This is a genomic window from Intrasporangium mesophilum, assembly GCF_054783095.1.
In genome coordinates, this window is the sequence record NZ_BAAGRF010000009.1 from 346,030 (window position 1) to 400,429 (window position 54,400).

The window sequence follows — 54,400 nt, forward strand, 5'->3', positions numbered from 1 at the left end:
GCCGACCGTCGGGCGCCCCATTCGGTCCAGCGAGCAGATCCGGAGCAGCCGTGAGCGTCGTCGTCCAGAAGTACGGCGGGTCGTCCGTGTCCGACGCAGAGGCGATCAAGCGTGTCGCCCGGCGCATCGTGGAGACGCACCGCGCCGGCAACTCGGTGTGCGTCGTCGTCTCGGCGATGGGCGACACGACGGACGAGCTGCTCGACCTCGCAGAGCAGGTCGCTGCGAACCCGCCCGCCAGGGAGCTCGACATGCTGCTGACCTCGGGCGAGCGCATCTCGATGGCGCTCGTGGCGATGGCCATCGCCCAGCTCGGTGCCGAGGCGCGGTCGTTCACCGGCAGCCAGGCGGGCGTCATCACCGACGATGCGCACGGCGCGGCACGCATCATCGACGTGACCCCCGGACGCATCCAGAGCGCGCTGGACGCGGGCCACATCGCGATCGTGGCCGGGTTCCAGGGCGTCAGCCAGACCACCAAGGACATCACGACGCTGGGCCGAGGCGGCTCCGACACGACCGCCGTGGCGCTCGCCGCGGCTCTCAAGGCCGATGTGTGTGAGATCTACACCGACGTCGACGGCGTCTTCACCGCCGACCCGCGCGTCCTGCCCAGCGCCCGCAAGCTCGACGTGCTGTCGATGGAGGAGATGCTCGACCTGGCGGCCAACGGGTCGAAGATCCTGCACCTGCGCTGCGTCGAGTACGCCCGCCGCTACGGCATACCGATCCACGTGCGTTCGTCGTGGTCGCAGCGGCCCGGCACCTGGGTCAAGGACAACCCCTACGAAGGAGAAGGCGCTGTGGAAGCACCGATCATCGCCGGCATCGCCCACGACCGCAGCGAGGCCAAGATCACCATCGTCGGTGTGCCCGACCGGGTCGGCGTCGCCGCGAAGATCTTCGGCGCCATCGCCGAGGCAGGCATCAACATCGACATGATCGTGCAGAACGTGTCGGCCGCGGAGACCGCGAAGACCGACATCTCGTTCACCCTGCCGCAGGAGGACGGCGCTCGCGGCATCCAGGTGCTGCAGTCGATCAAGCACGACGTCGACTACGAGGACCTGCGGCTCGACGACAAGATCGGCAAGATCGCGCTGGTCGGGGCGGGCATGAAGAGCCACCCGGGCGTCTCGGCGAAGTTCTTCGGCGCCCTGGCCGAGGCAGGCATCAACATCGAGATGATCTCGACCTCCGAGATCCGCGTCTCGGCGGTCACTCGTGCGGACATGCTCGACGAGGCGGTCCGTGCCGTGCACACGGCGTTCGGCCTCGACTCGGCCGACGAGGCCATCGTCTACGGCGGCACCGGCCGCTGAGCCCGCGCGGTCGATGTATTGCCGCGCGACCTAGGACGCGGCGGTACATCGACCGGAGCTGGAGCGACGTCGAGACACAGGTTCTCTTCATCTGTGCGTGGGTATGGTCGAAGTAAGGCCAGTTCCTCGGGGGGAAAGGCAAGACAGTTCTGTGACCCCTTACGTATCGCATCTGCAGGACGACGGTTCGGTGTTTCCGCCGGTTACTCCCGACCCGCCCCTGCCTCCCGGTCAGCAGGAGATCGAGGTCCCCGAGATCGTCCCGGTCTCGACGCCCGACGGTCCGGACACCACGAAGAGTCGGCGAGGGGACGAACCCACCGGGTGACACCGCCCCGGGTCTGAGGTATGCCGGTTCGAGGTATCCCGGTCGAGGTATGCGCTCGCGCTGTCGACCGACCTTCAACCTCGACCCGATTACCTCGAGCCGGGTATGGCTGTGGGTGTGAGACTTCGGCGTAGCGCCATCGATGGGCCCGGCATACGGCGCATCGGGCGGGGCAAGGGCTTCGGCTATGTCGACGCCGCCGGGAGCCCGGTGGACGACGAGACGCGAGAGCGCGCAACCGCACTCGTGATCCCACCGGCCTGGCGCGACGTGTGGATCTGCCCGTTCCCGAACGGGCACATCCAGGCCGTCGGCACCGACGACGCGGGTCGGCGGCAGTACCTCTACCACGAGGGATGGCACGAGGCTCGCGGCCGCGAGAAGCACGACCGGGTGCTCGCACTGGCGAAGCGCCTGCCGGCCATGCGGATCCAGATCGCGTCCGACCTGCGCGCGAGCGGGCTCAGCCGGCGCCGGGTCACTGCGGCCGGCCTTCGGATGCTCGATGCCGGCCTGTTCCGGACGGGCGGAGACGAGTACGAGGCCGAGCACGGCTCCCACGGTGTCGCGACGTTGCTGAGGGACCACGTCACCGTCAGGGGCGACGAGGTGACGTTCGAGTTCCCAGCCAAGTCCGGGCAGCTGCGTGAAGCCGTCATGGCGGATCCCCTTCTCGCACGGGTTGCCTTGTCCCTCAAGCGAAGCCAGCACCCGGGTGACCGGCTGCTCGCGTTCCGTGACGGCCGTCGCGAGTGGCGGGAGCTGCACTCGAGCGATCTGAACCTGGCGTTCAAGGAGATCGTCGGTGAGGAGTTCACCGTCAAGGACCTGCGCACGTGGGCTGCCACCGTCACGGCCGCGGTCGCCCTCGCGCAGGCCGGCCCTGCGGACACCGAGGCCGAACAGAAGCGGGTCGAGAAGGCGGCGATGACCGTCGTGGCCGAGCATCTCGGCAACACACCCGCCGTCGTGCGGCGTTCCTACGTCGACCCGCGCGTGCTCGACGAGTATGCCGTGGGGCGGACGGTCGCGCGCGGCCTGGCCCGCCTCAGTGCCGCGGACCGTCGACGCCTCGCGCAGAGCGACCTCGTGCAGGTGCGGGACCGGGACGCGCTCGAGCGCTCGGTCGTCCGGTTGCTCAGCGACCCCCGCACCTAGCCCCGCGCCTCCTGGCCCGCCGGTCGATGTATTCGCGCGTCGTATCTGGCGCGCACATACATCGAACGCGCACCTGCATCGCGCCGGGTCAGGACTCGCCTACTCGGCGACGGTCCCCTGCGGCTCGGGGACCGGCTGGTCCTGGCCCTGTTCGAGATCCTCAGCGCGCGTCTGCGGCATGAAGAGCCCGGCCGCGAGTCCGAGCAGCGCGGCGAGGACGGTCGCGAGGAACACCGCTGAAGAGGCATCGCGAATCGCGGTCGGTGTCCCGGTGCCGCCGCTCGAGGCGATGATGCTGTTGGCGACCGCGCCGAAGATCGCGACGCCGACCGCGCTGCCGACCGAGCGCATGAACATGTTCGACCCGGTGACGACGCCGCGCTCGCTCCACGGCACCGAGGCCTGCGCGGCGATCAGCGTCGGGGTTGCGACCAGGCCGAGCCCGAGGCCGACGACGAAGCACGAGAGGGCTGCCGACCAGACGTTCGGCCTGGCCGAGGTGATCCAGAGAGCCGCGGCGCCGGCGCTGGCCAGGGTCAGGCCGATCAGCGCGGTCGGCCTGAAACCGATGCGCAGGTAGAGGCGACCCGACTGTGACGCCGAGATCGGCCACCCGATCGTCAGGGCAGCGACGGCGAGCCCGGCCACGAGCGGAGTCGCGCCGGTGGTGCCCTCGAGGAAGGTCGGCACATAGGAGGTCAGGCCCACCAGGACCGCCCCGACGCCGACCGAGATGAACAGGGTGGTCACGATGAGCCGCCGGGAGAAGATGTCGAGCGGCAGCACCGGCTCGGCCGCACGCCGCTCGATGGCGACGAAGGCCACGAGCAGGAGCGCGCCGACGGCGAACGCCGCGATGCTCTGCCACGACATCCACGCCCAGGCCTGCCCGCCTTCGAGGACGGCGAGGATCAGCAGGCTGAGCGAGATCGTCAGCGCAGCGGCGCCGGCATAGTCGATCTGGTGATCTCGGCGCTCGACGGACTCGTGGTAGCCGCGCCACAGCATCCACGCTGCCAGCAGGCACAGGGGGATGTTGACGAAGAAGATCCAGCGCCACGAGGCGAACTGGGAGAAGACGCCACCGAGAGTCGGGCCGACCACGGACGAGACCGCCCACACGCTGGCGATGTAGCCCTGCGCCTTGGCCCGCTCGGCGACCGTGTAGATGTCTCCGGCGATGGTGATCGTCACCGGCAGGACGGCTCCGGCGCCGATGCCCTGGACCGCGCGCATGGCGATGAGCGACGGCATGTCCCACGCCAGGCCGCACATGACGGACCCGACCAGGAACAGCCCGATGCCGAACAGGATGACCGGTTTGCGACCGAGCGTGTCGGCCAGCTTCGCGTAGACCGGGACCGACACGGCCTGGGCGAGCAGGTACACCGAGAAGAGCCAAGGGAACTGCGTGAGGCCACCGAGCTCGGCGACGATCGTCGGGACTGCGGTGGCCAGGATGGTCGCGTCGAGCGCGATGAGCGCTGTCGACAGCATGAGGGCGATGAGGATGGGTCCGCGCTCGGAGCGGAACCCGACTGTTGTCGAGGTGGACACGGTCCTCCCGAGGTCAGGTATGTGTGCGTCAGGTGTGAGATGTGCGGGTTGGTCCGGCGGCGCTCATGGGTGAAAGCCCGATGTTCGCCAGATTCATTCCCGCCCATCCCACCTTTCGGGCGCTCGTGGCGAGACACTGGTGACTCGGGCCACGCCCGGATGGGTACGTCGCCCGTGCGTCCCCTTTCGTGCCACGCGGGTTCGCCGCGGCACCCCACGGACGGACGTATGCCGTCAGGCTCGCCGGCACCACCCGGCCTGACGGCATACGTCCACGGGGCGCGAACGGTTACGGAAGGAGCCCATGTGGTGCGCACGCTGGGGGTCGAGGAGGAGATGCTCCTCGTCGACGTGCGGAACGGCCGCCCGCGCTCGGTATCGGGCCAGACGCTGATCCGGGCCGCCCATCAGCCTCCTGAGGTCGCCGGGGTCGGCGTGCACGGGGCCGTCGAGGGGGAGTTCCAGCAGCAGCAGATCGAGACGCACACCGCGCCCGCGGCCGACCTGGGCACCTTGCGCGATGAGATCCGGCGCTGGCGGCGCGAGGCCGTCGACGCGGCTCGGGGGACCGGTTCGAGTGTTGCCGCACTGGGGACCTCGCCCCTGCCGGTCAACCCGATCCCCGCGAAGTCGCCCCGCTACGCCTGGATGGAGGACCGCTACCAGCTCACGGCGCGTGAGCACCTCACCTGCGGTTGCCACGTCCACGTGTCCGTCGAGAGCGACGAGGAGGGGGTGGGGGTGCTCGACCGGATCCGCGTGTGGCTCCCGACTCTCCTTGCTATCAGTGCGAACTCGCCGTTCTGGAACGGCAAGGACTCCGGCTTCGCCAGCTACCGCTCCCAGGCCCTGGCCCGCTGGCCCTCGTGGGGCCCGACCGACCTTTTCGAGTCGGCGGCGGCCTACCACCGTCGCGTCCGCGATCTCGTCCTGACCTCGGTGGTCCTCGACGAGGGGATGATCTACTTCGACGCGCGGCTCGCTGTGCACTACCCGACGGTCGAGATCCGCACGGCCGACGTGTGCTTCACCATGGACGAGGCGCTCGTCGTCGCGGCGATCTGCCGCGGGCTCGTGGAGACGGCCGCCGCGGACTGGGCGCGCGGCCTGCAGGCGCCGCCCGTGCCGACCCAGCTCATCCGGATGGCGAGCTGGCAGGCAGGGCGGGATGGTCTGAGCGGCAACCTGATCGACTGGCGCAGCGGGCTGCCCCGGCCGTGCTGGTCCGTGGTGGCCCAGCTGCTCGACTACATCGGCCCGTGCCTGGAGGCATCCGGTGACCTGGCTGAGGTCGAGGCCGGGTTCGCGCGCCTTCGCGAGGACGGCAACGGCGCGATCCGGCAGCGGGCGATGCTCGACCGTACGGGCCAGCTCATCGACGTGGTGGCCGAGGCGGTCCGCGCGACCTCCGGCCACCTCACCGACTAGGGTTCGACCTCGATCAGCCCGCGCGCTCCACGCTCGGCGTCGACCATGACGTGCGAGACGAACGGGTACGTCCCCGCCGCCGGGATCGACAGCTCGACGAAGCCCCCCTGTGCCGGCGCGAGGTCGAGCGCCTGGGAGCCTCCGGTCGACGTCCCTGGCAGGTCGAGCGGGCCACGGCCGTCGCGCAGCAGGTACGTGCCCTCCTTATAGACCGTGTCGAACTGGGCCCCGACCACATGGAATGCCGTGCTCCTGTTCGGGCCCGCGTCGAGCACCCAGACCCGGATCCGCTCGCCGGGCTTGGCGGTCAGCGACCGCGCCGCGTACTGAGCGGCATACCCATTGAACACCACGGCGTCCGGCCGTTCGGCCATGACCTTGGCGGGGTCCACGGGTGCACCCTGGCCGGCGCCGAGGTACACCTCGGACTGCACGAGCAGGTAGCTGTGTGAGACCGGCGCGAGGCCGTCCGGCTCGATGACGACTGCGCCCGCCATTCCCGCCGCGATGTGCGCCGACATCGGCATCGTCGAGCAGTGGTACATCCAGATCCCGGCCCGCCGTGCGGTGAAGCGGTAGACGAGCGAGCCGCCCGGCGGCACCGTACGCATGACGTCGGCCGGGTTGTTCTCTCCTGCATGGAAGTCGATCGAGTGGCCCATCGACCCGTGGTTGACGAGCGTCACCTCGAACGTGTCACCCACCCGGCCATGCAACGTCGGACCGGGGGACTTCCCGTTGTAGGTCCATCGCTGCTGCATCACCCCGGGAGCCACCTCCACGGTGACCTCATCGACCGTGAGCGTGACCCGGTGCACGCGCTCGCCGGTCAGCGGCGCGAGGACGGGGTCGTATGCCGTGAAGCCGGGTCCCGGCCGCTTCGTGAGGTCGATCCTGGGGCTGGATCCCGTCTGGCCGGGGCCCGGGGCCGCCGTCGTGGGGCCGGAGCCATCCGGCATCGGCATGCCGTGCGACTGTCCGTTGGTGCCGGCCTCGTGGCTGCCGATCGCCTTGATGGACAAGGTCATTCCCATCTGACGATGCCCGACGATCGAGCACCAGGCGTCGACGTTGCGGCCGATGACGCCGGCGTCGATCGTGGCGCGCTGGCCGTCGCCGAGGCGGCCGCTCGACTGGCCGGTGTCGAGGACGAGGTCGTGGACGTTCGTCGGGTCTGCGTTGACGACGTCGATCAGGAGGCGGTTGCCGAGGGGCACCGAGATCGAGGACGGGCTGAAGTGCATGTCCATCGCGGTGACGGTGACGCGGGTCGTCTCACCTGTCGGCGTGACTCCCGCGGCAGTCGCACCGCTGCCCGTCGCGCCCACGCCGGAGAGCCCGGCCGCAGCGGGGTCGAGCCCGACGCCGAGGGCGGCCCCCAGAGCGACCACGGCGATGCCCGCGACGAGCTGCGACCGGGCGAAGGGTCGCTGGGTCAGTGGTGCGATGACGGGGACCCGTCCCTTGGCAGGTGGGGTGGTCGGGCCCGCAGAGGTCCCCGTTGCGGAGCTGACGGTGCGCGACGGCATACCCGTTGGCGCATCGTCACCCGCACCTGCCTGCGACTCGGCGAGTGTGCGCCTGGCCGTGATGCCAGCGCGAATTCCCTTGAACATCAAGGGGATGTAACTCGCGAGCGCTCCGAGCACGAGCATCGAGACGACGACGCGCACGAGGCTCGGCACGGGCAGCAGGCACACGGCCAGGCCGAGGTTGGCCACGACAACCCGGACGGTGCCTGCCGTCTCGAGTGGTGCCATGGAGGCCCGGAGCACGGAGGGCCCGCCACCGAGCACGACCGGGATGAGGTGAGTCAGCGAGCCGAGGAGCACCTGCAGCGCGAAGCCGACGACGAAGATCGAGGTCAGCGTGCCGTAGTGCTCCGCGAGGTCGTGCCAGGCGCCGCCGGTCACCGCGAGCCGCGCCACCACGACTCCGAGCACGACCAGGCCGATGGCCAGCCAGACCATCCCGGAGCCTGCTGACAACGTGGGAAAGGTCGTGGGAGTCCGGCGCCGCGCCGCGACCAACACGCCTCGGACCGTGAGGCCGACGGCGACGAGGTAGGCCGCGACGCCCGCGACAGTGAGCCACGGGAGGTCGGCCAGGGGGCCTGCGACGACGAGCGCCAATCCCGCGCCGACGATCGGCAGCGCCCGTCGCGAGTCCTGCTCTGCACCGTCGGCCATGCGGGTCCTCAGCATGGTCGGCCAGAGCGTCACGAACGTGCCGAGGATGCTGAGGCCGACCCAGCCGAGGAGATTCGTCATCGTGTGGGCGACGAGGAGCCGGCCGTGCCAGGTGTCGGCCTGTCCCCGGGCCAGGAGGACGCCGAGGAGCGCGCCGACGGGCAGGCAGGACGCCGCGAGGATGTAGTAACGAACCGTGATGCGGAAGCGGCCGGGCAGGGCCTTGCGCAGCCTGACGACGAGCATGCACGCGTGCCAGACCACCGCGGTCGAGACCAGCGTGGCGCCGACGACAGTGACCGGCCAGAGCGCGGTCGGCACGCCGACGAGCACGAGGGTCGTTCCGGCTGCGAGCAGGCTGAGCCGGTAGGTCTGGCGGCGGCGTGACTCCAGGTCCGGGCGGCTGCGCAGCAGCGCATCGGTGAAATGGACACTCCACACCATGATCGAGTGCGTCACCGCGCCGAGCACGACGAGATGGACCATGAGCCATCGGGAGTCGTCGACGAAGGGGTGGACGAGCGCGACGAGAACGGCCAGGCCGAGCCAGATCACGACCGGCCGGTCGCGCATGAACCAGGAACCGCGAGTAGTGCTCATGCCGTGCGTCCGACGGCTCAGATGTGGCGCTTCGGAATATTCACGGAATCGACTGTAGATATTTCTGGGCCGCTTGGCCAATCCGCTTTCCGAGCGTGCTGCGCCCGCCACTGTCGAGTGGCCCCGTCGTCACCCGCCTTCGTGCTAGGAGTGTGCGCGCCACCGTCGAGTGGCCCCGTCGTCACCCGCCTTCGTGCTAGGAGTGGAGTTCCTGGGACGAGTGTGACGACGAGGCCACTCGACGGCTTGTGGCGCCTCGGGTGGTGCAGCCCCGCTTCGTCCGCGGCTTCGTCCGCCTGCTTCGTCCGCCGGGCCTAGGCGGGCCGGTCGGCCTCCGGCTCCGCGGTGGGTGTCAGGTGCAACAGGCAGGCGCCGGGCTCGGCGAAGGCCTGGAGCGACACGTCGCGTGGCGCATGCTTGGCCTCGAGCACCCCCTCGACGATGCCGCGGTGGACCTGGCAGACGACCTCCGGGCGCTGCCTGGCCACCTCGAGGATGGGGCAGCGTCGAAGGCGGACTCGCACCGAAGGTGTCTGGGCCGAGACGTCGGGGTCGAACCCGAGGTCGCCGAGCAGCCGGACCACGGTGTCGTCGGCGGGCTCGTGGGCGCCGGCGTCTGCGTCGGCGAGGCTGTGGCCCCAGCGGCGGCCGAGCGTGATCATGTCGGCCCGGACGTCACCGCCATGCTCGGCGACGTGGTCGGCAAGGACCCGGGCCAGGGTGACGTACTCGGCTGCTGCCGGCGAGCGGCGCGGGCTCGGGGTGTAGCCCCACCCGGGGCGGCCCCGCCCACTCGGGGCCAGACGTGAGCGGCGCGCCAGTCCCGAAGACACGAGGCGGTCGAGGTGCTCGCGCGCCGTGTTCACGTGCAGGTCCAGCTCTGCGGCTACCGCGGCGATCGAGACCGGCTGGTCGGGGGACTGGTGGGCGAGGTCCTCCAGGGCGCGCAGCGCTCGGCGCCGCTGCGCGGTCAGGCGCTGGGCGGACCCACTGTCGCGCTCGGTGGGGAGCGGGCCGAGCCGAGTTGGATTTTCCACAAGGATCACCGTATAAAAAGAAGTGGTGCGCGGCAACGAGACCGCGCCGTGTCGACGCCAAGGAGCGTGTCATGACCCAGTTCATCCCCGTGTCTGAGACGAGCACCCACACCTGCGGGTGCGGCTGCACCGACGAGGGGGTGCCCGCTCTCGACGTCACGGTCATCCCGCATGCGATCCGCCACGCGACGGTGTTCGGTGCGTTCGACGCGATCTCGCCGGGCGGTTCGATGGACCTCATCGCGCCGCACAACCCGCTGCCCCTGCTGGCCCAGCTGCGCGAGCGGCACGGCAACGTGGGCATCGAGTACCTCGTCGAAGGTCCCGATGCCTGGAAGCTGCGTCTCACCCGGCCGGCCTGACTCGTCGCGGTTCGCGGGCATGTGCAGCTACTGCGGGTGTCAGTCGATCGACTCGGTCGGTCGGTTCATGCAGGAACACGAAGAGATCGTGAACCTCACCGGGCCGCTGCACCGGGCCGTCGCCGCGCGTGACGATGCAGCGATCTCGGCCGCGCTGGACCATCTCGTCGCGCACCTTCACCCGCACACCGATGCGGAGGAGGCCGGGCTCTTCACGGTGCTTCGAGGCAAGCCCGGCTTCACGGCATACGTCGACGGGCTGTGTGCGGAGCACGCCCTGCTCGACGGGCTCGCGGAGCGGATCCGGGCCGGAGAGCACGACGTCGTCGATGAGTTCGTCAACCAGCTGCGCAGTCACATCGACAAGGAGGAGAACGGGCTCTTCCCCGCAGCCGCCATCGAGCTCGACGGGCCCGACTGGGTGCAGGTCGACCGCCTCACCCCGTCCCGAGCGGCGCACGCCCACTAGCCACGCCGCGCGGGTGGGAGGCTTCGGGCCCCCGAACGTCGCCCCGGGTCCCACGCCGACCGGCTGCGCTCAGGACTCGCTGAGGATCTTGAAGATGTCCTCGGAAGCGAACCGGCGATGCCCGCCGCGAGTGCGGATCGAGGGCAGCTTGCCGATGCGAGCCCAGCGGGTGATGGTCTTGGGGTTGACGCCGAAGAGGACGGCGACCTCCGCCGGGCGCATGAGTCGCGCCGGTTTCGTCTGCTGGGGGGTGGTCATGCTGCTCCTCGAGGGATCGAAGCGGGGGTTCCTAGTGAGTAGGACGCTCGAGGCCCAGAAAAATGACCGAATTCTGCCCAGAAGTTCTGTCCCGCCCCGCCCCCGCGCCCCGGCGGCCTGCCCGCGAGTGTGGTGCCAAACAGCACCGCAGTGCGTGCACTTGGCACCACACAAGCAACCGAATGACAGCGCGGTGCTGCTCACCAACCCGAGGACGCTACGCGCCCTTGCTGCCCCGGCGCCTCGACTTCGCGTGCTTCCTGCTCGTCCGCCTCGGCGGCGCGGAGGTGACCGGACGCTCTGTCGTCGCGGCCCATTCGAGTGAGCAAGGCCGCCACCTGGCGATGGGTGGTCGCGCTGAGAATGCGTTCCTCACGGCTGTGCCGGCGTGCGGCCTCGGCGGCCTCCGTCGCTTCTCGCATCGCTGCTTCCGCGCCACGCAGATCAGCCTCGGTCAGGGTCTCGCCGGACTCCAACCGGATCACGAGCGCTTGCAGCTCACCGACTCGTTGCGAGGCTCGCACGGCGCGCTGCTGTGCTTCCACCATGCGGCGCCGAGCCGCCTCGGATCGCGACTCCTCCACCCTCACATTGTCACCCCGATGCCCGCCGGCGGCTGAGGTATCGGCGTCGGCAGGCTTGGCACGAGTGGCGCACAGGACCCCCGCGGCGGTCTCCGACTGGCGCCACTGCGACGGGGCGCTCACTCGACCGTCGAGTGGGCGCCCCGTCACACGACGACGGTCGAGGGGGCCCGTCACACGTCGACGGCCACGACCGGCGTCGAGTGGGCGCCCGGTCACACGTCGAGTGGGCGCCCGGTCACGGGTCGGGGGGTCGAGGGCGCTAGCCGAGGTCGTGGGTCATGCTGTCGATGACCGCGGTGACCGCCAGGATCAGCACGTCGTTGTGCCCGTCGAGGATCTCCACGCCGTAGGTGTCGGCGATCCGGAACCACCGCTTGGACACCTCGGCCACCTCCTGCCCGCCCTGGGACACCTTGTACTCGTGGTCCACGATGTTGCCCTGGACCTCCATGTCCTGCCCGTCGGCGACCTCGACGGTGAACCGCTCCCGCAGCGGGCTGATCATCGCCTTCTTGACGGTCGCCACGGTCCGCCCGGAGGCGTCCTCGATGTCCATGGTGTCCCGCACCCGCAGCTTGCGTTCCTGCAGCTTGAGCAGCTCGGTGCCGGAGGCGTCCTCGAAGATGAGGGTGTCGCGGATCCGCATCGCCTTGCCGTTGACCTTGTAGGCGCGTCGGCCCTGTTCGTCCTCGATCCAGGAGTCGTCGCCGATCGCGACGAGCTTCTGCCGCATCCGGTAGGTGGTCCGGCCGATGCCGCGGCGCTCGTCGCGTCGTTCCTCCCGGCGTTCTTCCCGGCGATCCCGCAGTCCCATCACTGTCTCCTCCACTCGGCGCGGTTCCTCCCCCGAGCAAAGAGGGCCACGTGAAGCGGGTCATCCTCCGGAGCGGGTAGTCCGACAGCCAACCCGTTGCAGCTCCTTGCTCTGCCGGGACGGTCCGGAGCGTCGCTCGTCCGGCGGGCGCACACGTAGTCGACCTGCACGCCGAGCTGATCCAGGCGCCTGACGAGCGCGGCGAGGGGAAGCTCGCCGTCGTTCGTGATGGTCAGTGTCGTGCCGCGCCCGTGATGCCTCACCCCGGCCGATCCGAGTGCCCCCGTGAGAAGCATGCCGAGCCGACCGGAAACGCGGGCTTCGTACCGCATCCGATCCACCTGCCCTTTCCCGCTTTCGCGGTGGCACGGCATACCTGCGCACCCTCCCGGCCGGAGGTATGCCGCGTCCCCTAGGGAGTGAAGCAGCCTGGAGGGCTCCGGTGCCTCATCCCGAGCGGGTAGTTGGCGGGTCCCTCAGATCAGGCCGAGGAGCCGCGCGCGCTTGATGGCCTCGCGGCGGTTCGTGACTTCGAGCTTGCGGTAGATCGACCTGGTGTGGGCTTTCACGGTGTTGACGGACACGAACAGCGAGCTCGCGATCTCGTCGTTGGTCTCGAGCGTCGCCATGTGGCTCAGCACGACCCGCTCGCGATCCGTCAGAGCGCGGGCCAGCGGACTGGGTGCCGCCATCGCCGGCCCGGACTCGAGGCTCGACAGGAGGCCCTCGGCAAAGCTGCCGTCACCGCCGAGTCTCTTCCGATGCTGCAGGAGCGCCTGGACTCGACCGGAGCCCGCCGCGAGAAAGGGTTGACGAATGCCCTCCGGCTCGGCCACGGTCAGAGCGCTTTCCAAGGCGGCCAGCGCGCGATGGTCGTCGCGATCGTGCTCGGCCGCCAACGCTGTCACGAGCCACGCCTCGACGGCGGCGACGCGGTCGCCCGACGACTCGCGGACCGCGGCAACGTCGGCCTCGGCTCGCGCGGGCCGGCCCAGCGCGAGGTCGACGAGTCTGGCAACCACCGTCACCTCGGGGGACGCGGGCTCCTGGGCGGCGGCCCGGATCCGGTCGAGGGCAGCGTCCGGAAGGCCTTGCGCGACAAGCGCGTCGACCTGGACGCGGGTCATCCGGCGTCGAACCCGGGCCGGCTGGTCACGGCCCCTCGTCTCGGCCGCAAGGGTCCGCAGCAGACCCACCGCCTTGTTGACCCGTCCGCGGGCCAGCAGGATCCGGGCCTGAAGCGCCCGCAGGGCCACGTACGGGATCCACTCCGGATCGTTCCGCTGCGCAGCCAGGCCCCTGTCGACCAGACGTTGTGCGTCCGCAAGCTCGCCTCGCTCGAAGTGGACCTCGGCAAGCGCCAGGTATGCCGCGATCGCCTGGGCGAGCTCGGTGCATCCTCGCTGCTCGGCCAGGTCGAGTGCCTCGACGGCCAGCGTGGCCGCGGCCTGCAGCCGCCCTCGTCCAACCTCCACCAGCGCCAGGTAGCCGAGACTGTTCACGACCGTGAGGTCGGCTCCCGTTGCCCGAGCGACATCGACGGCCGAGCGCAGGTAGGGCTCCGCATCGTCCCCCCGGTCGGACCACACCAGCGCGACGCCGTGGTTCCCCAGACTCGGTGCCTCGTAGAGCCGCGCCGGCACCGGATTGCCATTGAGGCTCGGGTCGCCCAGCCACCGCAGGAGCTGGCCGGAGGCCGCCGACAAGGCGGTCAGGTCCCCGGTCGCCCTCGCCAGCACCATGTCCGCGACGGTGAGGAAGGTCTCGACGGGCGTCCGGAACGAAGGGTCGGAGCCGTTGAGCATCGTGCGCGCCTCGGACACCTGCAACGCCATGCCCGGGTAGTCGCGCTGCAGAAAGCGGACTACGGCTGCTGTTGCCCGAAGCTCTGCGCTGCTGCTGAACTCGCTGGCCGGCACCTCGGCCAGCAGCGCGGCGAACGCCTCACGCTCGGCCGAGACCGCATGCGGCGCGGCGACGGTGACCATCAGCTCCCCGACCAGTCGCCAGTCGCCTGCGTGCACGGCATGTCGGACGGCCTCGAGCGCGTCCCCCCGAGCGGCGAACCAGCGGGCGGCGCGGCGGTCCAGCTCTGTGGAGAGCTCTGGGTCGTCGAGCCGAAGCCGCTGGCGCAGCAGGTCGGCCATGAGCGCGTGGTAGCGGAACCAGCGGTGCCCGGCACCGAGCGCGACGACGAAAGCGTTGGACCGCTCCAGCAGCTCCAGCTCCTGCTGGCCGTTCGACCCGCCGGTCAGCTCGTCGGCGAGCTCGCCGCACAGCTTGTCGGTGACGCTCGTGCGCAGGAGGAACTCGCGCCTTTCGGTGGGCAGGTCGTTCAGCACCTCCTCGAAGAGGTACTCGGCGACGGAGTCCTCACCGCCCGTGAACTCAGCCAGGCGGTCCGCCCTGCCGGTCCTCGCCGCGAACAACGCCGCCATCCGCAGACCGACGGCCCAGCCCTCGGTGCGCTCCAGGACCTGCTCGGCCACCTGTTCAAGACCAGACACTCCGGCCTCCAGGAAGAGCGCCTGGGCCTCCGGTCTGGAGAACGCCAGGTCGGCCGCTCGGAGCTCGGTCAGCTCGCCGTCGACCCGCAGTCGCTGCAGGTGTAGTGGCGGGTCGGACCGAGTGACGAGGACCAAACGGAGCGAAGAGGGATGGCGCACGAGGTCCGCGACACCCTCCAGGACGTCGGGACGGCGGATCTCGTGGAAGTCGTCGAGGACGAGAGTGAGCGGCGTCGGCAGCGTGCTCAGCCCGAGGATCACGCGCCGCAGCATCTCGGGGCCCAGGGGAGGCCTGATCACGAGCTCGCGCAGAGGCGGGCTCACGACATCAACGGCGTCGCGGACAGCCGCGAGGACGTAGGACCAGAACAGCACGGGATCGTTGTCGCTGCGGTCCAGAGACAGCCAGGCGACCGCTCCGTCGGCCTGTCGTGCCTCGGCCCAGCCAGCGACCGCCATCGTCTTGCCCCACCCCGGCCCGGCGCTCACCAACGTGACTCGGTGTGCGGCACCTCGATCAAGCTGGTCACGCAGACGTGGCCGGGACACCAGGCCGAGTGGCAGCTGAGGCACAGCCAGCTTGGCCGAGCGCAGGTCCAGGCTGTCGTGTTCGCGAGCGCGGCCGGACGGACGCGACACGGACACGCTCATGCGCCGGATCCGGTCACCGTCGACGGGCGGCTCGTCACGAACGATGACCTGGCCGCTGATGCCGGTGCCGTCAGCACGCCAACGTGGCCTGTGGTTCTCCGCCTCCGTCCCGACACGTCATCAGGCTAACCGGCGGGATAGCGAGGTACTCCCTGAATGGAAAGCCTGCGGCATACGTTGGCGACTACCCGTGGGGGGTGAGGTGAGACGGCAGGCTTTCGCGGGAAGGTCGAGTGGACGTCAGGTCGTCCGAGGAGGTGCTGGCTGGTGGCTTGGGTGTACGAGGTGCACGTCCTCGGGCTGGTGACCGACGAGGCTCTGCTCCAGCTTCGCTCCGACTTCGACGGCGTCACGGCGACCACAGAACCCGCGAACACGGTCCTGACCGGATCGGTGCCCGACCAGGCTGCGCTCGTCGGCCTGCTCGAGCGCCTCCATGCACTGGGGATCGAGGTACGCGAGCTGCGGCGTGCCGTCGACGAGTCGGCCGAGCTGGCAGCTGGTTCATGACGGACTGACCCGGGTCCGCGAAAGACCACACCCCAGCTCTGCGACCTCACTAGCGTGTCCACAGTGGCCACGCCGAGCCCGAGCCCACCCGCCACGGTTGAGCGGTCCGCACGCCGCAACCTCGCGGCAGCCTGCGTCGGAAATGCCATCGAGTGGTACGACTTCGCGATCCTCGGAGCCCTGGCTGTTGTCGTCGGGGACGCCTTCTTCCCGGAAAGTGAGCCCGGGACCCGCCTCGTCGCCGCCTTCGCCATCTACGGCACAGCCTTCCTTGCCCGTCCCCTCGGGGCCGTCTTCTTCGGCCGTCGCGGCGACAGGTTGGGGCGACGCTGGTCCTTGGTGGCCTCGGTCCTGCTCATGACCGTGGCGACCACCTCGGTCGGCCTGCTACCCGGGTACGCGACCCTGGGCATCGTGGCGCCGGTTCTCCTGGTCCTGCTGCGGGCCGCCCAGGGGTTCGGCGCTGGTGGAGAGCTCGGTGTGGCCGCTGCCTTCATCGTCGAGCACGCGCCATCGGGACGTCGCGGCGCCTACGGCGCGTGGCACACCGTTACGCTCGCGGTCGGTACCGCAGCGGGATTCAGTGTTGGAGCACTCCTGACCGGCCTGTCCGACACCCTGTCGGACAGCTGGTGGCGGGCGGGCTTCCTCCTCGCGCTGCTTCTCGGCCTCGTCGCCCTGGCGCTGAGGCGCCGGATGCAGGAGACCGACTCGTTCACGGCGGTAGAGCAGGACGCGGTGCTCGATGCCGCGCCGTTGCACACGGTGTGGCGCGATCACCGTCCAGCGCTGGTGACCGGCTTCACGCTCATCGCTGCAGGCGCCCTGGCGTTCAACACCTTCTTCGTCTTCCTTCCCAACTGGCTCGGAGCGACTCGCGACGTGGCGCTCCCGGCTGCCCTGGGCGTCGCCGCTGCCGGGCTGGTCCTCAGCGGTTGCGCCGGACTGGTCTGGGGGCGGGTCTCGGACCGAGTGGGCCGCCGACCCGTCTGCGTGGTGACCGCCGCCCTCCTCGCGGTCCTCGCGGTCCCTCTGATGCTGGCTGTAGACCGAGGCGGCCTGCTCGGGTTTGCGCTCGCCGTGGCGGTGGTCGGCGCGCTCGTCGGTGGCGTCCTCACGATGGCCACGGTCGCCGAGATGTTCCCAGCCGCCGTTCGAGCGACCGGGATGTCGCTCACCGTTGGACTTGCCTCCGCCCTGGTCGGAGGCACAGCCCCACTGGTCGGCCAGCTGCTGGCCTCTGCGACGAGTCTGGTCGCGCCGGGCGTGTACGTCGCGGTGGTGGCCGCCGCGGCGGGCGTCGCACTCCATCGCTGGCCCGAGACCGCCTTCGCGCCCCTCCCGGACGACCGACAGCGGTCAGGTCCCGGTTAGGAGCAGTTCAGGCCGCTGGTCACGCTGTCCAGAGCAGTCTTCAGCTGCTCGACCGGGCCCTGCATCGTGGACTGCATCTGGCCGATGTCCGACTTGCTCAGGCCCTGGAACGTGTTCTTGACGTTGTCCCATGCTGACTGGAGCTCGGCCGCGCCCGCTGCCGCGCTCGACGAGAGTCCGCTGAGCAGGGTCTTGAACGCGGTCTCGAGGTTGCTCACGTCCGTCGTCACTGCAGCCAGCTTCCTGGCTTGAAGGTCCGACTTGAGAGTCGCGGCTGAGCTCTTGACGTCGGCAAGTGCCGGACACAAGGTGCCACTGGCCGCAGTCCCGGTGCTGCCGGCGGTCGTCGTGGTGCCTGCGCTGGTCGAGGTGCCCGCGGCAGTCGTCGTGGTGCTGGCGGCAGCCGGGCTCGCCGGGGTCGATGTACCGCCCGAGCCCGATCCAGCTGAGCTGGAGCACGCCGCAAGCGCAAATGCCACGAGCGTGGCCAGCACCAGCCTGGGCAGCGTCTTGGTCTTCATCGCGATCTCCTCGTCGTCGGCTCCTCGCATCGTCCGTCGGCACGTTCAGAGACCGCATCACCCGCGCTGGATAGTCCATCGAGGCTGTGCGTGTGAAGACAGATGCGTGCCACCGCTGTGACGGGGCGCCCACTCGACGTGCGAGTGAGCGTGACGGGGCGCTCTCTCGACGTGCGAGTGAGCGTGACGGGGCGCCCAGTCGACGTGCGAGTGAGCGCCCCGTAGCGACGTGTCGGAGCCCTCACGGCGAGGGCGCCTCGTCAGAGGCCCGTCAGCTGGTGACCACGCCCCTTCGGGTCGCGAGCCTCAGCTGATCCGCAGATGGCCGGTGGTGGCCGTTTCCGCTCTGCGGTGCGTCGAACACCTGCGTGTCGTATGCCATGTGTCCGACCATGTTGGCGAAGGTCTTCGACATCCAGGTGAGCACCTCGGGGTCGTTGTTGCTGAGGTTGTCACACCACCGGAAGGGGTTGTCGACGCAGCCTCCGTCGTCCCCGGGCACAGTGCCTTCGAAGTTGCCCTCGTACCCGCCGAAGAGGTTGACGTCCGATGCGAGCTTGCAGCAGTCCTGGCCGGTGAGGACGCCACTGGCGGGAATCCCGGCGGCCTGGAACATGAAGGCGTCGGTGCCGTCAGCCGAGAAGAGGATGTTGTTCTTCCCGATCGAGCTGAGGTAGTCGATGCCGTAGTCGCGGGCGATCGCCGAGGGCGCCCAGATGCTCGGCGGCATCGGTGTGCCTGGGTTGCGTCCGAAAAGAGTCACCCCGTCCTTCGGGTCGAGAACTCCCGCGACGTAGTTCGGCGTCGCTGTGACGTCGGCGTCGAGGTCGTACTTGATCTTCGCGAGCTCGTCGGCCGGAAGCGTGTTGACGTAGTAGTCCGAGCCGAGCAGGCCAAGCTCTTCGCCGCCGAACCAGATGAAACGCAGCTTGTTTCGGGTGTTGGTGTTCTTGAGCTGTTGGGCGATGTCGAGGATCGTCGCCGAACCGGATGCGTTGTCGAGCATCCCGGCCCCGTAAATGGCGTCGAGGTGCGCGTCGATGACCAGGATGTTGTTCGGGTCACCGCCCTTGGAGTCGGCGATGACGTTCCAGTCAGAGCGGTTCGGGTCGTCGATGAGGTTGACGTCGACAGTCACGACCGGGGCCGAACCCGGGACGTACTGTGCCAAGAGCTGGGTGCCCACGGCGTAGGTCGTGAAGAGCACGGGGATCTGTTCGGCACCGGAGAGACCGCCCGTGAAGACGCCCGTACGACCGGGGTTGCCCTCGTTGAAGATGATCGCGGCCGAGGCGCCGGCCGCTGTCGCGTTGGCAACCTTCTGGGAGAACGTGCACGTGCCCCGCTGGATCAGGGCGATGTTGCCCGGGACGAAGCCGGTGAAGTCGGAGGCCAGGCAGCCGCTGGCCGAGCTGGGAGTGGGCGTCGCGGGCACGACGATGCCGCCCGCGGGCTGGACCTTTGCGCTCGGCGAGCCGGCGACCTGCGCAGGGTTGAAGTCCGTGCCGAGCACGAAGGAGTGCGGCGTCGGCGATTCCTCACGCATCACGGGGGTCCCGACGAAGCTGAAGTAGTGGAACTTGTACTCCTGTAGCGTCACGTCGTAGCCCGCGGCTCTCATGACGTTGGCCACGTAGTCGGCCGAGGCCTTGTACCCGGGCTCGCCGGAGTTTCGGGACGGATGGCCATCGGCGCCGGGATTGGCGTCGGCGATCTGCTGGAAATTGACCATGTGGGCCCAGAGGTCGTCCTTGTTGACGCAGTCGACGAGCTTCTGTGGAGTGTTGTTGACCCGGTTGGCACATGCCGTGACGTTGGCGTCGGCGGTCGAGGTCGTGGCGTTCGCGTTCGTGGCGACCATGGGCAGGCCCCCGGCCACTGCCACTGCAGCGGCCGCGGCGAGCGCGAGCCGCCATCCTCGACGTCGTCCGTGTCGTGGGCTCATCGTGATGCTCCCTTGCTGACGGCGAAACCCGCCGACGTCATTGTCGACGAGCCTTCCGATGCTACTGCCGCTAATACGCCCGCTGCGCCTTTAGCAATGACGTAGATTGCCCAACCTCTTTCCGTATGCGGCGTGAGGGACTTGGCGCGTTTCCATTCGATTGAATGCGGTGGCGGGAAGGAGCCGTGCTTCTTCTGGGAGCTTCATGAATGTAGCGTGGGAATAAACTGAAAGCACTCGGTGAAAGGCGCTCGGCCGAGATTCCCCAGCCGAGCGCCCTTTCCCGGAGTGCCGTCGGTGCGGACCGCGTCGCCCGTGATCCGAGCGCCGGGCGGCGCCACGCGCGCACTGAACGTAGACGTCTGACCCACGACCTGTGACGGGCCATGCGATGGTTGGCGCATGGCAACTGAGTCGGCCTGTCTCCTCATCGCCGACATCTCGGGATACACCGGCTACCTTGCAGGCGTCGAGCTCGACCACGCGCAGGACATCCTCGCCGACCTCATGAGCACGATCGTCACGTCGTTCCGACCCGGGTTCCGGCTCGCCAAGCTGGAGGGCGACGCGGCATTCATGTTCGTCATCGCCGACCGGCTGGACGGGTCGCTGCTGCTCGACACGATCGAACGCTGCTACTTCGGCTTCCGCCGGAGACGTCGTGACGTGCAACAGGCCACGTCCTGCGAGTGCAACGCGTGCGTGCGGATCCCCGACCTCAACCTCAAGTTCGTCGTCCATCACGGCACGATTCTGCGTTAGCTCGTCGCGGGTTCCGAGGAGCTCCTCGGACCCGATGTCATCCTCGTGCACCGACTACTCAAGAACGACGTCGTCGCATCGACCGGCATCGAGGCGTATGCGCTGTTGAGCCAGCAGTGCGTCGACGCGATGGACGTCGACGTGCAGGCGCTGGGGATGCGCGTCGCTCGCGAGACCTACGAGCACATCGGCGAGGTGTCCGTGTGGGTCCACGACCTCGACCGCCGTTGGGCGCAGGAGGAGGACCGCACCCGCGTCTTCGTCGATGCGGGCGAGGCGATCTACCAGTTCGACACGCCGACCTCCGCTCCGCCACAGGTCGTCTGGGAGTTCATGACGACCCCCGGCCGGCGGACAGGCTGGCAGCTGGGCGTCACGGGCGTCGAGGTGGTCGCGCCGGGCAACCGCCGAGGCGTCGGTGCCACGAACCACTGCATGCACGGCGGGGGCGCGAGCATCGAGGAGCTGCTCGACTGGCGTCCCTACGACTACTACACCTACCGCAACACCGTGCCGACGCCGATGGGTCCGATCAGCTTCGTGGCCACGACCGAGCTCGAGCCCACCCCTTCCGGCACGACCATCCACGAGCGGTATGCCGCGCCGGAGGCGGAACAGGAGCGCGCCGTCGTCGAGCAGATGAGGCCGTGGCTCGACGATGTCCTTGGCCAGAGCTTCACCCGGCTGACCCAGCTCCTCGACGAGGAGCTCGACCGCCAGGGACGCCTCGCTGGTCCGGTCTAGAAGCGTTCATCGAAGCTCCGTCGCAGCATGTCCCTCGCTCGAGACCACGGTGGCCGGCCCCAGTCATCTGTACGATGAGTGACGCTCTCCAGGTTCGCGATGGAGCCAGGGACGTCGCCGGTTCACTCAGAGGCGAGGTGCCGAAAATGACAAGGAAGAGTTGTGCTGCGGCAGCCCTGACGCTGGCGATCGGCTGGATTGCCACGGTGCCGGCGGTGGCTGCTCCGAACCCCAGCCCGGTCGCGCCCGCGCACACCGGCACGGCGTGCGCGAACGTCCTCGCGAACAACCCGCAGGCGGGCAGTGACTCGCACAGCGCGCCGCCGGCCCAGGCGAACTTCTTCGCTGTTGGGGCCGCGTTCTGCGGTATTTCCTGAGGACCTCGGGCATCCGACCGTCCGGCGAGGCAATGCCCTCGGCAGCTCGGCAGCCCATGCGAGAGTGTCGAGGGGGTACGGCACGTGAACTGATCGGCTTACGAGGCGCCCTATGACTCTTGAGGATCGTGCAACAGGTCCGGCTGCGATCATCACCGGTGTGTCTCGTGGCCTCGGGGCCGCTCTCGGCGCCGAGCTGCTCGAACGCGGTCTCACGGTCGTGGGCATCGGCCGGTCGGACAACCCGGAGCTGGCGCATGAGCGCTACGTGTTCGTCCAGCTTGATCTGTCCGACACCTCTCGTATCGACCCTGTGGTGGGGCCGGCCCTGGAGGATCTGAAACGGCGCCAACCTGCGTCTCTATGCCTGGTCAACAACGCCGCAAGCATCGCTGTCGTGGGCCCGTTGGGGCGGCTATCTGCGGATGAGATCGACGCCGCTCTCGCCGTCAACCTGGCGGCTCCAGCGGCCCTGGCCAATCTCTTCTGCCGTGTCTTTGCCGAGGTGGACGTCCCTTTGCGCATCATCAACGTCTCCTCCGGCGCGGCGCAGACCGCGCTGGCAGGCGAAGCGATGTACTGCGTCGCCAAGGCCGGGATCGAGATGCTCACCATGGCGCTCGCCGCTGACCGGCCCGCGCCGAACTTCCGGGCGGTCACCGTGCGTCCGGGCGTCATGGACACCAACATGCAGCTGCATGCGCGCTCGCAGCCATCGGACATCTTGCCGAGCGTCCACCTGTTCAAGCAGTTTCACCGGGAAGGGCAGTTGGTTGCGCCCGCTGTCGTGGCGTCCAAGATTGTCAGTCGGCTCATCGTCAGTGACGTCGAGTCCGGCCACACCTACCGGTATCAGGACCTTTGAGACGCGTACCGCTGGCGGGGCGTGAGCCGGGGGTGATCTGTCTAGGGCTCTTCCCCTGTCGTCCCGTCGATCAGTTCACGTGCCACGTCCAGGTGTCCGGCATGACGGGCGTACTCCTGGATGAGGTGGAGCAGGATCCACTGCAGCTGTGGGGCCGTGGACGCGTCCGTGAACCGGCCGCCGAGTCGTGCCAGGTCGGTCAGCTCATGAGCCTCGACGATCGCTCGAGTCCGACGTCCGGCATCCTCGAGTAGGGCCGCGAGCTCCTCGGCCGACAGATCTGGGGACACCCAGCCCGTCTCCAGCTGGTCGGCCCACGGGTCGGAGATGGGTTCGGCCATGAATCCCCAGCGGACCCAGCGCCGCTCGACGTTGACCAGGTGGTTGACCAGACCCGCGGGGGTCCAACCAGAGGGCACCGTGACCTGCTGGAGGTCCCGGCGTCCCAGCCCGCCGATCTTGCTGATGACCACCGCCCGGTAGTAGTCGAGATACCGCGACAGCAAGCCTCGGAGGTCCGGCGTCGAGGACGGCTCTGGAAACGCTGAGGTCGACATGTTGCCATCCTCCCCTTGCACACCGAACCGGCGCACGGCGTGACGAAGTGTGCCGTGCAGACCGGTTGGAGGAAATCGCTGCGCACACGTTCGTGGGAGGTCGACCCACGAACGTGGGAATCTACTTCTCCGAATGCATGTAAGTCCTGGGAACGCGGTCACCGCGGATTGATCCGGCGGAGAATCGCTCTAGCACTCTGGAAAGGGTCACCCTGGCGAGTTCCTGAGGTCCTCAGCACGGGAAAGGCGAGATCGGGGGCTCCGCCCGCCAGGGAAACGATTCGACCAGGGGCAGTTTCCCGTGCGCTACCGGCTTCCCGGAGGTGAGCGGCAGGCTGGTCCAGACAGCCAATCTGCCAGCGGGATAGTCGATTTGGGAGATGCCTCTCACGCGGTCGCCCCATTCCACCACACTCCCGGCACTTCACGCTCTTCATGGCGAGCCAGACTTGTAAGGGCAAATGTGGCGCAGTTCGGAGTTCTGCGATGTGACAGCGAACTCGCCCGTACCGTACCTGTCAGGGCGTGTCGGGAGGGGTATGCCGCAAGGCATCGTCACGCGTCAGCGCGTTGGTGCGCTCACGGGTGCTTCTGCACGTTCCGATAGCCGGATCGGGGGCCGGAATACCGGTTCAACAATTGGAGACACACATGAGTACGTCATGGCTGGTCTCTCGGGGAACGCCCTCGTCAGGGGCAAGCAAGCACTCACTCTCACGTCGGCGCGGTCGATGGCTCGCCATCGTCGCAGCCATAGCGCTTCCGGCGGCCGTGGTCGCGGCGCCGGTCGCACTGGCGGGGTCGGTCCCGCCGTTCACCATCGACGGCACGGTCCCCGGGGCGGACGGGGCCCAGAGCCTCACCGACCCTGACGGCAACGTCAAGGAGCTGGGACCGCTCAACTCGAGCACGACCAAGATCAGCGTCATCCACAACTCACCGCTGCCGACCCTTGGTCTGACCAACCCGAACGCACAGGTGGACCTCAACCACGCCTGGCTCGGGGCCGCAAAGGACTCGGACAACGACGACTGGCTGTACTTCGCGTGGCAGCGCGACAGCAACACCGGTAGCGGCTTCATCGCCTACGAGTTCATGCAGGACCCGCCGCCGGCCGCCTGCGACTATGCGAACAGCACCCAGCAGCAGCTCATCAACACCTGCAACCCGTGGAAGAACCGCAAGGCCGGTGACTTCCTGATCCTGTGGGACCAACAGGGTGGCAGCAAGAACCTCTACCTGCGCACCTGGTCCGGAACTGCTCCGAACCTCGTGCTCAGCGCTCCGCAGCTGCTCAACGCGAACGTCTCGGCGGCGGCATACAGCAGCGACGGCTTCCAGGGTGAGGCAGCACTGAACCTGACCGACGCGGTGTTCGGCGGGGTCCAGTCGTGTCGCTCGTTCGCCAACGTCATCCCGAGCACGGTGACCGGCAACTCGGACTCGGCGGACTACAAGGACACCATCCTCCAGCCGGTCATCCCGGTCGGTGGCTGCACCTCGACGACCGTCACGACGCCGAAGCAGGCCGACGGCACGACGAACATCCCGGCGGGCGGTCTGTCGATCACCACGGCGGGCGTCCGGGAGGTCAAGGACTCGGCGCTCATCAGCATCGCCGGCGGTAGCGCCACGCCGGCCGGCACCGTCCAGTTCAGCCTGTGCAAGGCCAGCAACGCGGCCAACGCCACCTGCGACTCGGCCGCCACGCCGATCGGCTCCCCGGTCAACGTGACGGGTGCGGCGTTCCCGGTGACGGTGACCTCGCCGAGTGCTTGGGTCACGGCCGCCGCCCGGTACTGCTGGAAGGCGTCCTACAGCGGCATCAGCAGTGCGGGCATCGGCGGATCCAGCGATGTGAGCACCGGCGAGTGCTTCGTGGTCAACCCGGTCCAGCCGACCCTGACCACGACCGCTGGCAATGACGTGCTCCTTGGCAGTGCGGTCACCGACGATGCGTCGCTGACCGGCACGGCCCCGAAGCCGACCAACGCCGTCATCCACACCACGGCGCCGGACCCGGCCACCCGGACCGCGGCGACCGGAACGATCACCTTCACCCTGGTCGGCCCGGGCGACTGCACGACTGTGGCCGCGACGCGGACAGCCACGGTGAGCGGGGACAACACGTACTCGGTGTCGGCCACGCCGACGGCTGCCGGTGACTACCACTGGAAGGCGTCGTACGACGGCGACTCGCCGAACACGACCAACGCGTCGCACAACGCCGGCTGCACGGAGACCGGCGAGGACGTCACGGTCAATCCCGTACCGACGACGACCGTTACCACTCCGCGCGTGGGCAGCACGCCGATCACCACCTCCGTGCCGGTCGGCACCAGCGTGACCGACCACGCCGTCGTGACCGGCACCGCAGCCGGTGGCTCGCCGACCGGGACGGTCGACTTCTTCGTCTGCAACCCGACCCAGGTTGCGGCCAACGGCGGCACCTGCGCCACAGGCGGAACCGCTGCTGGCACAGACAAGGGCATGACGGCCGGGGCCGGCAACACGGCGACCTCCGACTCGGATGCCGTCACGGCCAGCACGGTGGGTGTCTGGTGCTTCCGGGCGGTCTACAAACCGGGCAGCAACCACAACTACCTCGGCTCCAGCGACGCCAGCACCGGCGAGTGCTTCACCGTGAGGGACTCGACGTCTGCCAGCTCGGTGCAGAACTGGCTGCCGAACGACTCCGCCACCATCGGCTCGGCCGGCGGTACCGCGCTCAAGGGCACCCTGTCCTTCACGCTGTACGACAGCGCCGACTGCACCGGAACGGTTCTTCGGGATCCTGAGTCCTTCCCGATCGACCAGGCTTCGCCCGCGACCAGGTCGACCACGAACAGCGACGTGCTCGTCAGCACGTCAAAGACCGTGTCGTGGAAGGTCGTCTTCGCGAGCGACAACCCGCTCGTGGACGGCAGCAACCACTGCGAGAAGACCCAGCTGATCATCACCAACTGAGCTCGACTCGCGCCCAAAGGCGGTGACCCGGCCGGAGCCATCCGGCCGGGTCACCGACCCCGGAGCAAGCCCAGTCGCCTGTCCCCACCGACTGGGGGCTGGGTCCCGAGCAGCCGTATGCCGCGCGACAGCCTTACTTCCCCGGGCGGCATACGGCCTCCGCTCGTGCCTCGTCCGTGCTGACGGGGCACTGTCCGCCGTCCAGGCTGCCTCGGGATCTCTGCGTACTTCAACGGCACCGACGTCCTACCGCGGCGACTAGGGTGGCGCCACCGCCGTGGGTATGCCGTGGGTATACCGGCGGGGCCTTCACCTCGACGAGACGGAGGAGCCATGAGGGACGCCGCCGGTGGCATAGCCGTGCTGGCGGTCTTCGCCCTGCTGTTGGCCGCACCAGTCGTCCTGGCACTGCACCCCCGAGGGCCAGAAGAGGTCGTGACGACCGGTACGGCCCACGGCCGCACGGGGATGGCGATCCACCCACGGCGAGGTCACGCGTTCACCATCCACGCCGCATGGGTCGTCGCCCTCGGGGTCACAGCGCTGGGACTCCATTACCTCGGCTCGGCGGGCTACGCCGCCGCGTTCTTCATCGCTGCGGGACTTTTCATGCTCTACCTGGCGTGGGCGCGGACCAGCGGCCGCGCTGGTGACGGGACGCTGACCCTGACGCCGGAAGGCATCCACCAGCTCTGGGCCGGGTCTGAGGTCTTCGTTCCCTGGGACGACGTGCGTGGCCTGGTCACGACCCGGACGGACTTCATCGTCGAGACCACCGCGGCGGTCGTCCCGCTGCACCACCTGCCACCGATCCTCAGCCGGCGCACCGTCGTGACAGAGGACGCGGTGAGCCTGCCTCGACGGAACCTGCCGCCAATTCCCTTCCAGGAGATGGTCGAGCTGTACTCGACGAGCCCTGCGGCTCGTGCGGAGCTCGGCACCGACGAGGCGATCCAGCGGGCTCGGGCCATGCTGGTCGGCACGTCCTGAGGCCGAGCTCGAGACATCGGCGTCACCACAATCGTGCCCGACCCGGCCGGCTCAACCCGCTCGAAGGCGTACTCATGCTCGCCCTCGCCGGCTGAGCCCGGACGGGTAGGTTGGCGGGCAGGATTCGAGTCGTGGGAGGCGCCATGGTTATCGGGGCGGGCGAGTTCTATGCGGTCGCGACCAGCGATGACTGGCGGCTGACGTTCGAGGGTGCGTTGGCGCACTACGTGTGTCCCGACGCGCGGCGGAGAGTCGAGTTCGCCGGTCGGGTGGTGGATCTGGCGCCCGAGGGCTACGGGCCCGATCTGGAGCTGCGGGCGACCGGCGTCACGGTGCGACTGGCCTCCTCGTTCGACGCCGGCGGGCTGCCCGAGGCGGCCGCCGGCCTGGCGGCTTCGGTCTCCAGGATCGCCGGGGAGCTCGGCCTGACCGCGGACGTCCAGCACCTTCAGGCGATGCAGATCGCCGTGGACGGCGGGATGGATGCGGTCCCGTTCTGGCAGGCCGTCATGGGATACGACCAGGTCGCCGACGCTGACCTCATCGACCCGCTCGGCCGCGCTCCGGGCGTGTGGAACCAGGCCGTGAACGATGGCCGGGACGCGCCGGCACGCATCCACATCGACGTGAGCATGTCGGCCGACGAGGCTGCCCGGCGCATCGACGCAGCCGTACGGGCGGGTGGTCGCGTCGCGGACGACTCGCACGCCCCGCACTGGATCACCTTGGCCGACCCGTCCGGGAACCTCGTCGACATCGCGGCCTGGCCCGACCTGCCCTGACCGCGGCATGTGCTGTCGCGTCGTGCTCATGGGTATGCCGCATGGGTATGCCGCCGGGCAGACGCCCAGCGGCATACCTAGTTCACACAACCGGTTTGGATCAGAGCGGGTTCCGCTCGTCGTAGGTTCCGCCGTAGTAGGTCCCCACGCGGTCACGGTGTGAAGGATCAGTGAGCTGGTGCTCGTCGAGGTCCGGCGAGTCCTTGACCTGGTCCTTCGTGCGGTCGACCCAGACGCCCTTGTCGTCCCAGTCGACCCGCTCGACGGTTCCGGCTGGCAGCATCACCTTGCGGCCAAAGATCCATGGTCCGGTGTCGACGACGACGTAGCCGGCGCCGACGTCGCGGGTGGCCGCATCGATCTTGCCGATGTCGCCATCCACGGCGTGAACCCTGAAGCCCGTCAAGTCATCCTGTCGGGCCGTGATCCCAGTGCTCTCGCGATAGTTCCACGCGTCCCAGTTCTGGGTCGTCATGGTGTCTCCTCTCGTTCGAGTAGGTACTGCGCGCAGTTCGTACCCGAGGGCGTCCGCGTCCTAACGGTGCCAGGCGTGCCCGGATCGTGCCTGACCGGATCGTGGAGCGTGATCCAGTTCGTTGCGAACGTCCGTCCACCGCGCGTCGAGGTGCACCGCGACGAACTGCACGACTCGGGTTTGGTCGAAATAGTTCTGGTCCTTCACGTGACTTACTCCGCCTGCGCCGGGGTCCAGTTCGCGCCGGTCAAAAGCGGCGTATCGGCCGGGTCACCGGGTGCATGCAACCCATACCCCGTCTGGGGGTTCGTCGGGAGTGGAAGCATCGTCAGGGGATTCGGTAGGTGGTCTGCTCATGGATGACGATGACGTGATCCGCGCCGTGTACGACCTGTCGTACCGGCGGCTCGTGACCCAGGTCGTTGCGTTGTGCGGCAACCGGTCCGAGGCGGAGGACGTCGTGCAAGAGTCGTTCCTGGCCGCCCTGACGCATCGACGGGACTTCGCCGAGGCCGCCAACAAAGAGGCGTGGCTGCGGACCGTGGCGCTGAACGTGTTGCGCCACCGTTGGCGCCGAGCCCGGGTCGCCGGCCGCGTCCTGCCGAAGTTCCGGGCCGACCTGAGGATCGACCTCGGGGCCCACGCCTCCGAGGACCACGTCGCCATCGTGGACGCGCTCAGCCGGCTCAGCCTGCCGGTGCGGGTCACGGTGGTGTTGCACTACATCGCCGACCTCAGTGTTGCCCAGATCGCGTCCGAGCTGTCCGTGCCGGAAGGAACGGTCAAGGCGCGCCTGGCCCGAGCCCGCGCCCAGATGGCCGGCCACCTCAGCGACCGTGAGGAGGCGGACTATGTCTGACCTGCGCGGTTTCGCACGTGACATCGAGCGGTCCATCGACCAGCCGGACTTCGAGGTCATGATCGCGGTGCAGCGCCGGGCGCGCCGGCGTCGTAGCGCCCTTGCCATCGCTGTGGCCGTCGCCGCAGTCCTGGCCCTGGCGCTGGCCGTGGCAGGCCTGAGCCAGCTCCGCACGAAGCAGATCCCGGCCCGGCCGGCACCGCAGCTGCTCGTGCCCGGCTGGACCGCGGACCAGATCGTCGGGCACCCCGACGCTTTCGTCGTCACCCAGCTCCGGTCCCGCACCCACCCGAGCACCGTCTTGACCCTGTGGAAACGGTGTACACAGCCCCGCCCGGACCATGACTGTCTCGGCCGCGACGCCATCGCCGTCGTGGACGGAGCCGGCCACCGGTTGGCCACCCTCGCAGCAGTCACGGGATCCAGCGCGCAGCCCTCATCGGGCGGCGACGGGCTGCTCCGCGAGGTCGGCGACGGACTCTGGTACTGGGCTCACCAGGACCCGGGGCCCTACCTGGTGTCGGCGACGATGAGCCAGCCGGTGCAGCTCACCGTCCGGGACCACGCCACCACCCACGCCTTCGGCGTCCCCAGCATCGAGTGCGCAGACCAGGTAGGCCTGTGCACGCTCGACACCAACGCAGGAACGCTCGAGCGGCTCGCCATCCCCCACGTGCCCGACACCCGCTGGGCCACCCCGACCGCCAAAGGCTGCGGCCTCTGGGGCCTGGCCGGTGTCGGCGCCAAACTGAGCCTGGTCATCCAGCAGCGCGACGGCTCCTTCGCCAGCGCCGACCTGCCCAACGCCCCCAACTCCACGACCATGGCCGAGGGCGGACCCAACTGCGAAGTCGCCCTCTACCAAGGCGTCGTCCTGGACAAGGACCAGCTGGTCGTCAGCCTCGACCAAGGCAAGACCTGGCAGATCCGCCAAACCCCGCTGCCGCAAGTTGCAGGACTGGGCGAGCACCTGCCTCACGGCCGGTCCTTCATCCCGCCCCACTGGGAAGACCTCCCCCCGATGGCTCACCCACTGCCGGCCCCCGGGGTGCTCCACCGGCTCTGACCACCCAAACACACTCTCGTCACAAGGAGCTCACCATGAACGCACCCCTCAAGTCCCGAAGGACCCACCCGCTCGCACTCTCGGCGGCTCTCGCGGCAGCTCTTGGAGCTGCCGTCGTCGGGGCGCCGGCGGCTCAGGCAGCGATCTGGGGCCAGTTCAAGATCGACAACCAGTTCGCCGCATCGTTCGACGAGTGCGGCATCACCATCGACTACACGTGGCAAGGCACCGGCGTCCAGACAGTCCGCACCATCGACGGCACGGACCAGGCCTATCTCGGGTCAGCAAACGTCCATGTGGACGAGACGTGGACCAACCCCGCAAACGGCAAGTGGTTCGCGGGGACCTCGCACATCAACATGCGTGACACATCGGGCACCCACATCGAGGGCGACATCTGGCGGTTCGACACCAAGACCACCATCGGCAACGCCACCTACACGAGCTCCGACGGCACGGTCCTGTACCGGGACAGCGGGCTGGTCCGGGAGTACTACATCTTCGACACGCTGGGCGACCACCAGCCGGGAGGCGAGGTCGTAGACGGAGGCTTCATCAGAGCCAACGGGCATTTCACCTCACCCGACTTCTGTGAGCTCGTGACGTCGCAGCTCCTCTGACCTCCGGCCGCCTCCTCACGACTCGGGTGCCGTGAAGCTCCAACTGGCGACCGGGCCTATCTCGCACGAATCGAGGACTTACCATGCCCACGTCCCTTCTGCCCCGGCCCCGACGGCGCGGGCTGGCGCGGCTGCTCCTTGCCGGACTCGCCGCGTCAGCGGCGACCCTGCCCTGCATGGGAGGGCTGGCTGCAGCCACGGCCGCGGCAAGCCCGCTCTCCAGCGAGCACTGCATCAGCCCGACCGGCGTCGACCTCAACGTGACCTATCACATCCACGGCCGCATCGTCTCGAGGTTCTGCACCGAAGCCTTTGCAGGAGAAAGGTTTTCACCCGCCAGCGGATGGTTCATGTCCCCGACCTGGACGATAGCCCCGGCTGGGTTCACTCCGGTGGCGCCGACTCCGCCCGAAGACTTCGTCGCCCGGCTCGAGGGGGTCCAGTACGTCGTCGACGCAGGCACAGCTCAGCAGCGCACCGTCTTCTTCCCCGATGGACCCCAGCTTGGCATCGTCGACGCTGGTGGCCTGGTCGTCGCGAACGCCGTGACGCTGGGCAGGATCGGACCGCTGTCCGCGGGCGCTCACACGCTCGACACGTACCCGATCCTCAACGGCCCCACCTGCGACGGCCTGGGTGACAGCACCGTCGACAACTGCCTGCCGGGCGGGACCACGTGGTTCGACAGCTACGACGTCACGGTGCTTCCCCAGAGCCGGTGACCGACTTCGCCGCGGTGCCATCACGAGATCACGCCAAGGACCTGTCGGTGACGATGGAGATCTACGTCACGGCCAGTTTTGTGGACCCTGTGACGTGTCGTTTTCCGCGGCTTTCGGGTTCGCGATGGGATCGCGGCGCCGCAATCGTGGGCCTGACTCTGCCGCGTCCCATCGGCGATGTCAGAGCCTCTTGCAGAGCCAGCCGAGCGTTGGACTTGTCCTCATCCGGCGTCCAGTTCAGGTCATCCATATTGAAGACGCGGTACACACACTCAGCTTGGTCCGCTCATCGGCACGACCGCTCGGCAGCAGACGAGGACGCTTTCTGCTGGCGGCGCCGCAGGCGGCTGACTTTGCCTGTGACGACTTTGGAGTTCTGGCCTGACTGCGGCTCGGGCCCCTTGTGGACGGACGACGGCAAAGCTATATCTGCTTTCGCTTGGCCTTCCGCAGGAGCTCATCGAGCAGCTCACGGCGTGGAACGGCCAGTACACGGAGGAGAACGTGCGCCGGAAGCGATGACTGCAATCCGTCGACCTTGGCCACGCTCACGCGCCTGTCGTGCTCTTGGCCGGAGACTCCAGGCGCCGTAGTGCCGAGCAAGGAGGCCATCGCCGCACTCGCGATGGCCGTGGCCAGCGGGTGCCGATTCCAACCCCAGATGAATCCCGTGATTGCGACACCCGCGACGGCGCACGCGAGAACTGCGAAGAGGCCCTCTACAACGGCCTCGCCCACCAGCTCCGCAACCTTTGAGCCGAGCCGCCGAGCCAGCGATGGCTCTGGCTGGCCAAGCTCCTTCATCACGCCGGTGATGCTCTCATGCTCGAGGCACGACTACCGACTGGCGCGAGGCACGCCCGCGACGCGGAAGTTGTCCGCGTGACACGGGGGATGAACTATTGCATTGAGATGGCTTCCAGCGGAAAGTCTGTGCTGTGTATGCGTGGACTAACAGGACCGGGCGTTTCGGTGTCGTCCCTCATCGACGGGCTCTCAGTTACCCCCTCATCGCCATTACCGTCCTCGCCGCTGCCTGCACTTCGGCGGAGCAGCCTCCACCCAAGCCTTCCAACTCGGTCGGGGTCTCGGCCAAGACGTGTGCCGAACCATCAACAACTGCGCTGCCTGCATGGGCAACCGCAGGCTTCACTAACGCGAAAGAGCCTCTGCCGCACATCGTCGGAAGCCAGCAAGAGATCGTGGCTGTCACCTTCGGCTGGCCCCTCCACGCGCCCCACCAAGTGGCCGGTAGATCGAACAAGATTCTCTGGGTGCCCCGCGGCGGAAGTGGCCCAATGAAGATCGATGCGACAGAACAGTCCACCGGACGGCGAACCTCCCTCACCTTGCCCGAGGGGCCAGGGCCTTCACAGGTCACGATGCCGATCGCCGGCTGCTGGCGGTTCAGCCTCACGTGGGCAGACAAGCACGATGAACTGTTCATGCGTTACGACGAACTGTCCAGCTAGAGCCGGCCTCGCGTCAGGCGTGACGGAACCCCTCGAGGTCCCGTCGTCGGCAGGAACGGAACGTCCGACCATCGGCGGACGGTTCGGGTCAAAAGCCGGATGCCATGTATGCGGCGAGGATGTAGTTGGGGTGCCGGTCGAGGTTCTTGCGGGCCCGGTCGTACCGCATCGTGGTGCGCGGGTCGGCGTGTCTGGCCGCGATCTGCACGTCGCGTAGGTCGACGCCGGCATCGAGCATGGTGGTGACGAAGGTGTGCCGCAGCATGTGGGGGTGTATCCGGGCGGAGGTGACCCCGGCGGTGGCGGCGAGGTGGTGCAGGCGCCGGGTGGCGCAGTGGCGGTCCATCCGGGTGCCGCGGCTGGTCCGCAGGATCGGGCCGCTCGCGCGATCGTCGCCGGCGCGGTCGACGGCTCGGGCCACGGCCGGTGGCAGCGGGGTGAGCACGACCTTGCCGCCTTTGCCGCGGACCCGCAGCACGCGGTGGCCGTGTTCTTCGCCGAGGTCCGCGATGTTGGCGCCGCAGGCTTCGAGGATGCGTAGCCCGAGCAGTCCGAGCATCGCGACCAGAGCGAAGTCGTTGAGGTTCGCTGACGCGCGGGCGGTCGCGAGCATGGCCTCGAACTGCAGGTGGGTCAGTCCGAGGGTGGGTGACTCGGCGGGCACGTTCGGGCGCCGGACGTGTTCGACCGGTGAATGCTCCAGCACGTCGTCGATGACGCAGGTGCGGTAGAACCCGGCCACGACCGCGACGCGGCGGCTGACGGTTGAGGGCTTGTACCGGCGAGCCTCTTGCATCCACCGGAAGTACAACTCGATGTGGGGTCGCTGCGCGGTCAGCGGTCCAGGCCGTGTTCGGCGCACCAGGTCAGGTAAGCGTGCAGGTCGGACTCGGCGTGCACCCGTGACTGGCCGGTGTATCGGGCCAGGTACGCCGCATCCGCCCGCCTGACCGTGTCTGCTCGGGTTGCGCCAGGATCGGAATTAACACTTTTGAATCAGTACCCATTGCCGAGCGTGACCCACATCGGCGACAACGGCAATGCCCTCGAACACCGCAGCAGAAGCGGACGTTCCCGAACTGCCACCGGACGGTGCGCCGTCAGTACCGTGTCGCCATGTCCTGGACCGAGACTCATGTCTTCATGGATCCCATGCTGGACCTGCGTACTGAGCCGGACCGTGCCCGAGTGCTTGGCGCAGAACTGGCACGTGAACTCCCTGCGGGCCATGAGCTGTACGAGCGTCGATGGACGGTCGTTGCTGAGGCGATGCCGCAGGACGAGGTGCTCGTAGTGGCCGGAGGCCTCGCGTACCTCGTTCACCTGACATGGACGGGGCGCGCCGAAGAGTCGCCCTGGCCCGTTGCCGAGCGCGTCGACAGCGCTGAAGAGTTCGAGCGCCTCGTGGAGTTCAGGTACTAACGGAACGCGGCAGAAGAGGACGTTTGGGGGCTCCGGGCACGACACCCACCGGGTGAGCGAAGCAGCGTTCGCGTCAATCGCCCGAGAATCCGGTGAAACAGAGGTGCGACGGCACACCATCGGAGTACGCGATGACGTATGCGCCGGACCAACTACGTCGATACGACCCGATGCCTGCCCCGCCTGCCATCCACTGGGTGACCATCTCGACGTCGGGGTGCTCTGTCCCGAACTCATGCCGCAGCTGCCCTGGGGTCAGCGGGGAGACGGTGAAGGGCTTCGGCGTTTCGCTCACCCCACCGAATATGTCAATGATCGAGTGGGTGCCACTTTCGGGCTGGTTCGCAAGTAGCGACTCGGGATCGGTGACCGGCGGCCGCTTCAGCGAGGCCTCGAACTCGTCAACGAGGAAGTCGATCAGGTCGGGTTGGTTCCCGCTCTGTTCCAGCTGCTCGCGGTATTCGGCGACGGTCGGCACTGGCCCAGTGACCGGCGGTTCACGATAAAACTCGCCGGACTCGTACGTACGCCAGCGCAGCCGCTGAAGTACCTCGGCCACGTCCCCATACTCGGCCACGTAGGCCCACCCCGATGCGCCCATCAACCGCCTCCCTGCTCGCTGGTCTCACCCGCGCCGTGACCGTCGGTGCCAGCACGCCAGCCTATGACAGCCAAGGGGAGCCGTGAGGAGTTGCGCGGTCATCGGCGGGTCCGCGCGAAGCGCGGCATGACCGGGCGAGCGTAACCGCCCTCAACGCTGATGAGCGAGCGTCCGCCTACGTAGGGGTGCCTTCGCGACCTGAGTCTGCTGGGTGCGCCCGAGCCCACGACCGCTTCTTGCGAACCATCCACACCACCCGCTCGTCGGCATCCTCGCGAAGAACCTCCAGAATGCTGAGCGGAACCGTCTTGTTCTGCGCGACCCAGAGGCGCATATCCGGGAAACGCTCGATCACATCCATCCACGTCGTTTCGGAGGCCTCGTCCTGGGCGGCACGCCCGTACTCCTGCGGATCATCACTCAGTCAGAGGCGGACGAACTCGTCAGCGGACTCGATCACGGGCTCATCCTGACACGCGCTCAACATCCCAATCACTCGGACAGCGGCATGAGCGTGCTTGTGTGCCTAGGCTGCATCCGTGACGGACGTGATCGTGCGGGGCACGGTGCTGGGCTGGGAGTCCGACGAATTTCCGGGCTGGATCGAGGTCGTCGTGACGGACGAAGCCGGTCGCTCCCACCACATCATTGAGAAGGTGCCGATCCTGACGACTCGGAACATCACCTCGGCGTCGGTGTTCCCCGGTGAGCTGTGGCTCCGGGCCACATACAAGCGCATGGAGGGTGATGACGTCATCGTGAACTTTGACCAGGGCGTCGAGACGATCGAGGGCCTCGACGAACTGGCTGTCGCCGCTGCCGACGTCCGCTGGCTGTGAGGCAGGCGTCCTGACGGCGGCCATGTGCGGATGTCAGGTGGTAACCTCGCCGCCACTCACCTGAACGACCAGCCACGCTGGGCCGTGCCTCAGCTCGACTCCGACGAGTTCGCCCACTTCGTTGAGCCGGGGGCCAGTCATCCAAGGCGCTGCCGACCGATTCCGAGAACGGTTCCTCGGCTGACGCGTCTCGCGCTGCCCAACGGGCATCATCGAGGTCATAGTCGTAGGGGGCCAGCCAACTGTGGTCCCCCGGCTCGGTGATCGTCCAGCGAAGGGTCCAATCGGTCTCGCCCACGGCGACTATGCCGTGTCCGGCGTCGTAGAGAAGGTGTACCGGTCCCACGTTTAGCTGGACGGGCTCGCCCGGAATCTCCCAGGCCAGTCGGGTCACCTTCGTCAGAGTCCGGCCCCTCAGTCCTTCGATGGTGACCACAGCGCAGACGCTACCGCTGTGCACCCAGCCCACCCAGCCATGGGAGGTGCCGAAGCGCTGTGCGCCGCGAATCAAGCACGGACTCCGGCATGGTCGGACGAACGTCCTCCGCGCGGCCAGTGCGGACGTCCTGAAGGGCCGACTGTCTGGGCCTTCGCTAGCCGCCGGGTGCGTTTGGAGCAATCCCCTCGAGGAACTCCTGGACGGCACCACAAGGCTCACAGATCAACACCAGAGACCGCGCCCGAGACGAAACTGATTGGCACCACGAGCCCTTTGGCGAGAAGGTCGAACCATGGCTGCTGACCCCAAGGACACGCTGAAGAGATACCTCGACGCGCGCCGTGACGCCCTGATCTCGAAGGTGGAAGACCTCCCCGAGCGCGAAGCGCGGCTCCCACGCACGCCGACCGGAACCAACCTCCTCGGCATCGTCAAACATGTGACCCATGTCGAGGCGGCCTACCTCGGGACGACCTTCGACCGGCCCTTTCCCAATCCCGAGGAACTGGTCCCGGACGCCGCGACCGACCCGCAGGCCGACTGGTACGCAACCGAGGACGAGACCATCACCTCGACCATCGAGCTGTACCGCCGCGTCATCGCGCACGGAAACGAGACGATCGAGATGCTGCCGCTGGGTGCGATCGGCCACGTACGCCACTGGGGCGACGAGGAGGTCACCCTCCACCAGGTCCTGGTTCACCTCCTTACCGACCTTGCCGGCCATGGCGGTCAAGCCGACATCCTCCGTGAGCGGGTCGACGGCGCGGTCGGCTGGCGCAGACTTGGCGACAACGTCCCAACGGGATACGACTGGGAGGCGTACGTCGACAAACTCACCGCCCTGGCAGACACGTTCTAGACCCGACGGATGGTGAAGTCCACCAGGAGCGGACCAGACATCGCGGCAGGTCCCGGGCAGACCGGCCAAACCGTGCGGCGCAGCGTGACGAAATCGATCGGGGCGGGGGGCTCTGGCCGCGAGGTACCGACGGCCTGGGCGGTTCGCCGGTGACCGCATTGGTCCTGCGAGATGTGGTCATCGTGGCCTCCGCGGCCCATGTGCGGCCGGCAGCCTCACATCATTGAGGCTGGCGTCGACTGACATCATGGCTGCCATGGGCCCACTTCCCGCGCCTGGAGGAGATCGGTGACCACGGGCGGCAGTTCTCGCCAGCCGGGCGCGGTCCCTACGCAGAAGTGGAAGCCCATGCCGCGCTGGGGTTGATCGCGTGGGTGGGGTTTCTCTTCGCACAACCGTTTCCCGTGGTCTTTTGGCTCGCAGAAGGCCTCCAAGACGCGGGGGCGGCAGCCAGCCGGCCATGGCTGCCGTGGGTTGTCGCGGCTGTCGACGTGCTCCTCCTCGGGCTGGCAGCGTGGAGGTTTCGGGTGACTCGTCGTCCTCCAGATCCGTCGGGTCGATACGCGCGTAGGCACCCGTCGTAGTCGTCCGCTATTCGGCACAAGCGACCTGCGGCAATTCGTGCGTCCGAGGTGGGCTGGTGCCTCCCGCGATCTTCAGCGGGCGCCTCCGACGACGACAACTCGGTCGGGCTTCCCGAGGCCCTCGGTCTGGATCCAGCCCCGGCCGTGCACAAAACCCCTGGCCACGAGTTTGGCTTCCTGCCCCCGCGGCGCCCAGTCCCGGCGGTACATCTGAGCCAGCCGTTCACCCGTGTCCTCAAACAGGTAGCTCGTCGCGTAAACCCTCCGTCGGTGCAGCCAGTCATGTCTAACGACCGGCCGACGGGCGTGTCTCTCCAGCAACTCGTATCCCCGGGCAGCGAGGTCGGTCGGGGTGCCTTCGAGAACGAATCCCTCGCGGGTTGGGGTAGGCGGGAACGTCTGATGGTGGACGTCAATCCGGTCTCCTCGCAGCCGTTCCCCGCTGAGTTCCAAGCCGACGTTGGCCAGGGCGAGGTGGGCGGGCTCGATGCCCAGAGCGAGCAGAAGTCTGTCGTCGTCCAACTCAAGGCAATGCGGCCGAAGACGTCCGTCAACGAGGACCCGCAGGGCCGCCAAGAACCTGAGTTGGAACGACGTCAGGTGTCCCTCGCACTCGAAGTATTCGCGGTCGTCCACGTTGCATACGCTAGTTGAACGTGTCCTCCCTGGGCCCTAAGGCCCAGCGTCTCATCGGCACGTCCGCGCGACTCGCTTCCAGTTCCGGACGAGCGTAGGCGCCCTCAACGCGGCATCGTCCGGCGTTCGCCGCAGAGCGGATGGTCGGACGAACGACTTCCGCGCGGCAGAAGCGGTCCATGCAGGCGACACTAGTGACATGACACCCGAGCGACTGCGGAGGTTGCTGCCCGCCGCCGATGTAGAAGCTGCACCGGCCTTCCTGTCGTTGCTCGACGATCCGAGGGCAACCCTTCACACCGACTCAGAGCGGCATTCCAACTCGACGGCGAACCTGCTCACGATCTACCGCCAGAGGGCCGAGTGGGTCCGCAGAACCTGCCAGCCCACAGTTGGATTCGACGAGACGGTGCAGAGGCTCACCGGTACGCCGCATGAGCGGCTAGTTGTGCTTGCCGTCGGCAAGGGCGAAGGCGAGTACCAGTGGTGTGTCGCGTTCCTGACCCAGGATCTGGACGAGGTGGTTGCAGCCATCGCCGTTCTGGGGCCGCCTGCGTTGGCATAGGGCACGACGACCGCTCATCGGCACGAGCGACCTGCGGCAAATCCGGATGTTGGTGGAGCGTGCTGCAGTCCGGCGAGCGTCTGGTTGCCAAAGTGCCCGCGCGGGCACATTCACGCTCTGCGCGGCGTCACCGTCATGATCACGTTGTCCGCGGATCCGGCGCTGAGCGTCGCAAGACCCGAGGGCGCTGCGACGGGCACTGTGACGGTGGCGCGGAGTTGGTTGGACCTGTCGGCATCGAGCGTCGCGAGGACCGTGGTGGTCCCGTCATCCGACCACGTGATCTCGACATCCCGGAAGATGCCGTCTCCTTCCTTCCTCGGCGGTATCGGCGTGCCGTTGACGAAAAGGTCGACACAGTCGTCGATGTCCGAGTAGTCGACGGAGAACCGCACCGTGTCGCCGGGGTGTACGGCCGTTGGGCTCGCGGTTGGGCTCGCGGCCGGACACCCGCGTTGGGACATGCCGCCCGGCTCGTTGGCCCAAGAGCAGCCTCCGAGGGCCAAAGTCGCGACAGCCAACGTCGCCGACGCTCGTCTGGCAACCGTGGGCATAGCCCTGCTCAACCTGATCACTCCTACGAAACCGACGATGTGTGCGCCGAACCTAGCGCTGTGCGGAGACGCGTGGTGCCGATCGGCGTGCCCGGACATCGGCTATGTGCGGAAGTCCGACGCGAGCGCTTCTGCCACGATGAACGCGTGGGCACGGATCATGACTGGGTAGTGATCAACGAGCTTGTCGAGGCGGGCCTTCGAGACGCCAACTTCCTGGACGCGCCGCCGACCACCGCCGAGGAGCTTGACTACGTGGCTGAGACCGTGACCGACCACCTGGTGGCGGCCCTATCTCGTGGTGAGCTCTCCAAGCGCGACGACTGGTGGGGGCGACAGCCGTCACGCTGATCGCGGCAGAAGCGGATGTTCTGGGGCGATAGGTTCGTCCCCGTGGGTTGCATCGTGCAGCTGAATAAGGCGTCGTGGCTGGGGCAGCCGCAGCGTCTCGTCGTGCCGCGGACGGTCGAGCAGACGATCCAGCAGCGCGCTGCTGCAGTGCGTCAGTTCGCCGACAACGATGCGGAATGGAGCAGGTGGACCAGCAGCGCGAAAGCGTGGCTGTCCATCCAGGCCACCTTCTTCGATCGGCCGCGGCCCACCGTCCTTCATCCGGAGTCGCTCGCGTGGAGCCTTGAGGTCAGCCTCGATGCCCGCGATTACGAAGCCTTGGCTCCGGGCGTCGAGGTCGGGCTTCGGTTCATCCAGACCTTGGAGCAGGTGTTGGTGGAGATTGCGGGCAAGGTCCAGACCCCGCCTCCCACGCATCTTGGCCGCAGCAGGCGGGAGCTCGAGTGGCTCGCGCAGGGTCCCGTGGAGCCGGGCCCGGGGTCGTTCGGCGAGGTGCGTGTTCGTAAGCCAGCAGGGCCGATGCCCGAGGGGCGGTTCTGGTCGTTGATTGACAGCACGCTCGATGAGCGCAGTGGCGTCTTCCGCCTTGGCTGGCAGCAGGCCGACAGGTTCACGGCCCGAATGAGGTTGATGATCCAGACGTTGGACACCCCGGCTCATCGAGCCAGCGCTGACAGCGTCCTCGGCTTCGTCAGCGACGACGTCTGGGAAGACGTCCGAGCCTGGGTCGTGTCCGGTGGGAAAGATGCGTACCTGCGAGTGGTTGCTGATCCCGGTGAGCTCGCCACGATGCTCCAGTCACTCGACAGCCAGGACGATCTTTCACGCGGCGAGCAGCTTCTCTTCCTGGAAGGCAGGGACTAGCGGGACGCGACTACCTACAGGACATGCGTGTGCGGCGGCGTCACCCGCTGATCCGATCTGATTGGGCGGCCCATCAGCGGATGTCCGTGTGTCGCAACCCCAGGCCCCGCGCCACGGGAGCTGCCACCGGCGGGCGAAGACGACCGTGCGCTCGTCGTTTGCCCAAATGTCGATCCAACGTCGGCGAGCCGCAATGCCGAGTACTTGAGGGGCGCTTCTCCGCAGCGATCGGGTCTCGAACGCTTGGCCGCACGGCGCTAGTCTGGCCGGGCTAGGGAGGTCAGATGCGAGGTAGTGCGCGGAAGCGAGCGTTGGGCTCAGCGTTGACGGCGATCGCGACGGTCGTGGTGATGGCCGCCTGTGGGTCGTCGGGGAGCCCGTCTGGCACCCAGGCCGCGTCAGCGCAGTCGACCTCGACCCAGGCGTCGACGACGACTAGAGCCGCGACGCCGCAGGAGTTCCTCTCGAAGCACTACGGCTTCGCCGTGACCTTGCCCCAAGACTGGTCACAAGCCGATGCGCTCTTCGATTGGGACGGCAAGTCGCTGCAGGGGCCCGGCGCACCCGCCTTCGCCAACTTCACCGCCCCAACGAAGGACCGAACGCTGATGGTCGCGTCGGCCCCAGTCCCCACGGGGATGCAGCTGACCAAGTGGCGAGCGGCCATGGTTCGGGCCACGCCGCCGGTCTGCGCCGGACCCTCGTCTGCGCAGACGACGACGCTCGGCGGCGAGCCGGCTCTGGCCTGGACGGTGAAGTGCAGCGACGGGTACGACGTCAACAAGCTCGCCGCCCTGCATGGCCACGGCGGGTACATCATCTACCTCGTATCGGCGACGGCGAATGACGATGCCGAGGATCGGCGCATCTTTGACGGGATCCGCGAATCCTTCCGCTTCACCGGCTGACTTCATCGAGGCACGATCGTCGGCCTCGCATTCGGTTCATTGTGGTCCTCACCCGGCACCAGGACGTTCGCGATGCGAACGCACTCAATTCGGCAAGACCGACCGACCGGCGGCATGAGCGTGCACACTCAGCGCTCCAGCGTCTCTGCAAGACTCCGGGTATGCGAACCGAGGTCCAGAACCAGATAAGGATGCTCGGAAAGCCCGTCGCTGCGGAGGTTCCCAAACGATGCGACACGCACCGCAGATGGCTGCAGGTCGCCCCGCTTCACGGCGTCATCCAGCTGCTTGAAGTCGAGGTGCCGGTCGGTGTTGATCCGGTCGAGTGGCCCAGGTCCGATGACGACTATGTCGTCGTGTCGGTTGAAACCTTCCCATCCCTCGGCGAGGCCCTGTCGGCCTTGATGGAGCGCGGCGTCGACACCAACGCCTTCGATGCCGTCTGGAAGGGGGACAACCCCTTCTGAGCGACGCTCGCTCATCGGCACGAGCGACTCGCCCTCAGCGCGGCAGAAGAGTGCGATTCGCGAGCCCTCAGTCGAGCATCTGAACTCGGAGGCGCGTGCCCACGAGCTCTTCCACTCGGGCCAGGAGAGCGGGGGCAACGTCTGCTCGGTCACCGATCGCCACAACGCGGATACCGGACGGCCGTTCGCCTCCGACGTCGCCGTGAGGACGACCCCTGGACCTGCGAGCGGTAGTAGCGTTGGAATCACCTCCGTTGGCCTCTACCACAGAACCGAGACATGGCCCGCATCGAAGACGAAAGAACCCTTCTACCCTACTTGCTCGCGGCATTTCCAACGCGCGAAGGGCAAATTCGCCAGCGGGCAATGCTTGAGGAATACGCCACTTACGACATTGTGGGAGGAATACGGTGGGACGTCCTCGGGCCCGCCCTCGAGTCAGGAGGCCGAGCACTACTTGGGAAATGCTTCAAGGTAATTGAGGAGCTGTTCACTGAGGGCGCCGAGTTGGTGGCCGGGGCGATTCATTTCAGAATAACGCCGTACCTGATTCCGTGGGAGGATCAGTACGCTGATCTTATGGGGCCAGTCCTTCGGGAAGACTTGGCAATCCTTACGGGCAGGTAGGGTCGTCGCGACCCCCGACAGGCATCGTGTACCGCGGATCGATCATGTCAACCGAGAGCCTCGCCGACTGCATCAAGACCGTGCTGGTGCGTCTGCTGATCGCCGCGATCGGACACACCACCCGCGGCATGACCAGGCGAGCGTAGCCGTCCTCAGCGCGGCAAAGTCGGACGAGCGTAGCCGTACTGCACGCGGCCATGAGCGTGCGCGGGAGTGGCGACGTGATGGTTGTGCATCATGGCTCCATGACCAGCGCGCCAGATGCCATCGTCGACGCCATCGCCACGTTCTTCGGCGACCACGAAGTAGCGAGCCTCAAGCTGCCTTCCGGATGGTTCGGACGCCCTCACGACAACTGGCATCGACTCACGGAGGTCTCAACCGACGGTCAACGTGTGCGGATCCGCATTGACCAGACTCAGGACCTCGATCTCGATGCCTCGGGGGCTTCGGTCGACGGTCGCACCTTGCGAGTCGTGATCCGGAGCGGTGGTTGGGCCTGGACCGACTATGGCGGCTCCGAGAGGCATCATGAATCGCTCGGCCAGGGCGTGGTGGAGTTTCACGCCCCGTACCATCGATGACCCCGAGTAGGCATGGTCGGGCGTTCGCCCGCAGTGCGGCCATGAGAGTGCGGCTGATGGATAGCCTCGCGATGTGGCAAATGAGTATCGGTGCTTCCATTCGCGCCGTCCCGAGGACCAAGAGCCCGACGCCATCGATCCGGGCACGATCGTTGAAGGCGTCGTCGCCTGCCAGCACGTCTACGGCATCGGGGTGTACGTCCCCGACCAGGAGTTCTGGGGCCACGTCAACGTCACGGCGATGGGCGTTGAGCGCGTCCGTGAGAGCTTCGCAGATCACCCCGCGATCGGGGCGCGCCTCCGGCTGCAAGTGCTGGGCCGGACTCCCACCGGACAACTCCGCCTGTCGGTCATCTGACAACACGCTCACCAGCGGGGACCGCGCTCGGCAGCATAATCTGGGCGGTCGCCCGCAGAGCGGCATGGGCGAGCGTCAAGAATCCGGCTGGTCCTGGTGCTGCTACAACAGCGTTCGAGCTTCTTTGGTGTCGACTAGTTCCGAACGATCGAAGCCGTTCTCGGTCCGGCGGTTGCGGATGTGCCCCCGCGCTTCGGACTTCATACTCGGGGGTGAGTCATGGCAGTTTCGTCAGCTCCACTACTACGTCGCAGTCAGCCAACGCCGTCATCCGGCGGGTGATGGGGACGCCATCAACACGCGGCACGACGAGGCGGGCGTTCTGGCCGGCAAGCAACTCTCGCGCGTAGGTTTCGCGGAGCCGGATAAGAGTGCGCCAGTCGTCCAGCCAGCCCAACGGTGGGTGATCCCCGGCCAGCCTGTCGTGGCCCAACCGGCTCATGACGTCGACAAGTTCTTGGACGGCCACGTCCTGCGTTCGGATCGACTCCGCCAGGTCGCTGGCTGAGCCACCAGCGGGAACTGATGCCGCGTCTACCTGGGTGCGCAGGTCACTGCAGGCCCGATCGGCAGCGTCCACCACGACCGGGTCGTCCAAGACCCCCACATGGTCGGCATTGATGTAGGCCACCATGCCCAACACGGTCGCTGTCCCGAAGCCGCCCACGAGCGCGCCGGCCGCCACCACCACGGCCCAGCCAAACCAACGCAGATGCCGGCGACGGCGTCTCTGAATGAGCCGTGACCCTGTCGTCGCAATTGGAGGCGAGGATAGCTCGGACATGTCTGCAAGCCTGCATCCGACAATCGCGGCGGGTAGGAACCGAACGCGGAGCGACGCCACATCGTGATCCGCGACGAGTGGCAGGCTGCGCCACGCAGATGGTCGGGCGTCCGCCCGCAGAGCGGCATAGAAAGGCGTTCGCCCGCAGAGCGGATAAGTCAGATGGCTATGCCCTGAGCCTTCAGGCGCTCGCCCAGGGGGCTAGCAGCCCAGTCGCGGTCGTACAAACTGACCTGTACTCGCCGTGTGGCGGGATGGCCCACCAGACCTTGAGGCAGCGTTGTGGTGTTGCCGCGGTGGTCCAGCGCGACGATCGTGCTCTCGGCGAGGGCCAGTTCATCGGCCGTGACCAGTCCGCGTCGGCGTCCTCGCTCGACGCCAACGACTGCGTGCCATGGGGCCTCCAGCCGGTAGTTGTCGCGCTGGAGCTGCATGCCGTCCTCTGTCACCGTCAAGGTGCGCCGGGACACCCGGCGCAGGGTCCACGCCCCGAAAGCAAGAAGGACAAGTACCACGGGGAGCGCGAAGGCCAACGGTCGCACCACGACGAGTGTGAGGGCGGACATGACGGTGGGCAGTAGGAAAGACTCGAGCAGCGCGATCGGCTTTCGCAGGCGATAGGTCTTCACGCATGCACCCTAGAGCGCGAAGGTGCGCGCGTCCGATCGGCGCAGCGACTCATGGCCACACCCCGCGGTATGGTCGGGCGTTCGCCCGCAGAGCGGCCAGAAGAGTGCGCCGACACGACGCGATGAGCGCTGGGTAGCGTGGCTGCCATGGGCATGACAGGGCACCCTCCGGACGTACCGCTCCCCAACTCGTGGCGCAATCGGAAGGTCGTGACAGCCGCGCTCTGGGACCTCGTCAACGACTTCGACAAGAACGCCAACAGGTGGGAGAACACTGAGCTGCCCGCGTATCTGGAAGCTCTCTGCGCACTGCTCGAGTCAATCGAGAACTCCTACGCGAACAACGGTCGTCCGCTCCCTGACGACCCATGGATCGTCATGGCGGACGCCATCAAGGGGGCGCGATTCTACGAGTAGCCCATGCGGGAATCGGCACGGACACCGTGCGCTCGGCGGCAAGAGCGGACGAGGCACAACAGTCGACCAACCGGTCGGTTGTTGCGGTGCGTGGCGTTGATGTGGCCCGACAAGTGAGCATCTGGTCGATTGTGGTGCCACTGGCATCGGCGAAAGGCACTGGGTCCGCTACAAGATCCGGCCGCGGCCGGACTTGGTGGGCGATGTTCGCGGATTCGGCTACCAGGTCCATCCCCGGCTGGATTCTGTATGCGGCAGAGCGTGCACACAACATCCTCAATTCGGCATGTGGGGGAAGAGTTCGACCGCCTTCCGTCGGCTCGTTGGCGGACGCTCGTACGGGATGACCGCTGGATATGGAGTGACTCCAGGGCAGAGGGCCTGGCGCGAGAGCGGGTCTCGGGCATGGGGCCAGCTGGGCGCACCTATCGGCGGTCGGTCGACTTGCTCAAGCGGCGCGAGGCTCAGACGTTGGGCCTGTCTGCGGCAGTGGTCGAGGCCGCGCGCGGGTGCATGACGTCGGCTACGCCGAAGGCCTGGTCGACACGGGGATGCACGCAATCGACGGAGCCCGCGCGCTGCAGCGCTTCGGCGCGCCAGACGAAGTGGTCGCGCTCGTGGCGCATCACAGCCGCGCCGTGCACGAGGCCGCGGAGCGGGGCCTGTCAGACACGCTGGCCGCGTCGCCCGTGCCCGATCCCGCGGATCTTGATCCGTTGACGTTGATGGACCTGGTTGTTGCGCCGACCGGCGCCATGACGATCCCGGAGGATCGGGTGGCTGAGATTCTGTCGCGGTACGGTCCGGAGGATCCGGTGCGCCGGGCGGTCACACGGTCAGGCCCGGGGCTGCTGACATCTGCCGCTCGGGCCCGTGGCCGGCCGGGGCTACCCGATGAATGGCCGTTCGCGACCGCCCATGGACGGGCTGTTCGGGACTGGCGATGCGGAGCGATGCGCAGAGCGATGCGGAGCGATGCGCAGAGCGTTGCGGAGCACACGAGCACACGAGCGACAGTCACTCACTTAGTCACTCAGTGACGGCGAAAGGCCCTTCACCCGATGTGGGTAAAGGGCCTTTGACCTGCGGAAACGTTGGTCGGGGTGACAGGATTTGAACCTGCGACCTCTTCGTCCCGAACGAAGCGCGCTACCAAGCTGCGCCACACCCCGTTGCTGCATCGTCGACGCCAGGAGCGCACCGGAGGCAGCAAGAGGAGATGCTAGCGCAGCCCCCTGCCCATCTCCGAATCGGCCCCGATCGGACTCCCAGGACCCCCGGTTGGAGGTGATCGTCCGGGAGATCGCGCGAACGAATACATCGAACCGGCGAACCGGCGTCACCGGCGTCAGGGCGTCAGGCCTGCGAGCGGGGGACCAGGGTCAGCAGCGTCGCCTCGGGGCGGCAGGCAAGGCGCACGGGCGCGGTCGGCGCGGTGCCCAGCCCGGCGGAGACCTCGAGCCAGGCGGCGTCGTCGGGCGCCTCCGACGACGGGGTGTGTCCGGCCCCGGGCCACCAGCGCGAGAGGCCCTTGGCACGGCTGGTGTCGAGGTCGCAGTTGGTCACGAGCGCGCCGTAACCGGGGACGCAGACCTGTCCGCCGTGCGTGTGACCGGCGATGAGCAGCTCGGCGCCGTCGGCGGCAAACGAGTCGAGCACGCGCTGGTAGGGAGCGTGCGTCACGCCGATCGTCAGGTCGGCCGCAGGGGAGGCCGCCCCGCGCACGAGGTCGAGCCGGTCGTAGCCGAGGTGGGGGTCGTCGACGCCGACGAAGTCGAGCCGCAGCCCGCGCACGGTCAGCGTCTCGCGGCGGTTGGTCAGGTTCACCCAGCCCCGGTCGGTGAACCCGCGGACGAGATCCGCCGCCGGCAGCCGTTTGGTCGTGCCGTTGTCCTTGGCGTGGTGTCGAGTGAGGTAGCGCAGCGGGTTCTTCAGCTTCGGCGCGAAGTAGTCGTTGGAGCCGAGCACGAAGACGCCAGGTGCATCGAACAGCAGGTCGAAGGCTTCCAGCGCGGTCGGCACGGCGCCGTATCCGGCGAGGTTGTCCCCGGTGTTGATCACGAGGTCGGGGTCGAGCGACGCCAGGCTGTAGACCCACTTGGCCTTCGCACGCTGGCGCGGCAGCAGATGCATGTCCGACACGTGCAGCACGCGCAGCGGCTCGGTGCCCTCGGGCAGCACCGGCACCTCGAACCGCCGCAGCACGAAGGCATTCCGCTCCACGACCGAGGCCCAGCCGAGCACCCCGGCCCCGGCGAGCCCCAGGCCCAGCACTGTCTTCGTCACGGCACGCATGGCGCCCATCCTCGCATCACCTGGGGGCGTCCCCGACAATCCGGGCGAGGCGCCGGACTGGCGCCTGCCAGACTTGGGCCATGACCACACTCAAGCAGCAGCTGCAGTCCGACCTCACGTCCGCGATCCGCGAGCGCGACCAGGTGCGGGCCGGCTCGCTGCGGATGGCCCTCACCGCGGTCACCAACGAGGAGGTCGCAGGCAAGGAGCACCGCGAGCTGAGTGACGACGAGGTGCTCAAGGTGCTCACGAAGGAGGCCAAGAAGCGACGCGAGGCGTCAGCGGCATACACGGACGCCGGGCGCGCGGAGCTCGCCGCCAAGGAGGACGCGGAGCTGGCCATCCTCGAGGCGTACCTGCCCCGGCAGCTGTCCGACGCCGAGCTCGAGTCGATCGTGCGGGAGGCGGTCGCCGCCTCCGGAGCCACGGGTATGCCGCAGATGGGCTTGGCGATGAAGTCGGCCAACGCGGCCGTGGCCGGGCGCGCGGAGGGTGGCCGGGTCGCCTCCCTGGTGAAGCAGGTCCTCGCCGGCTAGTCACGGCCGGCGGGTGGTCTCGACGGCGTTCGTGCCGCCTCGCAGCTGCCCTCAGAGCATGAATCCCGAAAGCACGAACGAGGGGCTGGGGCCGGTGCGCCCCAACCCCTCGTTCGTCAGGTCAGCGTCTGGGTGGCTTGGTGTGTCCCGGTCTGCCGCCGCCTTGGTCGCCGCCACCCGGTGGTTGGATGACGATCGGACCGCCGTTGCCGGGTCCACCGTTGTTGCCGCCGCCGCCGTTGCCACCGCCACCCCCGCCCCCGCTCGAGACGTAGATCATGACAGTGGTGCCGGTCGGGGCCTTGCCGTACGGCGACGTGGCGGCCACGCGCCCGCTGGGCACCTGGGAGCTCATCGTTCCGCCGACGGTGGCCGAGAAGCCCGCCTGCTGCAGTGCCGTGATGGCGTCGTTGACCGACATGCCGGTCACGTTCGGGATGTCGACGTCGCTGCCCTTGGTGTACTTGGCTGACGGCTCGGGGAAGTTGACCAGGGGCTCACCGTCGAGCGCCCGGTTCATGATCGCCTTCCAGATGGGTGCGGCGATCGCGGCACCGTGCATCACCGGGTAGAACTGGCCGCCGACCCGGACGTTCTTCATCACCCGGGTGTTTCCGTCGTTGGGTGTGCCCACCCAGACGGCCGTCACGAGCTGCGGGGTGTACCCGACGAACCACGACTCGTTGTTGCGGTTGGACGTGCCGGTCTTGCCGGCGGACTGTCGACGACCGTCGTCGAGCTGGTTCCGGATGCCGGAGCCGTGCGTCATGTTGAACTCGAGGAACTTGTCCGTCGCGTGCACGACGTCGGGGTCGACGACCTGTTGGCAGTTCGTCTTAGGAAGCGCGACCGGCTTGCCGCCGACCGTGATCTTGGTGACCGCCACGACCGGGCACTTCTTGCCCGAGGCCGCAAGGACGCCGTAGGCGTGCGCCACGCCCTGCGGTGAGACCTCGCTCGCGCCGAGGATGTAGGACGCCGCGATCTTGCCGATCTCCGAGCCGTCCGACTGGTGCAGCCCGAGCCGCATCATGGTCGACCGGACCTTGCAGCCGCCCAGCTGCTCGGCGAGGGCGACGAACGCGGTGTTGGTCGACTTGGCCGTCGCTTCCATGAGCGATATGCGTCCGCCACCGAACGGGCTGTCGTTGAAGACCCTCCACTCCGAGCCTGGACCGCAGTTCGCGGTGCCACCGGGCCACTCCTGCGGCGTGTACACCGCCTGCGAGTTGCCCCCGGCCGCCTTGGCGACGACCGAGGCCGTGGTGGTCATGCCGGACTCCATGGCCGTGACGAGGGCGAAGGCCTTCGCGGTCGAGCCGAACTGGAAGCCGCCGGAGCCGCCGTACCTCTTGTCGAGCGCCCAGTCGACGCTGGTCTTGTCGAGCGAGTTGGTCGCCTCCACGGTGTACGTGGTGTTCTGGGCGAAGGCGAGGACGTGGCCGGTGTTGGGGTCAGCGACGTAGGCCGCCGCCCCGATCTGCGCCTTGTTGCCGATCGGGACCTTCTTGGTGACCTCCTTCTCGGCGTAGTCCTGCAGCCTGGGGTTGAGCGTGGTGACCACGGTCATGCCGCCCTGGTAGAGCAGGCGACGGCGCTCCTCGACCGTCTTGCCGAGCTGGGGCATCTCGAGGAGGTAGTTGATGATGAAGTCGCACCAGTAGGGGTACGGGGACGCGAGGCAGGTGCTCTTGGGGTTGCTGACCTTGAGGTCCTGCTTGAGCGTGCGCTTCTTCGCGGCCTGCCAGTCCTTGTCGGTGATCCGCTTGAGCTCGTGCATGCGGTCGAGCACGACGTCGCGCCGGGCGATGGCCCGCTTCGGGTTGTTCACCGGGTCGGTCGTGCCAGGGTTCTGCGTCAGCCCGGCGAGCAGCGCCGCCTGCGACAGGCTCAGCTTGCTGGCGGGGATGCTGAAGTAGTGCTGAGCGGCGGCCTCGACGCCGTAGGCGCGGTCGCCGTAGTAGACGAGATTGAGGTAGCCCTCGAGGATCTGGTCCTTGGTCAGCTTCTTCTCGAGCGTGATCGCGTACTTCAGCTCCTTCAGCTTGCGCAGGTAGTCCTTCTTCACGGCCTCGGCGGCGGCCTTCTCGTCGCCCTGGCTGAGTGCGGAGTACTGGAGCGAGACCTTCACGTACTGCTGCGTCAGCGACGAGGCGCCGACGGACGTGCCGCTGCGGAGGTTGGAGATGAGCGCGCGCAGCGTGCCCTGGATGTCGATGCCACCGTGCTCGTAGAACCGGTGGTCCTCGATCGCGACCTGCGCCTCACGCATGATCGGGGCGACCTGGGACAGCGGGATGACCTTGCGGTTCTGCAGCTGCGGCGTGGCGATGACGGTCTTGCCGTCGGCGGCCAGGATCGTCGACCCCTGGGCGAGCGGGTTGGTCGTGAACTCGCTCGGGAGCTCGTTGAACACGTCGACGCCGCTTCGGGCCAGGGCTCCGGTGGCCCCGACCGCCGGCATCACCAGGCCGGCGGCGAGCAGGCCGAGCACCAGGGCGGACGCGAGGAACGCCCCGAGCAGGCTGATGACGCCGCCGATCGAGGTAGTGCGTGAAGACATGGCCCCAAGGGTAACGGCTCGCACCATGGTCACCGGAATTCCGCTTCCTGTGCGTATCCCGCGCACGACCTGCGGCTCTGATGAGCAGCAGGTGACCATGGCGGGCCGCTGGAGGTGACTAGTCACCTCCTCTCCGAAATGGTCCATAGAGGCTATGTCGGGCCCGTGCCAGTGCTCGTAATGTCTCGTTTGGGCCGAAGGGGGGCCCGCCAGATCAGGACCGGTGGGACGGTCTCGATCGGCTCGGCGACTTGGGAGGCGCCGGGCGGGGAGGGGTAGGGAATGAGTGCTGTTGCCATCGCTGATCCTTGGATGGATGAGTGGGCCAGTCAGGCCCGCTGCGTCAGCCAGGACCCCGACGCACTGTTCGTCAGGGGTAAGGCACAACACGACGCGAAGGCCGTCTGCAAGACGTGCCCGGTCCTCGCGCAGTGCCTGGCTGAGGCCCTCGACAACCGGACCGAGTTCGGTGTCTGGGGCGGCATGACGGAACGTGAGCGGCGAGCTCTGCTGCGCAAGCGTCCCGACATCACCTCGTGGAAGACCGCGCTCCGCGCGGGCATGGCTGCCCAGACGCATCGCCTCTGAGCAACCTCCACAGCAGGTCCACTGGTGGGGCCGTGACTACCCGGGGAAGGGCCCGTCACGACCCCACGAGTGTGTCACGGCCCGGTGAGACGGCCACGGCTGCGCGTCCATCGTGCCCTCGAGTCACGACCCGGCGAGGGCGCTGCCGACCTCGCGCAGGCTGTCGAGGTCGTGGACGTCGCGCCCGAGGGCGGGCACCTGGACCACGGGTATGCCGGGGTGTGACCTCGAGAACCGCTCGGCGAGCTCCCGCTGCCGTTCGGCCGTGCGCACGAGCGCGGCATGCAGCCGCAGCACTCCTGCGGCGGTCGTCGCCGACTTCGGCCCGCCGCTGTCCTCCAGCGCCTCGGCCATCGCGAGGGCCCGCGAGGGGCTGATGCCCGTCGCCGACACGCGACCGATCCGGTTCACGACGAGCCCGGCCAGCGGCATACCGTCGGCCTCGAGGCGGTCGACGAAGTAGGACGCCTCGCGGAGCGCGTCGCGCTCGGGCGCGGCGACGACGAGGAAGGCAGTGCCCTTCTCGGAGAGCAGCCGGTAGGTCTCGTCGGCGCGCTCGCGGAAGCCACCGAACATCGTGTCGAGCGCGTTGACGAACGTCTGGACGTCGCTGAGCATCTGGCCGCCGAGCATCTTGGTCATGGTCGAGGTGACCAGCTGGACGCCGGCGCCGAAGACTCGCAGGCCCGCGCGGCCGCCGGCCTTGGCGGGCGCGGCGAGCAGCCGGATGAAGCGGCCGTCGAGAAAGCTGCCGAGCCGGTTCGGTGCGTCGAGGAAGTCGAGGGCGGACCGTGACGGCGGGGTGTCGACGATGATGAGGTCCCACGGTGCCTCTGGCGTGCCGGCGACGGCCTTGAGCTGGCCGAGCTTCTCCATCGCCATGTACTCCTGCGTCCCGGCGAACGAGCTGCTGACCGCCTGGTAGAAGGGGTTGGCGAGGATCTGGTCGGCCTTGTCGGGCTCCGCGTGGGCGATGACGACCTCGTCGAAAGTCCGCTTCATGTCGAGCATCATGGCGTGCAGGCTGCCGCCCGCGGAGGTGTCGATCCCGCTGACCGGGCGAGGGGTGTTGTCGAGCTCGGTCAGGCCGAGCGACTGGGCGAGGCGCCGGGCCGGGTCGATCGTCAGGACGACGACCCGTCGGCCGGACTCGGCGGCCCGCAGGCCGATCGCGGCGGCCGTCGTGGTCTTGCCGACGCCACCGGACCCGCAGCACACGACGATCTCGATGGCCGGGTCGTTGATGAGGGCGTCGATCTCGAGCGGCGGCGCGTTGCGCGCCACGGTCGCGGTCACGATGCGACCCGCTCGGGCACGAAATACGGCAGGAGCAGCTCGGCGAGCTCGCGGACCGACCCCGAGTCGACGCCTCCCGGCAGGGCGGGCAGCTCGATGATCGGCAAACCCGTCGCCTCGAGCAGGGCGCGCTGCTCGCGCTCGAGGTCGACTCTCAGGGCGTGGTCGCGAGCCTCCTCGAGCAGTCCCTCGACGAGCTGAGGGGTGACCTTGACCCCGGCCTCGACGAGCTGGGCCTTGAGCGAGGGCTTGTGCAGCCGGCCCGACCGCGCCTGCTCGAGGGCGGCGTCGTCGAGGAGCGGCTCGCGCACCATGTTGACGACGATCGCTCCCGGGTGCAGCCCCTTGTTGTGCAGCTCGTCGATCGCCTCGAGGGTCTCCTGGACCGGCATCTCCTCGAGCAGCGTGACGATGTGCACGACGGTCCGTTCGGACTCGAGCATCCGGGTGATCGACCCTGCCTGGGTGTGGATCGGGCCGACCCGCGCGAGGTCGGCCACCTCGGAGTTGACCGACAGGAAGCGGCCGATCCGCCCCGTCGGCGGCGCGTCGAGCACCAACCGGTCGTATGCCGGCGGGTCCTCTCCGCGGTGCCGGCCGTCCTTGCGCCGTCGGCTGGCCTCGTAGATCTTGCCGATGAGCAGGACGTCGCGGACGCCCGGCGCGATGGTGGTGGCGAAGTCGATGGCGCCGAACTTCTCGAGCAGCCGCCCGGCGCGCCCGAGCTTGTAGAACAGGTGGAGGTACTCGAGCAGCGCCGCCTTCGGCTCGACCGACAGGCCGACGATCTCGCCGCCGTGTGGGAGCCGGACGATTCGGGTCTCCTCGGTGCCAAGCGGTGGCACGTCGAAGGTCTGGCTGATGCCCTGGCGTCCCTCGACCTCGGTGAGCAGGACCCGGCTCGGCGCCGAGGCGAGCGCGAGGGCCAGGGCCGATGCGAGCGTGGTCTTGCCGGTGCCGCCCTTGCCGGTGACGATGTGCAGCCGGGCGTCCGCCCAGGCAGCAGGAAGGTCGCCGGTCGTCACGTGCCCCACCTTAGACGCGGCGCGATCCGCCCGCCGCCGGCCCGCTGGCCACCACCTCCCGCAACACACCCGGATGTGGTCAGCTCGCCCTAGTTGCAACTATGCAAAGTTGCCGGTTTCCGGGTGTGTTGCAGGGTCCAGGGTCGGGGGTCAGGGTCGGGGGTCAGGGTCGGGGGGTCAGGGGGTCAGGGTGGCGACGGTGGCGAGCACGGTCGCGAAGGCCGGGTCGTCGGGGTCGATGAGCGAGTAGTGGCCGGCATCACGCACGACCTGCTCGGTCACGTCCCCACCGGCCGCCACGGCCTGCGCCAGGTAGTCGGCGGCCGCCCGGGGCGGGACCGTGTCGTCCTGGTCGGCGGTGACGAGGCGCACGGGGACCCGTGGCGGGAGCGAGCTCATCGGGTCCGCCGCGGTGAAGGCCGGACTGGCGGGTCCGGTGCCGACGAAGGCCGGTACCGCACCGGAACCGAGCCCGAGCCGGTCCGCCGTGCGGAGGTCGACGACCCCGGCGAGGGCGACGACGCCCACCACCCCTGCGTCCCGCGCCCAGGGCTGGTTCGCCACCCACACGACGAGGTGGCCGCCGGCGGAGTGCCCGACGAGGATGAGCGGCCCGGACAGCTCCTCGTCACGAGCCACGGCCATGACGAGGTCGCGCACGTCGTCGAGGGTCCCGGGGACCCCGCCACCCGGCATACCTGCTCGGCGGTACTCGCCCAGCGCGACGTGGT

At 68.2% G+C, this 54,400-nt stretch carries 58 protein-coding genes and 1 tRNA gene (1 of these 59 cut by a window edge); 34 read left to right on the forward strand and 25 right to left on the reverse strand.

The features are described 5' to 3' along the window. The first annotated feature begins 50 nt into the window (after positions 1-50). Together ACYVLP_RS09045 and ACYVLP_RS09050 are read left to right on the forward strand one after the other, a co-directional pair. Positions 51-1,322 carry an aspartate kinase gene (locus ACYVLP_RS09045; protein WP_452270098.1) on the forward strand — a complete coding sequence of 424 codons (1,272 nt, stop codon included), beginning with the start codon at positions 51-53 and terminating at the stop codon, positions 1,320-1,322. Between the two features lie 445 nt (positions 1,323-1,767). Next, the gene (locus tag ACYVLP_RS09050; RefSeq protein ID WP_460627010.1) at positions 1,768-2,808 is read left to right on the forward strand and encodes a DNA topoisomerase IB; all 1,041 of its coding nucleotides are present in this window, start codon (positions 1,768-1,770) and stop codon (positions 2,806-2,808) included. A 99-nt stretch (positions 2,809-2,907) separates the two neighbouring features. Here the strand turns inward: ACYVLP_RS09050 and ACYVLP_RS09055 are convergent, their stop codons facing one another. Further along, complete coding sequence (locus ACYVLP_RS09055; RefSeq protein WP_460627071.1) at positions 2,908-4,305, reverse strand: MDR family MFS transporter; 1,398 nt, start codon at positions 4,303-4,305, stop codon at positions 2,908-2,910. A gap of 366 nt (positions 4,306-4,671) precedes the next feature. Between ACYVLP_RS09055 and ACYVLP_RS09060 the strand changes: the two genes are divergently transcribed. After that, positions 4,672-5,793 carry a glutamate--cysteine ligase gene (locus tag ACYVLP_RS09060; protein WP_460627011.1) on the forward strand — a complete coding sequence of 374 codons (1,122 nt, stop codon included), beginning with the start codon at positions 4,672-4,674 and terminating at the stop codon, positions 5,791-5,793. Here ACYVLP_RS09060 and ACYVLP_RS09065 read toward each other — a convergent pair. Together ACYVLP_RS09065 and ACYVLP_RS09070 are read right to left on the reverse strand one after the other, a co-directional pair. Next, on the reverse strand, positions 5,790-8,582 hold the full coding sequence (locus ACYVLP_RS09065) for a multicopper oxidase domain-containing protein (RefSeq protein WP_460627012.1): 2,793 nt from the start codon (positions 8,580-8,582) through the stop codon (positions 5,790-5,792). The two genes, ACYVLP_RS09060 and ACYVLP_RS09065, sit on opposite strands and share 4 nt — an antisense overlap. Before the next feature lie 314 nt (positions 8,583-8,896). Further along, positions 8,897-9,619 carry a helix-turn-helix transcriptional regulator gene (locus ACYVLP_RS09070; protein ID WP_460627013.1) on the reverse strand — a complete coding sequence of 241 codons (723 nt, stop codon included), beginning with the start codon at positions 9,617-9,619 and terminating at the stop codon, positions 8,897-8,899. Between the two features lie 71 nt (positions 9,620-9,690). Between ACYVLP_RS09070 and ACYVLP_RS09075 the strand changes: the two genes are divergently transcribed. Together ACYVLP_RS09075 and ACYVLP_RS09080 are read left to right on the forward strand one after the other, a co-directional pair. After that, on the forward strand, positions 9,691-9,981 hold the full coding sequence (locus ACYVLP_RS09075; protein ID WP_460627014.1) for a DUF2249 domain-containing protein: 291 nt from the start codon (positions 9,691-9,693) through the stop codon (positions 9,979-9,981). A gap of 67 nt (positions 9,982-10,048) precedes the next feature. Continuing rightward, complete coding sequence (locus tag ACYVLP_RS09080) at positions 10,049-10,450, forward strand: hemerythrin domain-containing protein (protein ID WP_460627015.1); 402 nt, start codon at positions 10,049-10,051, stop codon at positions 10,448-10,450. 69 nt (positions 10,451-10,519) lie between these two features. Here the strand turns inward: ACYVLP_RS09080 and ACYVLP_RS09085 are convergent, their stop codons facing one another. The 4 genes from ACYVLP_RS09085 to ACYVLP_RS09100 form a co-directional block, all read right to left on the reverse strand. Continuing rightward, the gene (locus tag ACYVLP_RS09085) at positions 10,520-10,708 is read right to left on the reverse strand and encodes a BldC family transcriptional regulator (RefSeq protein WP_452270090.1); all 189 of its coding nucleotides are present in this window, start codon (positions 10,706-10,708) and stop codon (positions 10,520-10,522) included. Positions 10,709-10,908: 200 nt separating this feature from the next. Next, complete coding sequence (locus tag ACYVLP_RS09090) at positions 10,909-11,292, reverse strand: hypothetical protein (protein ID WP_460627016.1); 384 nt, start codon at positions 11,290-11,292, stop codon at positions 10,909-10,911. A gap of 262 nt (positions 11,293-11,554) precedes the next feature. Beyond that, positions 11,555-12,109: an LURP-one-related/scramblase family protein gene (locus ACYVLP_RS09095; RefSeq protein ID WP_460627017.1), complete on the reverse strand. Its 555-nt coding sequence runs from the start codon at positions 12,107-12,109 to the stop codon at positions 11,555-11,557. 476 nt (positions 12,110-12,585) lie between these two features. Beyond that, entirely contained in the window at positions 12,586-15,267 is a 2,682-nt protein-coding gene (locus ACYVLP_RS09100; RefSeq protein ID WP_460627018.1) for a LuxR C-terminal-related transcriptional regulator, read from the reverse strand. Positions 15,268-15,534: 267 nt separating this feature from the next. Here ACYVLP_RS09100 and ACYVLP_RS09105 point away from each other — a divergent pair, with 267 nt between their 5' ends. Both ACYVLP_RS09105 and ACYVLP_RS09110 read left to right on the forward strand, forming a co-directional pair. Beyond that, positions 15,535-15,777: a hypothetical protein gene (locus tag ACYVLP_RS09105; RefSeq protein ID WP_460627019.1), complete on the forward strand. Its 243-nt coding sequence runs from the start codon at positions 15,535-15,537 to the stop codon at positions 15,775-15,777. A 63-nt stretch (positions 15,778-15,840) separates the two neighbouring features. Continuing rightward, positions 15,841-17,151, forward strand: coding sequence for an MFS transporter (locus ACYVLP_RS09110; protein WP_460627020.1), 1,311 nt, complete (start codon positions 15,841-15,843; stop codon positions 17,149-17,151). Here the strand turns inward: ACYVLP_RS09110 and ACYVLP_RS09115 are convergent. Beyond that, positions 17,148-17,672, reverse strand: a complete 525-nt coding sequence (locus tag ACYVLP_RS09115; RefSeq protein WP_460627021.1) for a hypothetical protein — start codon at positions 17,670-17,672, stop codon at positions 17,148-17,150. The two genes, ACYVLP_RS09110 and ACYVLP_RS09115, sit on opposite strands and share 4 nt — an antisense overlap. 271 nt (positions 17,673-17,943) lie before the next feature. Then, positions 17,944-19,617: a M28 family peptidase gene (locus ACYVLP_RS09120; RefSeq protein WP_460627022.1), complete on the reverse strand. Its 1,674-nt coding sequence runs from the start codon at positions 19,615-19,617 to the stop codon at positions 17,944-17,946. A 402-nt stretch (positions 19,618-20,019) separates the two neighbouring features. Between ACYVLP_RS09120 and ACYVLP_RS09125 the strand changes: the two genes are divergently transcribed. The 4 genes from ACYVLP_RS09125 to ACYVLP_RS09140 all read left to right on the forward strand — a co-directional run bounded on the left by ACYVLP_RS09125 (position 20,020) and on the right by ACYVLP_RS09140 (position 22,365). Next, entirely contained in the window at positions 20,020-20,379 is a 360-nt protein-coding gene (locus tag ACYVLP_RS09125; protein ID WP_460627023.1) for a DUF2652 domain-containing protein, read from the forward strand. A 45-nt stretch (positions 20,380-20,424) separates the two neighbouring features. Continuing rightward, positions 20,425-21,123: an SRPBCC family protein gene (locus ACYVLP_RS09130; protein ID WP_460627024.1), complete on the forward strand. Its 699-nt coding sequence runs from the start codon at positions 20,425-20,427 to the stop codon at positions 21,121-21,123. A 146-nt stretch (positions 21,124-21,269) separates the two neighbouring features. Then, positions 21,270-21,500: a hypothetical protein gene (locus tag ACYVLP_RS09135; protein WP_460627025.1), complete on the forward strand. Its 231-nt coding sequence runs from the start codon at positions 21,270-21,272 to the stop codon at positions 21,498-21,500. Positions 21,501-21,612: 112 nt separating this feature from the next. Beyond that, positions 21,613-22,365, forward strand: a complete 753-nt coding sequence (locus ACYVLP_RS09140) for an SDR family NAD(P)-dependent oxidoreductase (protein WP_460627026.1) — start codon at positions 21,613-21,615, stop codon at positions 22,363-22,365. Positions 22,366-22,406: 41 nt separating this feature from the next. Here ACYVLP_RS09140 and ACYVLP_RS09145 read toward each other — a convergent pair whose 3' ends face one another. Continuing rightward, entirely contained in the window at positions 22,407-22,922 is a 516-nt protein-coding gene (locus tag ACYVLP_RS09145; protein ID WP_460627027.1) for a DinB family protein, read from the reverse strand. A 651-nt stretch (positions 22,923-23,573) separates the two neighbouring features. Between ACYVLP_RS09145 and ACYVLP_RS09150 the strand changes: the two genes are divergently transcribed. From ACYVLP_RS09150 to ACYVLP_RS09160, 3 genes are all read left to right on the forward strand, one after another. Beyond that, positions 23,574-25,889, forward strand: coding sequence for a hemagglutinin (locus ACYVLP_RS09150; protein WP_460627028.1), 2,316 nt, complete (start codon positions 23,574-23,576; stop codon positions 25,887-25,889). A 333-nt stretch (positions 25,890-26,222) separates the two neighbouring features. Further along, the gene (locus ACYVLP_RS09155) at positions 26,223-26,879 is read left to right on the forward strand and encodes a hypothetical protein (RefSeq protein ID WP_460627029.1); all 657 of its coding nucleotides are present in this window, start codon (positions 26,223-26,225) and stop codon (positions 26,877-26,879) included. Between the two features lie 143 nt (positions 26,880-27,022). Continuing rightward, positions 27,023-27,661 (forward strand): VOC family protein, encoded by a 639-nt coding sequence (locus tag ACYVLP_RS09160; RefSeq protein ID WP_460627030.1) that lies wholly within the window; start codon positions 27,023-27,025, stop codon positions 27,659-27,661. 100 nt (positions 27,662-27,761) lie between these two features. Here the strand turns inward: ACYVLP_RS09160 and ACYVLP_RS09165 are convergent, their stop codons facing one another. Then, positions 27,762-28,136, reverse strand: coding sequence for a PRC-barrel domain containing protein (locus ACYVLP_RS09165; protein ID WP_460627031.1), 375 nt, complete (start codon positions 28,134-28,136; stop codon positions 27,762-27,764). Between the two features lie 355 nt (positions 28,137-28,491). On the opposite strand from ACYVLP_RS09165, the gene ACYVLP_RS09170 reads away from it, so the two are divergent. From ACYVLP_RS09170 to ACYVLP_RS09185, 4 genes are all read left to right on the forward strand, one after another. Further along, on the forward strand, positions 28,492-28,995 hold the full coding sequence (locus ACYVLP_RS09170; RefSeq protein WP_460627032.1) for an RNA polymerase sigma factor: 504 nt from the start codon (positions 28,492-28,494) through the stop codon (positions 28,993-28,995). Further along, positions 28,988-30,061 carry a hypothetical protein gene (locus ACYVLP_RS09175; RefSeq protein WP_460627033.1) on the forward strand — a complete coding sequence of 358 codons (1,074 nt, stop codon included), beginning with the start codon at positions 28,988-28,990 and terminating at the stop codon, positions 30,059-30,061. Before ACYVLP_RS09170 ends, ACYVLP_RS09175 begins: the two co-directional genes overlap by 8 nt. A gap of 35 nt (positions 30,062-30,096) precedes the next feature. Next, positions 30,097-30,681: a hypothetical protein gene (locus tag ACYVLP_RS09180; protein WP_460627034.1), complete on the forward strand. Its 585-nt coding sequence runs from the start codon at positions 30,097-30,099 to the stop codon at positions 30,679-30,681. A gap of 83 nt (positions 30,682-30,764) precedes the next feature. Beyond that, on the forward strand, positions 30,765-31,403 hold the full coding sequence (locus tag ACYVLP_RS09185) for a hypothetical protein (protein ID WP_460627035.1): 639 nt from the start codon (positions 30,765-30,767) through the stop codon (positions 31,401-31,403). Between the two features lie 423 nt (positions 31,404-31,826). Here the strand turns inward: ACYVLP_RS09185 and ACYVLP_RS09190 are convergent, their stop codons facing one another. Beyond that, positions 31,827-32,210, reverse strand: coding sequence for a hypothetical protein (locus ACYVLP_RS09190; protein ID WP_460627036.1), 384 nt, complete (start codon positions 32,208-32,210; stop codon positions 31,827-31,829). Positions 32,211-32,701: 491 nt separating this feature from the next. On the opposite strand from ACYVLP_RS09190, the gene ACYVLP_RS09195 reads away from it, so the two are divergent. Further along, positions 32,702-32,875 (forward strand): hypothetical protein, encoded by a 174-nt coding sequence (locus ACYVLP_RS09195; RefSeq protein WP_460627037.1) that lies wholly within the window; start codon positions 32,702-32,704, stop codon positions 32,873-32,875. A gap of 88 nt (positions 32,876-32,963) precedes the next feature. On the opposite strand, the gene ACYVLP_RS09200 is transcribed toward ACYVLP_RS09195, so the two are convergent. Further along, positions 32,964-33,671, reverse strand: a complete 708-nt coding sequence (locus tag ACYVLP_RS09200) for a tyrosine-type recombinase/integrase (protein ID WP_460627038.1) — start codon at positions 33,669-33,671, stop codon at positions 32,964-32,966. Positions 33,672-33,991: 320 nt separating this feature from the next. Here ACYVLP_RS09200 and ACYVLP_RS09205 point away from each other — a divergent pair, with 320 nt between their 5' ends. Beyond that, positions 33,992-34,297 (forward strand): hypothetical protein, encoded by a 306-nt coding sequence (locus ACYVLP_RS09205; RefSeq protein ID WP_460627039.1) that lies wholly within the window; start codon positions 33,992-33,994, stop codon positions 34,295-34,297. Positions 34,298-34,370: 73 nt separating this feature from the next. Here ACYVLP_RS09205 and ACYVLP_RS09210 read toward each other — a convergent pair whose 3' ends face one another. After that, entirely contained in the window at positions 34,371-34,856 is a 486-nt protein-coding gene (locus ACYVLP_RS09210; RefSeq protein WP_460627040.1) for a hypothetical protein, read from the reverse strand. Positions 34,857-35,073: 217 nt separating this feature from the next. After that, the gene (locus ACYVLP_RS09215; protein ID WP_460627041.1) at positions 35,074-35,259 is read right to left on the reverse strand and encodes a hypothetical protein; all 186 of its coding nucleotides are present in this window, start codon (positions 35,257-35,259) and stop codon (positions 35,074-35,076) included. A gap of 178 nt (positions 35,260-35,437) precedes the next feature. Between ACYVLP_RS09215 and ACYVLP_RS09220 the strand changes: the two genes are divergently transcribed. Further along, entirely contained in the window at positions 35,438-35,737 is a 300-nt protein-coding gene (locus tag ACYVLP_RS09220; RefSeq protein WP_460627042.1) for a hypothetical protein, read from the forward strand. 731 nt (positions 35,738-36,468) lie between these two features. After that, positions 36,469-37,038 carry a DinB family protein gene (locus tag ACYVLP_RS09225; RefSeq protein ID WP_460627043.1) on the forward strand — a complete coding sequence of 190 codons (570 nt, stop codon included), beginning with the start codon at positions 36,469-36,471 and terminating at the stop codon, positions 37,036-37,038. A 656-nt stretch (positions 37,039-37,694) separates the two neighbouring features. Here ACYVLP_RS09225 and ACYVLP_RS09230 read toward each other — a convergent pair. Continuing rightward, complete coding sequence (locus tag ACYVLP_RS09230; RefSeq protein ID WP_460627044.1) at positions 37,695-38,258, reverse strand: hypothetical protein; 564 nt, start codon at positions 38,256-38,258, stop codon at positions 37,695-37,697. Positions 38,259-38,457: 199 nt separating this feature from the next. Between ACYVLP_RS09230 and ACYVLP_RS09235 the strand changes: the two genes are divergently transcribed. Next, the gene (locus ACYVLP_RS09235; protein WP_460627045.1) at positions 38,458-38,823 is read left to right on the forward strand and encodes a hypothetical protein; all 366 of its coding nucleotides are present in this window, start codon (positions 38,458-38,460) and stop codon (positions 38,821-38,823) included. A 110-nt stretch (positions 38,824-38,933) separates the two neighbouring features. On the opposite strand, the gene ACYVLP_RS09240 is transcribed toward ACYVLP_RS09235, so the two are convergent. Continuing rightward, positions 38,934-39,287 (reverse strand): hypothetical protein, encoded by a 354-nt coding sequence (locus ACYVLP_RS09240; RefSeq protein ID WP_460627046.1) that lies wholly within the window; start codon positions 39,285-39,287, stop codon positions 38,934-38,936. Between the two features lie 237 nt (positions 39,288-39,524). Here ACYVLP_RS09240 and ACYVLP_RS09245 point away from each other — a divergent pair, with 237 nt between their 5' ends. The 7 genes from ACYVLP_RS09245 to ACYVLP_RS09275 all read left to right on the forward strand — a co-directional run bounded on the left by ACYVLP_RS09245 (position 39,525) and on the right by ACYVLP_RS09275 (position 43,536). Then, positions 39,525-39,728, forward strand: coding sequence for a hypothetical protein (locus ACYVLP_RS09245; RefSeq protein ID WP_460627047.1), 204 nt, complete (start codon positions 39,525-39,527; stop codon positions 39,726-39,728). A gap of 42 nt (positions 39,729-39,770) precedes the next feature. After that, positions 39,771-40,592 carry a DUF4240 domain-containing protein gene (locus tag ACYVLP_RS09250; RefSeq protein WP_460627048.1) on the forward strand — a complete coding sequence of 274 codons (822 nt, stop codon included), beginning with the start codon at positions 39,771-39,773 and terminating at the stop codon, positions 40,590-40,592. Positions 40,593-40,876: 284 nt separating this feature from the next. Then, entirely contained in the window at positions 40,877-41,500 is a 624-nt protein-coding gene (locus ACYVLP_RS09255) for a hypothetical protein (RefSeq protein ID WP_460627049.1), read from the forward strand. Positions 41,501-41,661: 161 nt separating this feature from the next. Further along, a complete protein-coding gene (locus ACYVLP_RS09260) occupies positions 41,662-41,967 on the forward strand; it encodes a hypothetical protein (protein ID WP_460627050.1) in 306 nt (101 codons plus the stop codon). A gap of 279 nt (positions 41,968-42,246) precedes the next feature. Continuing rightward, a complete protein-coding gene (locus ACYVLP_RS09265) occupies positions 42,247-42,594 on the forward strand; it encodes a hypothetical protein (protein WP_460627051.1) in 348 nt (115 codons plus the stop codon). Between the two features lie 245 nt (positions 42,595-42,839). Then, complete coding sequence (locus ACYVLP_RS09270; protein WP_460627052.1) at positions 42,840-43,178, forward strand: hypothetical protein; 339 nt, start codon at positions 42,840-42,842, stop codon at positions 43,176-43,178. Positions 43,179-43,251: 73 nt separating this feature from the next. After that, on the forward strand, positions 43,252-43,536 hold the full coding sequence (locus ACYVLP_RS09275) for a hypothetical protein (protein ID WP_460627053.1): 285 nt from the start codon (positions 43,252-43,254) through the stop codon (positions 43,534-43,536). Between the two features lie 217 nt (positions 43,537-43,753). On the opposite strand, the gene ACYVLP_RS09280 is transcribed toward ACYVLP_RS09275, so the two are convergent. Both ACYVLP_RS09280 and ACYVLP_RS09285 read right to left on the reverse strand, forming a co-directional pair. Further along, positions 43,754-44,320 (reverse strand): hypothetical protein, encoded by a 567-nt coding sequence (locus ACYVLP_RS09280; protein ID WP_460627054.1) that lies wholly within the window; start codon positions 44,318-44,320, stop codon positions 43,754-43,756. A 158-nt stretch (positions 44,321-44,478) separates the two neighbouring features. Further along, positions 44,479-44,949 carry a hypothetical protein gene (locus tag ACYVLP_RS09285; RefSeq protein WP_460627055.1) on the reverse strand — a complete coding sequence of 157 codons (471 nt, stop codon included), beginning with the start codon at positions 44,947-44,949 and terminating at the stop codon, positions 44,479-44,481. Between the two features lie 147 nt (positions 44,950-45,096). Between ACYVLP_RS09285 and ACYVLP_RS09290 the strand changes: the two genes are divergently transcribed. Continuing rightward, positions 45,097-45,366 (forward strand): DUF7660 family protein, encoded by a 270-nt coding sequence (locus ACYVLP_RS09290; RefSeq protein ID WP_460627056.1) that lies wholly within the window; start codon positions 45,097-45,099, stop codon positions 45,364-45,366. 509 nt (positions 45,367-45,875) lie between these two features. Next, on the forward strand, positions 45,876-46,406 hold the full coding sequence (locus tag ACYVLP_RS09295) for an HD domain-containing protein (protein ID WP_460627057.1): 531 nt from the start codon (positions 45,876-45,878) through the stop codon (positions 46,404-46,406). 55 nt (positions 46,407-46,461) lie between these two features. On the opposite strand, the gene ACYVLP_RS09300 is transcribed toward ACYVLP_RS09295, so the two are convergent. Together ACYVLP_RS09300 and ACYVLP_RS09305 are read right to left on the reverse strand one after the other, a co-directional pair. Next, positions 46,462-46,538: transfer RNA gene (locus tag ACYVLP_RS09300), tRNA-Pro, on the reverse strand. 184 nt (positions 46,539-46,722) lie between these two features. After that, on the reverse strand, positions 46,723-47,661 hold the full coding sequence (locus tag ACYVLP_RS09305) for a metallophosphoesterase (RefSeq protein ID WP_460627058.1): 939 nt from the start codon (positions 47,659-47,661) through the stop codon (positions 46,723-46,725). 80 nt (positions 47,662-47,741) lie between these two features. Between ACYVLP_RS09305 and ACYVLP_RS09310 the strand changes: the two genes are divergently transcribed. Beyond that, positions 47,742-48,197: a GatB/YqeY domain-containing protein gene (locus tag ACYVLP_RS09310; RefSeq protein ID WP_460627059.1), complete on the forward strand. Its 456-nt coding sequence runs from the start codon at positions 47,742-47,744 to the stop codon at positions 48,195-48,197. A gap of 121 nt (positions 48,198-48,318) precedes the next feature. On the opposite strand, the gene ACYVLP_RS09315 is transcribed toward ACYVLP_RS09310, so the two are convergent. Further along, positions 48,319-50,760, reverse strand: coding sequence for a transglycosylase domain-containing protein (locus tag ACYVLP_RS09315; protein WP_460627060.1), 2,442 nt, complete (start codon positions 50,758-50,760; stop codon positions 48,319-48,321). 282 nt (positions 50,761-51,042) lie between these two features. On the opposite strand from ACYVLP_RS09315, the gene ACYVLP_RS09320 reads away from it, so the two are divergent. Further along, entirely contained in the window at positions 51,043-51,348 is a 306-nt protein-coding gene (locus ACYVLP_RS09320; protein ID WP_460627061.1) for a WhiB family transcriptional regulator, read from the forward strand. 123 nt (positions 51,349-51,471) lie between these two features. Here ACYVLP_RS09320 and ACYVLP_RS09325 read toward each other — a convergent pair whose 3' ends face one another. The 3 genes from ACYVLP_RS09325 to ACYVLP_RS09335 all read right to left on the reverse strand — a co-directional run. Continuing rightward, positions 51,472-52,644 carry an ArsA family ATPase gene (locus tag ACYVLP_RS09325; protein ID WP_460627062.1) on the reverse strand — a complete coding sequence of 391 codons (1,173 nt, stop codon included), beginning with the start codon at positions 52,642-52,644 and terminating at the stop codon, positions 51,472-51,474. Continuing rightward, positions 52,641-53,669 carry an ArsA-related P-loop ATPase gene (locus ACYVLP_RS09330; RefSeq protein ID WP_460627063.1) on the reverse strand — a complete coding sequence of 343 codons (1,029 nt, stop codon included), beginning with the start codon at positions 53,667-53,669 and terminating at the stop codon, positions 52,641-52,643. The genes ACYVLP_RS09325 and ACYVLP_RS09330 overlap by 4 nt, the downstream gene beginning before the upstream one ends. A 177-nt stretch (positions 53,670-53,846) precedes the next feature. Next, positions 53,847-54,400: the 3' portion of an alpha/beta hydrolase gene (locus ACYVLP_RS09335; protein ID WP_460627064.1), read on the reverse strand. 343 nt of this gene lie beyond the right edge of the window; 554 of the gene's 897 nt are visible here — the last part of the coding sequence; its start codon lies off the right edge, out of view; it ends in the stop codon at positions 53,847-53,849.

What these genes read in the sequence shown, in the direction of transcription:
- ACYVLP_RS09055 (WP_460627071.1), bottom strand. Translation starts at nt 4,305, where the DNA reads ATGCTGTCGACAGCGCTCATCGCGCTCGACGCGACCATCCTGGCCACC.
- ACYVLP_RS09065 (WP_460627012.1), bottom strand. Translation starts at nt 8,582, where the DNA reads ATGAGCACTACTCGCGGTTCCTGGTTCATGCGCGACCGGCCGGTCGTG.
- ACYVLP_RS09075 (WP_460627014.1), top strand. Translation starts at nt 9,691, where the DNA reads ATGACCCAGTTCATCCCCGTGTCTGAGACGAGCACCCACACCTGCGGG.
- ACYVLP_RS09080 (WP_460627015.1), top strand. Translation starts at nt 10,049, where the DNA reads ATGCAGGAACACGAAGAGATCGTGAACCTCACCGGGCCGCTGCACCGG.
- ACYVLP_RS09085 (WP_452270090.1), bottom strand. Translation starts at nt 10,708, where the DNA reads ATGACCACCCCCCAGCAGACGAAACCGGCGCGACTCATGCGCCCGGCG.
- ACYVLP_RS09095 (WP_460627017.1), bottom strand. Translation starts at nt 12,109, where the DNA reads ATGGGACTGCGGGATCGCCGGGAAGAACGCCGGGAGGAACGACGCGAC.
- ACYVLP_RS09100 (WP_460627018.1), bottom strand. Translation starts at nt 15,267, where the DNA reads ATGAGCGTGTCCGTGTCGCGTCCGTCCGGCCGCGCTCGCGAACACGAC.
- ACYVLP_RS09115 (WP_460627021.1), bottom strand. Translation starts at nt 17,672, where the DNA reads ATGAAGACCAAGACGCTGCCCAGGCTGGTGCTGGCCACGCTCGTGGCA.
- ACYVLP_RS09120 (WP_460627022.1), bottom strand. Translation starts at nt 19,617, where the DNA reads ATGAGCCCACGACACGGACGACGTCGAGGATGGCGGCTCGCGCTCGCC.
- ACYVLP_RS09125 (WP_460627023.1), top strand. Translation starts at nt 20,020, where the DNA reads ATGGCAACTGAGTCGGCCTGTCTCCTCATCGCCGACATCTCGGGATAC.
- ACYVLP_RS09135 (WP_460627025.1), top strand. Translation starts at nt 21,270, where the DNA reads ATGACAAGGAAGAGTTGTGCTGCGGCAGCCCTGACGCTGGCGATCGGC.
- ACYVLP_RS09140 (WP_460627026.1), top strand. Translation starts at nt 21,613, where the DNA reads ATGACTCTTGAGGATCGTGCAACAGGTCCGGCTGCGATCATCACCGGT.
- ACYVLP_RS09145 (WP_460627027.1), bottom strand. Translation starts at nt 22,922, where the DNA reads ATGTCGACCTCAGCGTTTCCAGAGCCGTCCTCGACGCCGGACCTCCGA.
- ACYVLP_RS09150 (WP_460627028.1), top strand. Translation starts at nt 23,574, where the DNA reads ATGAGTACGTCATGGCTGGTCTCTCGGGGAACGCCCTCGTCAGGGGCA.
- ACYVLP_RS09155 (WP_460627029.1), top strand. Translation starts at nt 26,223, where the DNA reads ATGAGGGACGCCGCCGGTGGCATAGCCGTGCTGGCGGTCTTCGCCCTG.
- ACYVLP_RS09160 (WP_460627030.1), top strand. Translation starts at nt 27,023, where the DNA reads ATGGTTATCGGGGCGGGCGAGTTCTATGCGGTCGCGACCAGCGATGAC.
- ACYVLP_RS09165 (WP_460627031.1), bottom strand. Translation starts at nt 28,136, where the DNA reads ATGACGACCCAGAACTGGGACGCGTGGAACTATCGCGAGAGCACTGGG.
- ACYVLP_RS09170 (WP_460627032.1), top strand. Translation starts at nt 28,492, where the DNA reads ATGGATGACGATGACGTGATCCGCGCCGTGTACGACCTGTCGTACCGG.
- ACYVLP_RS09175 (WP_460627033.1), top strand. Translation starts at nt 28,988, where the DNA reads ATGTCTGACCTGCGCGGTTTCGCACGTGACATCGAGCGGTCCATCGAC.
- ACYVLP_RS09180 (WP_460627034.1), top strand. Translation starts at nt 30,097, where the DNA reads ATGAACGCACCCCTCAAGTCCCGAAGGACCCACCCGCTCGCACTCTCG.
- ACYVLP_RS09185 (WP_460627035.1), top strand. Translation starts at nt 30,765, where the DNA reads ATGCCCACGTCCCTTCTGCCCCGGCCCCGACGGCGCGGGCTGGCGCGG.
- ACYVLP_RS09195 (WP_460627037.1), top strand. Translation starts at nt 32,702, where the DNA reads ATGAAGATCGATGCGACAGAACAGTCCACCGGACGGCGAACCTCCCTC.
- ACYVLP_RS09200 (WP_460627038.1), bottom strand. Translation starts at nt 33,671, where the DNA reads ATGCAAGAGGCTCGCCGGTACAAGCCCTCAACCGTCAGCCGCCGCGTC.
- ACYVLP_RS09205 (WP_460627039.1), top strand. Translation starts at nt 33,992, where the DNA reads ATGTCCTGGACCGAGACTCATGTCTTCATGGATCCCATGCTGGACCTG.
- ACYVLP_RS09215 (WP_460627041.1), bottom strand. Translation starts at nt 35,259, where the DNA reads ATGGATGTGATCGAGCGTTTCCCGGATATGCGCCTCTGGGTCGCGCAG.
- ACYVLP_RS09225 (WP_460627043.1), top strand. Translation starts at nt 36,469, where the DNA reads ATGGCTGCTGACCCCAAGGACACGCTGAAGAGATACCTCGACGCGCGC.
- ACYVLP_RS09235 (WP_460627045.1), top strand. Translation starts at nt 38,458, where the DNA reads ATGACACCCGAGCGACTGCGGAGGTTGCTGCCCGCCGCCGATGTAGAA.
- ACYVLP_RS09240 (WP_460627046.1), bottom strand. Translation starts at nt 39,287, where the DNA reads ATGTCCCAACGCGGGTGTCCGGCCGCGAGCCCAACCGCGAGCCCAACG.
- ACYVLP_RS09255 (WP_460627049.1), top strand. Translation starts at nt 40,877, where the DNA reads ATGCGAGGTAGTGCGCGGAAGCGAGCGTTGGGCTCAGCGTTGACGGCG.
- ACYVLP_RS09260 (WP_460627050.1), top strand. Translation starts at nt 41,662, where the DNA reads ATGCGAACCGAGGTCCAGAACCAGATAAGGATGCTCGGAAAGCCCGTC.
- ACYVLP_RS09265 (WP_460627051.1), top strand. Translation starts at nt 42,247, where the DNA reads ATGGCCCGCATCGAAGACGAAAGAACCCTTCTACCCTACTTGCTCGCG.
- ACYVLP_RS09270 (WP_460627052.1), top strand. Translation starts at nt 42,840, where the DNA reads ATGACCAGCGCGCCAGATGCCATCGTCGACGCCATCGCCACGTTCTTC.
- ACYVLP_RS09280 (WP_460627054.1), bottom strand. Translation starts at nt 44,320, where the DNA reads ATGTCCGAGCTATCCTCGCCTCCAATTGCGACGACAGGGTCACGGCTC.
- ACYVLP_RS09290 (WP_460627056.1), top strand. Translation starts at nt 45,097, where the DNA reads ATGGGCATGACAGGGCACCCTCCGGACGTACCGCTCCCCAACTCGTGG.
- ACYVLP_RS09305 (WP_460627058.1), bottom strand. Translation starts at nt 47,661, where the DNA reads ATGCGTGCCGTGACGAAGACAGTGCTGGGCCTGGGGCTCGCCGGGGCC.
- ACYVLP_RS09310 (WP_460627059.1), top strand. Translation starts at nt 47,742, where the DNA reads ATGACCACACTCAAGCAGCAGCTGCAGTCCGACCTCACGTCCGCGATC.
- ACYVLP_RS09315 (WP_460627060.1), bottom strand. Translation starts at nt 50,760, where the DNA reads ATGTCTTCACGCACTACCTCGATCGGCGGCGTCATCAGCCTGCTCGGG.
- ACYVLP_RS09320 (WP_460627061.1), top strand. Translation starts at nt 51,043, where the DNA reads ATGAGTGCTGTTGCCATCGCTGATCCTTGGATGGATGAGTGGGCCAGT.